We start from the raw sequence: 53,761 nt of genomic DNA, 5'->3' as shown, positions 1-53,761 counted from the left end.
CCCGCCGCTGCTGCCGAAGGATCCGCTGCAACGTGCCAAGGTGAGGGCGTTCGCGCTGGCGATCGCCTGCGACACCCATCCGGTCCAGAACCTGAAGGTGCTGGCGCGGCTGCGTGAGCTCGGCCTGCCCGAGGAGAAGGTCCAGGAATGGGCGGCGTGGGTCAACCGCGAAGGGCTGTCGGCCTGCGAAACGCTGATCAAGGACGAGCCGGGGCCGTTCTGCTTCGGCGACGCGCCGACGCTCGCCGATCTCTGCCTCGTGCCGCAGCTCGGCAATGCGCGCCGGTTCGGTGTCGATGTCTCCGCCTATCCGCGCCTGCTCCAGGCGGAAGCCGCCGCGAAGGCGCTGCCGGCCTTCGCCAGCGCCGCGCCGGAGAAGCAGCCCGATGCCGAGTAAGCCGCCGCTGCCGATCACCATGGACGCGGTCTATGCCGCGCCGGGCTATCTGTTCCGGCGCATGCAGCAGATCGCGGTCTCGATCTTCATGGAGGAGTGCCGAAGCTTCGATCTCACGCCGGTGCAATATGCGGCGCTGATCGCGATCCACACCCACCCCGGGATCGACGCGACGCGGCTCTCGGCGGTGATCGCCTTCGACCGCTCCACGCTCGGCAGCGTGATCGAGCGGCTTCAGGCCAAAGACTATATCGAGCGCAAGCCGGCGCCCGAGGACAAGCGGATCAAGCTGCTTTATCTGACCAAGCCAGGTGCCGCCATCCTGCGTGACATCATCCCCGCCGTCGAGCGCGCTCAGGCGCGCATGCTGGAGCCGCTGAAGCCCGCCGACCGCAAGGCGCTGATGGGACTTCTGGTGCAGCTCGTCGACCTCAACAACGAGGCCTCGCGCGTGCCGTTGCGCGCCGAGGATGCACTGGAGCATCTGGGGAAGTCGGGGTGAGGGGGAGTGTGGAGATGTGGTGACGCTGTCGCCTTTATCTCCGCCGTCATTCCCCGCGAAAGCGGGGAATCCAGTACGCCGCGGCTTCTCCGTATCCTCACCGTCTCTGGAATGCTGGATCGCCCGCCTTCGCGGACGATGACACTGCGAGTGTCGTTACGCGTCGCGTACCTTACTGTCGCCCTCACATCCTCAGCAACGCCTGCCGATCAATCTTCCCCGTGCCCGTTTTCGGCAGTTCGTCGATGAAGATCACCTCGCGCGGATATTTGTACGGCAGCAGCTTGCCCTTCACGTAATCCTGTAGCCGTCGGGTCGTCTCGCCCTGGTCGACGCCCCGCTGGTTCATCACCACGACTGCCTTCAATGTCATGCGCCGGTCGGGCAGCTCGGCCGCGAAAACTGCGCATTCGCGAATCTCGGGGTGATCGGCCAGGCACAGCTCGACCTCGAGCGGATAGACCCACTGGCCGGAGATTTTTACGAGATCATCGGCGCGGCCGCGGAAGAAGTGGAAGCCGTCGGAATCGCGCACGAAGCGGTCGCCGGTGTAGATCCAGCCGCCCTCGCGGATGGTCTCGGCGGATTTGTCCGGCCGATTCCAGTACAGCGGCGTGTTGGAATCGCCGCGCACCCACAAAATGCCTTCCTCGTTTTCGCCGACCTCACGGCCGTCCTTGTCCAGAAGCGCAACCTCGTAGCCGGGCACGCGCAAGCCCGCGGCGCCGAGCTTCTTCTGCTCCGCCCGGTTGGAGAGATAGATGTGGAGCACCTCGGTCGAGCCGAGGCCCTCGACGATTTCGAGGCCGGTGAGCTTCTTCCAGCCGTTGAAGACCTCGGCCGAGAGCACCTCGGCCGCGGAGAGCGCCATGCGCAGCGACGAGAAGCTCGTCTCGTCCGCGCCTTCGGCCTTGGTCAGCGAGGTGTAGAGCGTCGGCAGGCCGAAGAACACCGTCGGCTTGTACTGTTCGATCGCCGCGAAGATCGCCGCGGGCTTCGGCTGGCCCGGGAGGAGCAGCGTCGCGGCACCGGCCGAGAACGGGAAGGTAATGGCATTGCCGAAGCCATAGGCGAAGAAGATTTTTGGCACCGAGAAGCAGATGTCGTCCGGCGTCAGCTTCAGCACGTTCTGCGCGAAAGCGAGGTCGCTATAGGCCATGTCGTGCTGGAGATGCACGATGCCCTTGGGCCGGCCGGTCGACCCCGAGGAGTACATCCAGAACGCCATCTCGTTGCGATCCGTTGCGGCTTCCGCGAGCTCGGCCGGGAATTGCGCGAGCCAGCCTGCAGCAGCGATCGCTCTCGGCGCGGCCGTGTCGCCCGCTTCGCCATTGACGACGATCAGCGTGCGCAGAGAGGTGTCCTTGCAGGCCTCCGCGTTGAAACGCGCCGCGAATTCGGCATCCGCCACCGCAACGCTCGCGCCGGAATCGGCGAGATAGAATTGCAGCAGGTCCGGCGGCGTCAGCGTATTGATCAGCAGCGGTACGAAGCCGGCGCGCACCGCGCCAAAGAAGGCGGCGGGATAACACGGCGTGTCATCGAGGAACAGCAGCACGCGATCGCCGCGGTGCAATCCCAGCGAGGCGAAGCCGTTGCCCCACCGGCCAGCTTCCGCGCAGAGCTCGGCATAGGTGCGCGTGCCGGCAGGGCCGATCAGCGCGACCTTGTCGCCGCGTCCCCTCGCGAGGTTGTCGAACAGCACGCGGCTCGCATTATAGATTTGCGGAACGGCAAAGCCGATCTCGCGCGCGCCCGGGCTGTCGCCGGGCACCTGGTCACGGATCTCGCTGCTCATGCCGCATCTCCACCGTTCTTGGCGGCCTCATACTGGGCCATGAACGCCGGCGACATCGCGCGCAGCCTGGAATCGTCGATGCGCCCGGACCGGGTGATGTAGCTGTAGGCAAAGTCCATCAGGTCGAGCTTCATGTGGTCGGCGAAATGCTCGTACCAGCCGGCCGAGGTGCGTGCGGCATCGACGAGCTTCTGCACGACCGGCTTGCGTTCGGCCTGATAGCGCTGCAGTGCGGTCGCGAGATGCGCATCCGATTCCAGCGCTTTGACCAGCGCAATCGCGTCCTCGATCGCGAGCCGCGTGCCAGAGCCGATCGAGAAATGCGCCGAGTGCAGGGCATCGCCGATCAGCACCATGTTCTTGAACGACCAGTGTTCGTTCCAGACCCAGGGGAAATTGCGCCAGACCGATTTGTTGGAGACCAGGCAGTGGCCGCCGAGCGTATCCGCAAAGACCTCCTCGCAGACGCCTTTGGACTGCTCGAGGTCCTTGTAGGCGAAACCGTAGGCGTGCCAGGTCGCGTGGTCGCACTCGACCAGGAAGGTGCTCATGGTCGGCGAATAGCGGTAGTGGTGGGCGTTGAAGGTGCCGCGGTCGGTCCTCACGAAGGTCTGCGACAGCGTGTCGAAGCGCTTCGAGGTTCCGTACCAGACGAACTTGTTGGAGGAATAGGACAGCGAGGTGCCGAAATCGCCCTCATAGGCGCGGCGCACCAGCGAGTTCAGGCCGTCGGCGGCGACGATCAGATCGTGGCCGTTGAGCTGGTCGATCGCCTGAACTGGCGTGTCGAAGCGCGAGGTGACGCCGGCATCGAGCGCGCGTTGCTGCAGGAACTTCAGGAGATCGAGCCGCCCGATCGAGGAGAAGCCGACGCCGTCGATGGCGACGCTGTCGCCGCGAAGGTTCAGCGTGATGTTCTCCCAGCTCTCCATATGCGGTGCGATCGCATCGACCGTCTCGGGGTCATCAGCGCGCAGGAAGTCCAGCGCCTGGTCGGAGAACACGACGCCGAAGCCCCAGGTCGCGTCGGCCGGGTTCTGTTCGAACAGGTCGACTTGATCGTCGGGGTGACGCTTTTTCCAGAGATAGGCGAAGTAGAGCCCTCCCGGCCCCCCGCCAATCACGGCGATCCGCAACGTCTGCCTCCCTAATTGACAGTATACTTACTATCTCGGGGTAGACTAATCTGCTCCGGCCTCCCGCGCCAGAGGAATTATCGGCAAGCCGTGGCACGCCGGAACATGATCCGGCCGCGCCTATGACGCGATTCCGAAACCATCATCGGGCGAGCATAGCCAAAGTGGGATGGCTTGAACACCCGGGCGTCAGATGCGGCGCTTCGCCCAGACTCCGTTAACCAGCCCGGTCGTGCACCGGACCGCCGGTACTGGCTTGCGGACGACGACGGCGCCTCTCGCTCCGGCAGTTCCGCTGGTGTCGACGCGGGCGTGCGAAATCGCTTCGCGCACGCCGCCAGATTTTGCGCCCTGCTGCGCGTACGGTCCTATCGTGCCGCGAACGGCGCGAGAACCTGCTTGCACGCGGGCGACAGTGATGCCGCGTTGGATGCAAGGCATTGCGCGATGCGGCCGCCGCCGGGTGCAATGCCGGCGCACAGCGAGTTGATGTCGCCGCCGCAGGCGGAGCGCACGATGAACAGTTCTTCGCGCAAGCGCAGGGGCCGCAGCACGATCACCGTCGGAGCTGCCGCAGGTGCCGCCGCCGGAGCCGCGCCAGTGGCGCCCGCCGGCGCGGCCGCCGTTGCGCCGCCGCCGGCCGCGGCGCTCACGGCCTTCTCGCAGGCCGGCGACACCTTGGCCTTGTTCTTCTCCAGGCATTCGAGCGCCGCCGCGCCGCCCGGCTGAACGCCGGCGCAGACCTTGGGATAGTCGCCGCGGCAGGCGCTCCTGATCGCCGCGACTTGTGCGCTGCTCGGCTGCTTGGCCGCCGTGGTCTTGGGAGCCTCGGTCTTGGATGCGGCCTTCGGAGCCTCCGTTGCAGCCGGTGCCGCTTCAGTCTTTGCTGGCTCAGATTTGGCTGGTTCAGATTTGGCAGGTTCGGATTTAGCCGGCTCGGCTTCGGTTTTGGGCGCGGCCGCAGGCTCGACCGCGCGGACCGCGGTTTGGCATCCCGATGACAGGCTGGACATGTTCTTATGGAGACATTGGTATGCTTCCACGCCACCGGGCGTTACGCTCGAGCAGTGCGCCATGAAGTCCGAGCGGCATGCGGACCGGATGGCGCTCTTCTGCGCCTCGGTCGGCGCTTGCGCGAATGCGCTTGTTGCGGTTGCGAACAGTGCCGCCGCCAGCAACGCCTTGCGCGTTGAGACATGTTTCAACGTGTTGAACATCTGACTGAATTCCTGCCCTGTCGGTGACGCCAACGATCTTTTGAAAAGTAATGCAATCGCAATCATCGCGAGTGATGCCTCGCGAGCGGCATCATTGGTCGCTTTGGCCTCTACCGCAAGTAGATAATGCCGACGCAATTGCGACGTAACTGCGTCGTCAGAGCTTGACCATGCGCTTGCCGCGGTTCTCGCCCGCGAGCAATCCGATCAGCGCCTTCGGAGTGTTCTCCAGCCCATCGATGATGTCTTCGTGGACCTTCAGCTTGCCGGATTTGACCCAGCCCTGGAGGTCGGCGAGCGCGCGCTGGCTGTCCTTCATGTAGTCCATCACGATGAAGCCCTGCATCACGAGCCGTTTCACCACGATCAGCCCGGGCACGCCGCGCGGGCCGTGCGCGGAGGGTGTGCCGTCATATTGCGAGATCGCACCGCAGCAGGCGATGCGGCCGTAATTGTTCATCTGTGGCAGGCAGGCTTCCAGAATGTCGCCGCCGACATTGTCGAAATAAACGTCGATGCCGTTGGGGGCTGCCGCGCGCAGCGCCTTGAACACCGCGCCGTCCTTGTAATCGACCGCGGCATCGAAGCCGAGCTCGGAGGTCAGCCAGTTGCACTTGTCCACACCACCGGCGATGCCGATCACGCGACATCCCTTGATCTTGGCGATCTGTCCGACGATCGATCCGACCGAGCCCGCGGCGGCCGAGACCACGACGGTCTCGCCCTCCTTGGGCCTGCCGATCTCCAGCAGGCCGAAATAGGCGGTGAGGCCCGCGATGCCGAACACGCTGAGAAGATGCGTGAGCGGCTCGAGCTTCGGCATTTTCGTCAGATGCTTTGCGGTAACTGCGGCATACTCCTGCCAGCCGGTGTCGCCGAACACGATGTCGCCGGGCGCAAGCCCCGGCGCCTTCGAGTTCACGACCTCGGCGATGGCGCCGCCCGCCATGACGCTGTTGGCCTCGACCGCGGAGCGGTAGGTCGCGCCGTGCATCCAGGCGCGGTTGGCGGCGTCGAGCGAGATGTATCGCACGCGCAGCAGGGCCTCGCCGTCGTTCGGCTCCGGCACCGCGTTCTCCACCATCTTGAAATGTTCGGGACCGAGCTTGCCGCTCGGCTTTTCCACCAGGAGAATCTGGCGATTGACGTTTGTGCCCATGGCGTTCCCCTCTTCAATTGTCTGACGATTATTGGTGCAGCTGCCGCAAGGAAAAGGTGCAAGCCGCATTCGTTGTGCGCTGCATGAAGGCTAGAGCGCGGACTTCAGTTTCGCAACGGGAACATCGGGTCGACGCAACTGCACGCCAAGCGTGTTGCGTAGTCGTCATAACTGCGACATCATGAAGCGCCGGTGTACGTGGGGGTAAGCTATGTCGAACAGGTTTACGCAATACATTCTGGCCGCGATGGTGCTGGGCATCGTCATGGGTTCGGCGATCTACAACTTCCTGCCCGACACGCGCGCCGAGTGGGCGTCGTCCATCAACCTGATAGCCATGATGTTCCTGCGCCTGATCAAGATGATCATCGCGCCTTTGGTGTTCGCGACCCTGGTCGGCGGCATCGCCCATATGGGCTCGGGCTCCAAGCTCGGGCGCATCTTCGCCAAGACCATGGGCTGGTTCGTCAGCGCCTCCTTCGTGTCGCTGATGCTGGGCCTCGTCATGGTCAATCTGCTCCAGCCCGGCGCGAACTTCCCCGGTACGCTGCCGGACAAGGCGCAGTCGACCGGCCTGCCGGTCTCAGCCTTCTCGATCGAGAAATTCCTGACCCATCTGATCCCGACCTCGATCGCGGACGCGATGGCGCAGAACGAGATCCTGCAGATCGTGATCTTCGCCGTGTTCTTCTCGGTGGCAATGGGCGCGATGCCCGAGCGTTCCAAGCCGATCCTGGCGCTGATTGACGACATCTCCCACATCATGCTCAAGGTCACGAGCTATGTGATGCTTTTCGCGCCGCTCGCGGTCTGGGCCGCCATCACCGCGACGGTGGCCAGGAACGGCCTCCTGGTGCTGTGGAAGCTCGTCGTCTTCATGGGCGGCTTCTATCTGTCGCTGCTGATCCTGTGGGGCATCCTGGTGGTCGTCGGCTTCATCGTGATCGGGCCGCGCTACAGTCATCTGTTGCGGCTCATCCGCGAGCCGCTGATGATCGCGTTCTCGACCGCGAGCTCGGAGGCGGCGTATCCGAAGACGCTGGAGGGCCTGACCAAGTTCGGCGCCTCCTCGCGGATCTCGAGCTTCGTGCTGCCGCTCGGCTACTCCTTCAACCTCGACGGCACGATGATGTACTGCACCTTCGCGAGCATCTTCATTGCGCAGACCTACCACATCGAGATGTCGCTTGCGACGCAGCTCGCGATGCTGGCGACGTTGATGATCACCTCGAAGGGCGTCGCCGGCGTGCCGCGCGCCTCGCTGGTGGTGATCGCATCCACGCTCGCCCAGTTCGGCATTCCCGAGGCAGGCCTGTTGATGATCATGGGCATCGACACCTTCCTCGACATGGGCCGCAGCGCCACCAACGTGATCGGCAACTCGCTCGCCACCGCGGTGGTGGCGAAGTGGGAAGGCGAGCTCGGGCCCGAGCATGCGCTCGGACCCGATGAGGCCGTACCGGGCGACATGGTGCCCGGCGAGGTGCCGGCGATGGCCGGCCATTGATGGGAGTGCCTCATGCGCCCTTCAACGGTGATCGCGGGCGGACTGTTGCTGGCGGCGAGTCTGCTGGCAACCGGCGCCTGCGCCCAGAGCGGCGGCAGCGAAGGACTTAGCCCGACGCTGTCGGCGATCAAGAACGCGCACACCGTGCGGCTCGGCTATCGCGAGAGCTCGCTGCCGTTCTCCTTCCTCGACCAGGCGGGCCGTCCGATCGGCTACAGCCTCGAGCTCTGCGAGGCGATCGTCGAGGAGATCGGCACCGAGGTCGACGATCCCAACCTGAAGATCGAATACGTCAAGGTCACTTCCGACGACCGCATCGACGCGGTGCTTCAGAACAAGATCGATCTGGAATGCGGCTCGACCACGGCCAATGCCGAGCGCGGCAAGCGCGTCGCCTTCTCGCCTTTGATGTTCGTCGCCGGCACCAAGCTGATGGTGCCGAAGGCATCCAACGTCGCCGCGATCACTGACCTGAAGGGCAAGACCGTGGTGGTGACGAAAGGCACCACCAACGAGCAGGCGATGCATGCGGCCGACAAGAAGTTCTCGCTCGGCCTGAACATCGTGACCTCGCCGGACCATGAGCAGTCGTTCCAGATGCTCGCCGACGGCAAGGCGGACGCGTTCGCGACCGACGACATCCTGCTCTATGGCCTGATCGTGCGTCACAAGGCGCAGGACAAGTTCCGCGTCACCGGCGACTACCTCTCCTACGATCCCTACGGCATCATGTTCCGCAAGGGCGAGCCGCAGCTCTCCGCCGTGGTCGAGCGCACCTTCCGCAAGCTCGGCTCCAACCACGATCTGGTGCCGCTCTACAACAAATGGTTCATCGCACGGCTTCCCACCGGCGAGCGTCTGAACGTGCCGATCTCGCTGCAACTGGAAGAGGCGTTCAAGGCGATGGACGATTCGGCCAGCGCGAATAATTAGCTTGCTTGCGTTGCTGTGATCGCGCCGCGATCTCGCTGCTATCCCTTCTGCCCTAGTGGGAGAAGGTGGCGCGGAGCGCCGGATGAGGGGTTGCTTCCGCAAGTTCTGTTGCGAGAAGCTCCCGCGCGGAGAGAGATCCCTCACCCGGCTTCGCTGCATGAATTCAACCAGTACTCTCGCCAAACACCCGATCCAGCGCCGCATCATACGTCGCCTGCACGAGATCCGGATACGGCTTCGCCAGCGCCTCCATCATCACGCCGGAATTGATCTCGAGCACCCGCCAGGCGCCATCGACGCGGACCACGTCGACCGATGCGAAGGCGATGCCGATGGCGCTTGCGGCGTCGATGGCGAGTTTCACGCAAGCTGCCCGCACTTCGTCGTCATTGACTAGCACCGGCTGCGCGCCAGCGTCGAGATTGTGCCGCCACGTCAGGACGCGCCGCTCGCCCCTGGGCGCGACCGCGTCCAGTGCCGCTGCATCGAGTTGGTTGAGTTGCTCCTCTTGTCCTGTCGCACGCGCCAAATCGCGCACGCTGTGCACGCCGTCGCCGACGACCGACGGCCGCTCCTTGCGGTAGACGACCAGCGGCGTCCGATCGAGCAGGATCACGCGGATCTCCTGCTCGATCTCGACATAGGGCGAGATGACGAGGCCGAGGCTCGACGCAAAGACTTCGCTGACGGCGCGATCGAGTTGATCGGGGCTCGTCACCCAAAACACGGAGCGGCCCGACGTTCCCTCATTGGGCTTCACCACCACGCCCCGTGGATTTTGCGCCAGCAGCGCCAGCATCGCCTCGCGCCAGCCGGTCTCCACAACATGCTCGCCCAGGCTGGGATTGAGGAAGAGGCGATGGGCAATGCAGGGCACGCCGCTGAGCGACAGCACCTCCGCGGTTGCGGATTTGTCGTTGGCAAGGCGATGCGCGATGGCGCTGTTGAGGCCGATATCGTAGCCAAAGGCGAAGTGGCGCCGCTCGCCCCGGCGCATCGCGATCAGCCAGCCGCCGGAGCGGACATCGACTGTGATGCCATGGTTCGCGCAATAGCGCCTGATCGCCTGAACGAAGATCCGCTCGCCGCCTGCCATGTGTCCAAGTCGTTCCTGTCGCCAGAAGCCGCAAAAATGCGGGAAACGGCGCCAAAGGGAGTGAAAATCAGAGCTATTCTTAATGAAATTCTCGCGAGCGAAACGGAAATTATCTGCTGCGCGGAAGGTCCTTTGAGCAAAGAAATTGCCGCAATGCAGCTATCCAGAGGAAATCGTTAATTTTCCTGTCAAATCAACGGCCAATGCCGGTTTGACCGGCGTCAATTACAGCCGGATCGAGGTTGATTATTGGCCTCAATGGCGTAGATCACACACGCGAAATCCTGCGCCATGGCAAGTGGTGTTCGCCTCGCTTTCAGAGGCCGGGCAACGCTTTTGTCCAAAACCCGCAAATATTCGGAATGTCGAAAAAATGAGCGCGTTTTACCGAGAGAAGGTTCTTTCCGTCCATCACTGGACCGACACGCTGTTCAGCTTCCGTGCCACCCGCGACACCGGCTTCCGCTTCCAGAACGGCCAGTTCGCGATGATCGGCCTCGAGGTCGACGGCCGCCCGCTGCTGCGCGCCTACAGCATGGCCAGCGCCAATCACGAGGAAGAGCTCGAGTTCTTCTCGATCAAGGTCCAGGACGGCCCGCTGACCTCGCGCCTGCAGAAGATCAAGGAAGGCGACACCATCCTGGTCGGCCGCAAGGCGACCGGCACGCTCGTGACCGACAACCTCATTCCCGGCAAGCGGCTGCTGCTGCTGTCGACCGGCACCGGCCTCGCGCCGTTCGCCAGCCTGATCAAGGACCCTGACGTCTATGACCAGTACGGGACCATCGTCCTGGTGCATGGCTGCCGCCAGGTCTCCGAGCTCGCCTATGGCGAGCAGCTCGTTGCGGGCCTTCGCGATGACGAATTGTTCGGGCCGCTGCTCTCCGAGAAGCTGGTCTATTACCCGACCGTGACCCGCGAGCCGTTCCGCAATCGCGGCCGCATCACCGATCTCATCAACTCCGAGCAGCTCTTCAACGATATCGGCCAGTCCCCGCTCGACATCGCCACCGACCGCATCATGATGTGCGGCAGCCCGGCGATGCTGGAGGAGCTGCGCGTCATGCTCGAAGGCCGCAGCTTCATCGAAGGCGCTGGCAACAAGCCCGGCCATTTCGTGATCGAGAAGGCGTTCGTGGAGCGGTGATCGCCGCTCCAGCGAGGGCCTCCCTTCACCTTCCTCCCCCGACTTTGTTATTGGCCCCCGCCGCGGGGGCCTTGTTATAAGCTCGCTCCAAAATCTCGCGCCGATGTTGCGACGCGAGAGGGGGAGCTGCGCACGTCTTGTCCGTGACCGATCATGATCGTTCGGCAAAGCCGACCGCCTTCGTGCTGGCGGGCGGTGGCAGCTTTGGGGCGATCCAGGTCGGCATGATGCATTCGCTGGCCAAGCACGGGGTCGTCGCGGATTTCGTGGTCGGCTCCAGCGTCGGCGCGATCAACGGCGCCTACTACGCCGGCGATCCCTCGCTCAAGGGCGTCCTCCGCCTGGAGGCGCTGTGGCGCGGCCTGAAGCGCCGCGACGTCTTCCCGGTCACCTGGCGGACCCTGCTCGGCTTCGTGTGGCGGCGCGATTTTCTGATCCCCCATGACGGCATCCGCAGGCTGATCGAGGATCACCTGCCTTATCGCAATCTCCAGGAGGCCCGGCTTCCCATCCACATCGTCACCACCGATTTCATCTCCGGCGAGAGCGTGGTGCTGTCGGAGGGCTCGGCGGTGGAGGCGATCCTGGCGTCGACCGCGATCCCCGGCGCCTTCACGCCGGTGCACTACCGGAACCATTTCCTCGCCGACGGCGCGATCTCCTCGAACACGCCGATCCGGGTCGCGGTGCAGAAGGGCGCAAGGCGGCTGATCGTGCTGCCGACCGGGCATGCCTGCGCGATCGAGAATCCCCCGGTGGGCGCCGTTGCCAACGCCTTGCACGCCCTGACGCTGCTGATCGCGCGGCAACTGGTCAGCGAGCTGGAAGGGCTGGCTTCCGACATCGAGTATGTCGTGGTGCCGCCGCTCTGTCCGCTGGTGGGCTCGCCTTACGATTTTTCGCGGACCGACGACCATATCGAGCGCGCCATCAAGAGCACCGACGCCTGGCTCGCACAGGATGGCCTCGATCGGCACGGCCATATTCCCCACGAGGCGATGCCGCATGGTCACTGACCTGTCATCTTTTGCAGCGCAAAAGCCCTGCCCATCGGATGGATTGATTTGCGCCGGCCGAATTCGGTAGCCTGAAACCTCAGCCGCGTCACAACCGCAAGAGGGCGTCGGCAATAATGTATCCCGTCATTTTCGACGAGAGGATGTAATCGTGGCCGACAATAACAAAGCGCAAACCTCGCCGCAGGCAGAAGAGAGTGTCGTGGAGACTCTGCTGCTTCCATTCTCGCCGCGCTTCATCGTCCTGACGATCTGCGCGGTCGTCACCGCGCTGCTGATCGGCATCGGCATCGCCGACCATAAGATCTTCGACATCCTGCTGATCCCGATCCTGATCTTCGGCGCGCTGACGCTGCTCGGCATTCGCGATCTGCTCCAGAAGAGCCACGCGGTCCTGCGCAACTACCCGATCTCGGCGCATATACGGTTCCTGCTCGAGGAGATCCGGCCCGAGATGCGGCAGTATTTCTTCGAGAGCGAGAAGGACGGCATGCCGTTCTCGCGTGACACCCGCGCGGTGGTCTATCAGCGCGCCAAGATGGAGCTCGACAAGCGTCCGTTCGGCACCCAGGAGGACGTCTATCGCGAGGGCTACGAGTGGATGCACCATTCGGTTTCGCCCAAGGCGCATGCCGAGGAGAAATTCCGCATCACCATAGGCGGCCCCGACTGCAAGAAGCCCTACTCGGCGTCGGTGTTCAACATTTCGGCGATGAGCTTCGGTGCGCTCAGCCCGAACGCCGTGCGCGCGCTGAACGCCGGCGCGAAGAAGGGCGGCTTCGCGCATGACACCGGGGAGGGCGGCTTCAGCCCCTATCACCGCGAGATGGGCGGCGACATCATCTGGGAGATCGGCTCGGGCTATTTCGGTTGCCGTCATAGCGACGGCAGCTTCGATCCGGAGGCGTTCGCGCGCGTATCGAGCGAAGACCAGATCAAGATGGTCGAGCTCAAGATCAGCCAGGGTGCCAAGCCGGGCCATGGCGGCGTGCTGCCGGCCGCCAAGGTTTCCGAGGAGATTTCCAAGATTCGCGGCGTCTCGATGGGCGAGGACTGCATCTCGCCGGCCTCGCACCGCGCGTTCTCGACCCCGGTCGGCATGATGCAGTTCGTCGCCGAGATGCGCAGGCTGTCTGGCGGCAAGCCGGCCGGCTTCAAGCTGTGCATCGGTCACCCCTGGGAATTCCTGGCGATCTGCAAGGCGATGCAGGAGACCGGCGTCTATCCGGATTTCATCGTCGTCGACGGCAATGAGGGCGGCACCGGCGCCGCGCCGCTGGAGTTCATGGATCATCTGGGCATGCCGATGCGGGAGGGCGTCAATTTCGTCCACAACGCGCTGGTCGGCATCAATGCGCGCGACCGCATCAAGATCGGCGCGTCCGGCAAGATCGCCACCGCCTTCGACATGGCGCGCGCAATGGCGATCGGCGCCGATTGGTGCAATTCGGCGCGTGGCTTCATGTTCTCGCTCGGCTGCATCCAGTCGCTGAGCTGCCACACCGACCGCTGCCCGACGGGCGTGGCGACGCAGGATCCGACCCGGGCGCGCGCGCTCTATGTGCCGCTGAAGATCGACCGCGTGCACAATTATCACCACGCGACGCTGCATTCGCTGGCCGAGCTGATCGCCGCAGCCGGCCTCGACCATCCGCAGCAGTTGCGCCCGATCCACTTCACCCAGCGCAACTCGACGACCGAGGTGCGGTCCTTCGCGCAGCTCTATCCATCGCTGCGCCCGGGCGAGCTGCTCGAAGGCACGGAAGATGCGCGCTTCCGCGACGCCTGGCGGATGGCGCGGGCCGAGACCTTCCAGCCGGCGCTCTGAGGCGCCGGCCCCACCACAGAGGCCGGTGAGCTTTCGGCGGGGTAAACTTGCCGCGAGCGGCGCGGGGGCTTAACGTCCGATTCAACTTTAGGTATAGATTCGCCCCATGGACGAGCGCCGCGACAAAGCCAGGCATCGTGTGCTGAAGGCCGGAACGATCGAGTTCGGCGGCGGCGCGATCGATTGCACGGTGCGCAACCTCTCCGACACCGGCGCCGCGCTCGACGTCACCAGTCCAGTCGGCATCCCCGAGCATTTCACATTGTTCGTCCAGGCCGACGGAAGGCATCTGCAGTGCACCGTTGTCTGGCGCAAGGAGAAGCGGATTGGGGTGAGGTTCGGTTGAGGGCGGCGCGTTTGGCGCGCGGGCGTGCCACAAGCATAGCTGTCGTCCCGGCGAAGGCCGGGACCCATAACCACAAGCTTGAGTTTGGCGAAGACTGGTCGTTCGGTACTTCGACCGTCACCGAATCGATAGATTCCGCGGTATGGGTCCCGGCCTTCGCCGGGACGACGAGCATTGGTGCGGGATATACCCTGCCCACTGAAACGCGCACGCCCACCTCACGCGGCCGCCTGCGCATCCCTCCGGCTCGCCAGAATCTTGTCGATCCTCCGGCCGTCCAGATCGACCACCTCGACATGCCAGTTGCCGAGGTCGAAGGCATCGCCGACATTCGGCAGCACGTTGAAATGTTGCAGCACGAGGCCCGCGACAGTGTTGTAGCGGTGCGGCGGCAGCTCGATGCCGAGGAGCTCGCCGAACTCGTCGACCGGCATCCAGCCGGAGATCAGGAACGAGGAGTCCGCGCGCTGGACATAGGCCGGCTCCGGCGGGCCTTCTTCGGAATGAAACGCGCCGACGATCGACTCCAGAATGTCGGCCGCCGTCACCACGCCCTCGAAGGCGCCGTACTCGTCATGCACGAGGCCGATATGCACCGGCGCCGCCTTGAGGATCGCGAGCACGTCGCGCGCGTCGGCGGAGGCCGGAATGATCGGCGTCTCGCGCACCAGCGCGCGCAGATCGGGCGTGCGCTCGCGCATATAGGCGACGAGCAGGTCCTTGGCCTGAAGCATGCCGATCGGCTTGTCGCGGTCGCCGTCGCAGACGGGAAAGCGCGAATGCGGGCTTTTGGCAATGAGTGCCTGGATTTCCTCGGGATCGTCGTTCAGATCGATCTCGTCGACCTCCGTGCGCGGCGTCATGACCGCGCCGACCGGCCGGTCGCCGAGCCGCATCACGCCGGCGATCATCTCCCTCTCGCCGGGCTCCAGCACGCCCGCGCTCTCGGCCTCGCTGACGAGATGATGGATCTCGTCCTCCGACACCTTCTCCTCCGCTTTGCCGCCGCGGCCGAGCAGCGTGAGGATCAGCCTGCCGGAGAGATCGAGCAGAACGACGAGCGGCAGCGAGATCCGCGCCAGCCAGTGCATTGCCGGCGCGACCTTGACCGCGATGCTCTCGGGGTCGCGCAGCGCCACCTGCTTCGGCACGAGCTCACCGACGATCAGCGTCGCATAGGTGATGAGGGTAACGACGATACCGACGCCGACGATGTCGGCAATGCCGGACGACATGCCGAGCTCGACCAGCCATTGCGTCAGCCGCTGCCCGAGCGTCGCACCCGAGAAGGCGCCCGAGAGCACGCCGACCAGCGTGATGCCGATCTGTACCGTCGAGAGGAATTTTCCGGGATCGGCGGCGAGCGTCAGTGCCCGCTCGGCGCCGCGCACGCCCTTGGCGGCCAACAGCGAGAGCCGGGCAGGGCGGGACGAGACGACCGCCAGCTCGGACATGGACAACAGTCCGTTGATGACGATCAGGACGACGACGATGATGAGTTCGACAGAGAGCATTGTGCGCAATGGGTTGAGGTCCGGTCAGGCGGACGCCCGGCCGAGGGCCTAATATAGGCAATCACTGCGCGGTTTGCCCGGTTCCGATCAAATTGTCGCAGGCGAAATTCAGACGCTCTCGCCGGGGTTTTCCAGGCTGAACGTCTCGGACTGCTCGTCATAGGCGAACAGCTCGGCGTAACGGCCCCAGGACACCACCGTCTTCAGCGTCTCGTCTGCATAGTCTTCGGACATATAGTCCTCGAGCTCGTTGCGGAAGCGTGCCGCGGGTGCGGTGTGCGAGGGGCGCTCGTCGAGCACGCGGCGGATCAGCCCCATCACCGGAACGTAAGTGACGAGGTGTTCGGCGAACAGCCTCTTGCGCGCGTCGGTCTCGAGATGGGCGAAGCGTTTGCCCGCCTCGGTGAGCATCAGGTCGCCTTCGCTCAGCTGAGCGAACCGCAACAGCTGCAGGGACTCGCCGAGATGCAGGATCTCGTCGGCCTCGAGCTGAAGCTGGCTCGCGAGCACCGGCAGGTCAGCGTGTCCGTGATAGGGCGNCCCCCGCCAGTGTCTCGATCAGGCCGGACAGCACGTTGGAGGACACGTGGTGCAGGGTCATGCCGACGCCGGAGCCGGGGATGCCTTCGATGGCGGGCGCCTTGGGCTCCGCCCGCTGGGTCATGCGTGCGTAGATGCTGTCGACGAGCTGGCGAAAATGGGGATCGAGCCGGTTGCGCGGATGCGTGAGATCCACCTTGATCTCGGCGGCGACACGACCTGGATTCGATGAGAACACCAGGATGCGATCGCACATCAAGACTGCTTCCTCGATATTGTGCGTCACCATGAGGATCGACTTGATCGGCAGCCGGCCCTCGATCCAGAGATCGATCAGATCCGTACGCAGCGTCTCGGCGGTGAGCACGTCGAGTGCCGAGAACGGCTCGTCCATCAAGAGCAGGTCCGGATGCACGACCAGCGCCCGGGCAAAGCCGACGCGCTGGCGCATGCCGCCCGAGAGTTCCTTGGGATAGGCCGATTCGAACCCATCGAGGCCGATCAGGTCGATTGCCGCCAGCGCGCGCGTGCGGCGCTCGGTGGCATCCACGCCGAGCGCTTCGAGCCCAAGCTCGACGTTTTGCAGCACCGTCAGCCAGGGAAATAGCGCGAATGACTGGAACACCATGGCGACGCCGTTCGGCGGCCCGATGATGCTCTCGCCCCGACAGGTTGCTTGTCCCGAGGACGGAGCCACCAGACCGGCGATGATCCGCAGCAATGTAGACTTGCCGGAGCCGGAACGGCCAAGCAGGCCGACGATCTCGCCCGAGCGGATGGTCAGATCGACCTTCTCCAGCACCAACAGCTCCTCGCCGCTGCCCTTCGGAAAGGACCGGCAGACACCACGAATATCGATAAGGGCAGAAGCTTTATCGAGCATGATGGCCTCCTCCTCACCCGAGCCGCAGGCGGCGCTCGCCGAAGGCGTAGAGCGGCCGCCAGACCAGACGATTGAACAGTGTTACCAAGATGCACATCGTGGCGATTCCGAGAACGACGCGTGGGAAGTCGCCGGCCTCCGTCGCGGAAGCGATATAGGCGCCGAGCCCGGTTGCCTTCAGATGCGTGTCGCCCCAACTCGCGACCTCCGCGACGATCGACGCATTCCAGGAGCCGCCGGAAGCGGTGATCGCGCCGGTGACGTAATAGGGGAAGATTCCGGGAATGATCACCTTGAACCACCACCGCCATCCACCAAGGTGGAGACTGCTGGCGGCCTCGCGCAGATCGCTCGGAAAGGCGCTGGCGCCCGCGATGACGTTGAACAGGATGTACCATTGTGTGCCCAGGATCATCAGCGGGCTCAACCAGACATTGGGGTTGAGCCTGAAGCTGACGATGGCGACGACGAAGACGGGAAAGGCGAGATTGGCCGGAAACGCGGCGAGAAACTGTGCCAGCGGTTGGATGCGTTCGGCCAGTTTCGGACGCAGACCGATCCAGACGCCGACCGGCACCCAGATCAGCGTTGCGAGGCTGATCAGGACGACGACGCGCAACAGCGTGATCAGCCCGTCACGGATCACGATGAGGACGTCGGGCAGGCCGAGACTTGCCGAGAGGTAACGATAGGTCAGCCAGCCCGCATAGGCGGTCCCGGCGAGAATGAGCGCGATCCAGACCCCATCGATCAGCCGCGATGGCCGTCCTTTGGCTTTGGTCGCCGGCCGCAGTTTTGGCAGCGGAATGCGGAAGTTCGAGATCGCGCGGTTGACCGCCGAAAAGGGAAGCGTGAGAGCGCGCAGCGCCCGGGTCCGGCGAAACAGGTCGAGCACCCAGGAAGCCGGCGCCTCGCCGGACGCCGTCTGCTCGAAACGGAACTTGTCGGCCCAGGCGACGATGGGGCGGAACAGCAATTGATCGTAGGCGATGATGACGAGCAGCATCGCCAGGATGGCGTAGAAGATCGCGGGCAAATCTTGCTGCTGGATGCCCAGCGCGACATAGGAGCCGATTCCCGGCAGGGTCACCGTGGTATTGCCGACCGTGATCGCTTCCGAAGCGACGACGAAGAACCAGCCTCCCGACATCGACATCATTGCGTTCCAGATCAGTCCGGGCATCGCGAAGGGCACATCGAGGCGCCAGAAGCGTTGCCAGCCCGACAAGTGAAAGCTCTGCGTGGCCTCTTCCAGATCCTTCGGCACGTTGCGCATGGACTGATACATGCTGAACGTCATGTTCCAGGCCTGACTGGTGAAGATTGCGAACACCGAGGCAAGCTCGGCGCCGAGCACCTGGCTCGGAAACAAGTTCATGAAGAAGACGACGGTGAAAGTCAGAAAGCCCAGGATTGGCACCGACTGGAGGATGTCCAGCACCGGGATCATGACCATTTCCGCGCGCCGGCTCTTGGCGGCGATCGCCGCGTAGATGAAGGTGAAAACCGTCGAACAAACGATCGCCAGCAGCATCCTCAGGACCGTGCGTAGCGCATAGAGCGGCAGGTTTGCCGGATCGAGCGAGACCGGCGTGCGTTCGAGCTCGGACAGGGGCGCGGTGGTCTGCTCGCCGCCATAGACGATCAGCACCATGGCGCCGATCACCAGGACCAGTGCCACAACGTCCCAGACATTGGGGCGCAGCGCCCGGCCGATCGAGGCCGCACGTAAATCTCGTGGCTTCATACGGCCCGTCCCTGGGCTAGAACTCCGCGTGCAGGCGGCCCGAGAAGATCGAGACCGGGCCACGGTCGGCATTGTAGGCGGGATTGACGACGAGCTGATAGTCGGCCGTCAGGGTGACGTTCTTGATCACCGAATAGGCGTAGTAGGCTTCGAGAATGCTTTCGTTGCGATAGTTGAGCTGCCCGTCGCCGATCAGCAGACCTAAGCCGCCCGCGGCCAGGAAATCGCGATGCGAGGGCGAGAGCCCGTTGATCGCGCCGCCGATGCCGACGGTGTCGTCCGGCCGTCCCCAGCGGCTGCCCTTGATCGAGACACCGCCGGAGAGACTGCGATCGATGTCGGTGAAGGACAGGATCTGGTTGTGGCCGTCGTTCCAGCTTGCGCGCGCGAACAGTCCGACGTCCTTGACGATCTGCTGCTCGAGATTGACGTAGAAGCCGTATTTGGGCCGGGTGCGCTGGGTCGCGGTGGCGATGTCGTTGATGTCGAGGGCCGGATTGGCCGCAGCAAGGTCCAGCACGTCGCGGTAGTTGGCGGTGTTGCCGCTGTTGGCAAAGACGCCGACGCGCAGTTTGCCGGGCTGCTCGAAGATCGCATGGCGTTCTTCGAACTCGACCACCGTGCCGCCTGTCTTGAAGGTGAGCACGTCGCTGTTGGGCGCGGCCGGCACCTGGAACAGGCCGGCGCGGATCGCCCAGTCCTTGCGGTTCAGCTCGACCACGGCGCCGCGGGTATAGCCGGGAAGATCGGCCGGGAAGTCGTAAGCCGCCGACGCCCACATCGCCCAGTTCATGAAGTCGGCGCGCGGATCCTTGGCGTAAGCATTGCCGTCGAAGAAATCGCCGACGGCAAAACGGCCGACGATCAGCGTGACGCGGTCGATGTCGCGCTTGCCTGCGAGCTGGTTCGGCGCGTCGGCGACCTCTTCCTGCTCGCCGCCGAGGCCGAAGGTCTGCTTGAGGTAGTAGCGTTGCGGCCGGATCTTCGGGAATGCCGCGCCGGCCTTCTGCGCTTCGCCGTTGGAAAAGCCGCCAAGGCCGAGCGTGCCGGCGAGGCCAAAGCCTTGCGCCAGCTCGGGGTTGAAGTAGAACTCGCCGCCGTCCCACAGGCGCGCGCCCAGGAAGGCAGTCGTCGTCCACGTCGCTTGCAGCTGGCCGCCGCCGGGAAGGCTTTGCGGACCTGCATAGGGCGAGTGGATCGGCCCATAGCCCTGCGGCAGGAACGTCGTTTGCGCGTGGACATTCCAGTCGTTGGATTCGGGCAGTTTCGTCTTGCCGTCGACGGACGGCACCCACGGCGTGTCGCCGAACTGATAGTTCAGGCCGAGCTTGAACAGGTGGATGCGCGGCTCGACGTTGACATTGTTGAAGCCGAATCTGCTCAGATCGTAAGTGTGGCGCGACAGATCGACATATTCGTACTCGGCCTTCGCGGTCCAGTTGCCGCTGATGGCGTATTCGAGGCCAAGTCCGGCCGTCCATCCCGCCTGATAGTGTCCGGAACGCGCGACGATGTTGCTGCCGCCGGGGTCGTTGATGTCGACATGGGTGTGCCCCCAGGCGAAGCCGCCGGTGACATAGGGCATCAAGCGGCCGAACGCGTAACCGATGCGGCCGCGCACGGTGCCGACATAGTCGATCGTGGTGTTGAAAGGTTGAGGGTCCCGGCCCAGCGCCGCCGTATCCAGCGGGCCGGGGAACGTGGCATCCGCCTCGATGCCGAGAACGACGTTGTTGGCGAATTGGCGATTGTAGCCGAGCTGATAACCGCCATTCAGTCCGGTCGCGCTGTGCGGCAGGAACACGCCCTGCTCCGGCAGCGGATGGGTGCCGGGCCCGAAGCTCGCATCGCCATAGCCGAAATGGCCGCCGACATAGAAACCGGTCCACTCATAGAGAGTTCTTGCCGCCCGCGCTTTCAGCGGCAGGTCAGCTGCAAGACCTGTGGCGGGCAGGATCAGCACGCTGATTGCGGCGGCTGTTCCCAAGACCCGCTGTCGGTGACCTCTCAACGTCAAACGCACGTCCCCCAGACGCAAATGTGCCCCACCGCTCGGACATCCCTGCCGATTCGCGGCCATCCTGTCATCAGGTTCTGGTTGTTCACCCGAACCGAGCAAATGATCCTGGCTCGGCGCGATTTCTTCCCAAGTCCCTGCGCTTGTTGCGGACCTTATTGCGAGTAATTCGCAATAGCAACTGATAGGGATTGCCACAGACGATGGTTCGCATCCTTGTGTGACAGCGCTGCAACAAACTCCGGGCCCGAAAATGGATGACCCGCCCGGGGGGACAACCGGGCGGGTCGGGGGCACGACACGGGGTGGATGAGGCGCCCGTGTCGGACGCAGGATCCACTTAAGATCGGCCTCAGGTCCTCAAATCAGTAGCAGGTACGAACGCGGCCGACGTACTGGCCGTAGGCGTTGTACTGGGCGACCCAGCCGCAGCGGTGATAGCCGTAGTAATAGGGGTCGCTGCTGGCGGCGATTGCGGTGCCGACGACGGCGGCGGTGGCGATGCCGGCGCCCACACCCCAGCCCCAGCCGAGCGGCCTCGCTTCGGCCTGCGACGTCGTGGACACGATGCTGCCGGTGAGGGCGAGGGCAGTGAGAACAACAGTGGCAATCCTGGTCTTGATCGACATGTGAAACTCCATCCGGGTTGAGGCGGTCCGTTGTGGCCCGCGTGCCCAATTGGACGGAGGCTCTTCGCGTCCGGTTCGAAATCGCCAGACGCAGTCGCCGAAGCCGGTGCTTTTCTCAATGATTCCAGAACGATGAAGGCTAGCCGAGCGGGCCCTTGGCGAGCCTGCTCACGTCGAAGTTATCGACCTCGGCCAGCAGTTCGCAGAAGGCGCGCGCGCCCTGGTCGACAAGCCGTTCGCCCTTCTCGCGCGAAGCCAGCGTCGCGTTGCCGACGGCACCACTCGTGTTGAGGTCTTGCGCCTGCCAGGCGAACGGCGCGGGGCGCTGCGTCGACAGCCAGCGATACTGCTTTTCCATCGCGATGCTGCTCGCGGGAAAATCCGCGATCGCATTCATGCGCACTTGATCGGGATAGCGCGCCAGCATGATCGAGGTCTCGACCGCGCCGCCATGGATGCCGTGGCGTACTTCCTCGGCCGGGAACAACGTGTCCGCGCCTGATAGCCGCGACCACGATGTCGTCACCACGAACAGCTTCTGATGTGCGCGAAGATCCTGCGCCACCAGCATCATTGCCGCGCTGTTGCCGCCATGGCTGGTGATGATGACGAGCTTCTTCACGCCGCGCCGCGCGACGTCTTCGCCAAGTCCGGTCCAGGCCTTGAGCGCAACGTCGGTCGGCAGCGTCAACGTGCCCGGATAGTCGATATGTTCGGTGGAAATTCCGACCGGTTGAACGGGCAGGAAAGTCGCCGGGATATTCGCGGGCAACAGCTCCCGCACGCGCGCCAGATAAGCGTCCGCGATCAGGACGTCGGTCTCAAACGGCAGATGCGGGCCGTGCTGCTCCGTCGCCGCCAGCGGCAGCACCGCGATCCAGCGGGCAACCTCCGCTGGGCTGGCGTCTGCCCAGGAGATTTCGGTCCAGTTGCGGGAAGGCGTCATAGCGTTTTCTTTGGAGGTTTCTTTGCGCGAATTTGTCACGTAGTTTGGTGTTATCAGGGGACGCGGGCCGGGCCGGCTCGCGTCCCCGAACTTCTTGCGGTTTTATCGCGTTGGTTTGGCATCGGCTAGAAGCGATCGACGGAGTGCCATTATGACCCCCTCTCATCTGCGGCGAGCGTTAACGGCGGGCTTGCTGGCCGCTTTCGCGTCGCTTCTCCCGGCGCGCGCCGAGACCCTGGACAAGGTCACCTTCGGCACCAACTGGGTCGCCGAGGCCGAGCATGGCGGCTTCTTCCAGGCGGTCGCCGACGGCACCTACAAGCGCTACGGCCTCGACGTCACCATCGTTCCCGGCGGGCCCAACGAGAACAACCGGATGCTGCTGATCGCCGGCAAGATCGATTTCTTCATGGCTGCGAACACGCTGATGTCGTTCGATGCGATCACCAACAACGTTCCGGTGGTCACGATCGCCGCGATCTTCCAGAAGGATCCGCAGGTGATGCTGACGCATCCGGATGCGAAGGTCGCAAAGATCGAGGACCTCAAGCCGCTGACGCTGTTCGTCTCCAAGGAGGGCATGACCAGCTACTTCCAGTGGCTGAAATCCGAATACGGCTTCAGCGAGAAGAACGTCCGCCCCTATAATTTCAATCCGCAGCCCTTCATCGCGAACCCCAAGAGCGCGATGCAGGGCTACGTGACGTCCGAGCCCTTCGCGGTGGAGAAGGCGGCCGGCTTCAAGCCCAACGTGCTCCTGCTCGCCGATTACGGCTTCAACACCTATTCGACCCTGATCGAGACTCGCCGCGACATGGTCGAGAAGAAGCCCGATCTGGTGCAGCGCTTCGTCGATGCCTCCATCGTCGGCTGGAACAATTACATCTACGGCGACAACTCCGCCGGCAATGCCATGATCAAGAAGCTCAATCCGGAGATGACCGACGAGCTGCTCGCCTATTCCGTCGCCAAGATGAAGGAGTACGGCATCGTCGACTCCGGCGACTCCCTGAAGAACGGGATCGGCGCAATGAGCGACGAGCGCTACACCTCGTTCTTCGACAAGATGGTCAAGGCCGGCGTCGTGAAGCGCGATATCGACTATCGCAAGTCATATACGCTGCGCTTCGTCAACAAGGGCGTCGGCGTCGAGTTGCGCCCCGCCAAGCCGTAACGCAAGGTCCATGTCAGACGTCAAAATTTCGTCCGGGGTCGAGGCCGGCCTGACGGCGCTGGCCGTCAGCCTGCGCGACGTGACGAAGACCTACGACAACGGCGTCATGGCGCTCGGCCCGTTCGATCTCGCCGTGCGCAAGGGCGAGTTCATCTCGCTGCTCGGACCGTCCGGCTGCGGCAAGTCCACCGCGCTGCGCCTGATCGCGGGGTTAGGTGCGCCCTCGTCCGGCACGGTGCGGGTGTCGCGCCATGAGGGCGCGGCGCAGCCGGGCCACGGCATCGGCTTCGTGTTCCAGGAGCCGACCCTGATGCCCTGGACCAGCGTGCGCGAAAACGTACGCCTGCCGCTGAAGCTCGCGCGCGTGCCGAAGGCCGAGGCCCGCGCCCGTGTCGATGAGGCGCTCGCAAGCGTCGGGCTTGCCGAATTCACTGATGCCTTTCCGCGCGAACTCTCCGGCGGCATGAAGATGCGGGTGTCGCTGGCGCGCGCGCTGGTCACCGATCCCGACATTCTCCTGATGGACGAGCCTTTTGCCGCGCTCGACGAGATCACGCGCTTCCGCCTCAACAACGATTTGCTCGCGCTGTGGCGGGGCCTGGGCAAGACCGTCATCTTCGTCACCCATTCGGTGTTCGAGTCCGTCTATTTGTCCCAGCGCGTCGTGGTGATGACGGCGCGGCCCGGTCGCATCCAGGCCGACATCCGCATCGAGACGGTCGAACCGCGCGGCGAGGAATTCCGCACCTCATCGGCTTATGCCGACTATTGCCGCAAGGTGTCGGCGGCGCTTGCGCCGTCCTATTCGGGACAGTCGATGCTATGAGCGCGCAGTCCTCCGCCCCCGCAAAGCCGTCGGCCGCGCAGCGCGCGGTCCGCTTTGTACTTCCCATCATCGTCTTTGCCGCGGGCTTGGCTGCCTGGGAACTTGTGGTTCGCGTCAAGGAGGTCCCGCCTTACGTACTGCCGGCACCGTCGGCCATCTTCCTGACGCTGATCAACGATTGGGCGGTGCTGTCACAATCGCTCGCCACCACGCTGCTCACCACGCTTGAAGGTTTTGTGGCGGCGAGCATCGGCGGCATTGCGCTGGCGCTGTTGTTCAACCAGTCGAAATGGGTTGAATATTCGCTGTTCCCCTACGCCGTCGTGCTCCAGGTCACGCCGGTGATCGCGATTGCGCCGCTGCTCCTGATCTATCTGGAGCAGCAGACCGCGGTCGTCGTCTGCGCCTTCATTGTCGCCTTCTTCCCGGTGCTGTCGAACACCACGCTGGGGCTGAACTCGGTCGATCGCAACCTTGCCGGCTTGTTCCAGCTCTATGAGGCATCCGGGCCGCAGACCCTGCGGTTTCTGAAACTGCCATCGGCGCTGCCCTATATCCTCGGCGGTCTACGCATCGCCGGCGGACTGTCGCTGATCGGCGCCGTCGTGGCCGAAATTGCGGCGGGCACCGCCGGGGCAGGGTCCGGGCTCGCCTACCGGATCGCCGAATCCGGCTACCGTCTCAACATACCCCGCATGTTCGCAGCGCTGCTTTTGCTGTCGCTTGCCGGGATTGTCATTTATGGGTTGCTGGCGCTAATTTCGCACCTCGTTTTACGGCGCTGGCATGAAAGCGCGCTTGGAAAGGAAAGCTGATGACGACCGGTTCGATTTCGTCCGAAAAGATCGACCTCCTGATCTATGGGCCGGTGCGGCCGATCCTCGACAACGGTTTTTCCGATCATTTCGTCGTGCACAAGGCCGAGACGCGGGCCGATCTGGAACGGCTGACGCCGGCGGTTCGCGAAAAGATCCGCGGCGTCGCGGTGACCTATCACACCGTGCGTGCCGACAAGGATTCGCTGTCGCACTTCCCGAAGCTGGAGATGGTGGCGAGCTTCGGTGTCGGTTATGACCACATCGATACGGCCTATGCGCGCGAGCACAACGTCATCGTGACCAACACGCCGGACGTGCTGACGGAAGAAGTCGCCGACGTCGCGATGGGCCTTCTGCTCGCGACCTTGCGTGAGTTCATCAAGGCCGACCGCTACGTGCGCTCCGGCCTGTGGCAGACGCAGAATTATCCCCTCAGCGTCGGTTCGCTGCGCGACCGTAAGGTCGGCATCGTCGGCATGGGGCGGATCGGCCAGGCCATTGCGCGCCGGCTCGATGCCTCGCTGGTGCCGGTGGTCTATCATTCGCGCAATCCGGCAAAAGACGTCTCCTACAAGCACTATCCCGACCTGATCGAGATGGCGAAGGCTGTGGACACGCTGATGGTCATCGTGCCCGGCGGCGCCAGCACCAACAAGATGATCAATGCCGAGGTGCTGAAGGCGCTCGGGCCGCGCGGCGTGCTGGTCAACGTCGCGCGCGGCTCGGTGGTCGACGAGCCGGCTCTGGTCCAGGCGCTGAAGTCCGGCACCATCCTCGCCGCCGGCCTCGACGTGTTCGCGGCCGAGCCGAACGTGCCCGACGAGCTCAAGGCGATGCAGAACGTCGTGCTGCTGCCGCATATCGGCTCGGCGTCGGTGGTCACGCGCAATGCGATGGACCAGCTCGTGGTCGACAATCTCAAGACCTGGTTTGCCGGCAAGGCGCCGTTGACGCCGGTGGCGGAAACTCCGACGAAGGGCCGCTGATGACAGCTCTTCGGGTCGTTGCATTGGCCATCGCGGCATGTATCGCCGCGATGAGCCCTGCGCGGGCGCAGGATGCGACGACCCTGAAGAAAGACATGGTCGGGCAGTGGGAGCTCTCGACCACCGAGCGCAGCAAGACCTGCGTCGTCACGCTCAAGGGCGATGCCGCTGGTCACGGCTTCAAGCTCGAGCTGGAGCCGGCCTGCAGGACCGCGCTGCCGTTCACCAAGGACATCGTCGCCTGGAGCGTCAAGGGCCTCGATATCGTTCGCTTGCAGGATGCGACCGGGGAAGCCGTGATCGACTTCACCGAGGTCGAGGCCGGGATCTTCGAAGGCCTGCGGCAGGGCGAGGGCGTCTACATCCTGCAAGACCTCGCCGCAGCCCGCTCGATGGCCAAGTCGATGGACCAGATGATCGGCGACTGGGCCATGGTGCGTGGCAACGGCCAGCCGGTTTGCGGCCTGACGCTGACCAACACCGAAGCGGGCCCGGATAATTTCCAGGTCTTCCTCAAGCCGAAATGCGATCCCGCCATCGCGCAGTTCAATCCGACGCAATGGCGGCTCGAGCGCGGCCAGATCATCCTGATGTCGAAGGCCGGCGAGACCTGGCAGTTCGAGGCCGATGACAACGCGCAATGGCGCCGCGTCCCCGACACCGCCGATCCCCTGATCATGCTGCGTCAATAATTTTTCCCGGCGGATGTCGATTCGGCCGGAGTTCGATCGTCACATCCATAGCGAGCCGGTTTGCGGCCGGAGCGGCTGCTGCTCGTGCCAAGGGAGTTTTTCATGCGCTTCATGTACTTCGTCACCTCCAGCCAGCCGATGGCTGCCCCGACCCCGGCGTTGATGGAGGCCATGCAGAAAATATCCGAGCGGGAGATCAAGGCCGGTCGAATGATCGACAATGGCGGCCTGATGCCGCTCTCGACCGGCGCGCGGGTGCGGATCGTCGACGGCGAGCTCAGTGTCATCGACGGTCCCTTCGTCGAGGCCAAGGAGGTGATCGGGGGCTACGCCATCTTCGAGCTGCGTGACAAGGAGGAAGCCTTGGCCATGGCGAAGGAATTCATGCAGTTGCACCTCGACCACATGCCGGGCTGGGACGGTACCTGCGAGTTGCGGGCATTCGCCACGCCGGACATGGACGGGGCCTGCCAGATCGACGCGCGGACCAGGGCGGCCGCCCACGCCTGATGGACGCCATCGCTCGTCTCAGTCGGCGGCGATGACGGCCGCCGACACCGATCGTGCGATCCGTGCCGCATGGCGCGTCGTGCAGCCGCGGCTGATCACGACGCTGTCGCGCATGCTGCGGGACGTGCCGCTTGCGGAGGAATTGACCCAGGACGCACTGGTTGCCGCGCTGGAAGTCTGGCCGCTCAGCGGAGTGCCGGACAATCCCGGCGCCTGGCTGGTTGCGACAGCCAAGCGCCGTGCGCTCGACCATTTGCGTCGGGCCAAAATGCTCACCCGCAAGCAGGAGGTGCTGACGCGCGACCTGATGCAGGAGCAGGAAGCGATGCCGGATTTCGACGCCGCCCTCGACGACGACATCGGTGACGAATGGGTGCGGTTGATCTTCACCGCCTGTCATCCGCTGCTGCCGCGGCAGGCCCGCGCGGCGCTGGCGCTGCGCATGATCTGCGGCCTGACCACCGATGAGATCGCACGCGCGTTCCTGGTCACGGAGGCAACCGTCGCCCAGCGCATCGTCCGCGCCAAGCGCACGCTCTCGCGGTCGGGCCTCGCCTACGAGACCCCAAGCGGCGAGGCGCTCTCGGAGCGTCTCGCCTCGGTGCTCGAGGTCATCTATCTCATCTTCAACGAGGGCTACGCGGCCTCACGCGGCGAGGAATGGCTGCGGCCGCAGCTCTGCGACGAGGCTCTGCGCATGGGGCGGGTGCTGGTTGGGCTCGCGCCGCTCGAGCCGGAGGTGCACGGTCTCACGGCGCTGATGGAGCTGAATGCCGCGCGGACGCGGGCCCGCACCGGCATCGATGGCGAGCCCATCCTGCTGATGGACCAGGATCGCAGGCTCTGGGACAGGCTCCAGATCGGCCGTGGCCTTCGCGCGCTCGGTCGCGCGCGCGACCTTGGCGGTGCCGGCGGGTTCTACACGCTGCAGGCCACGATCGTCGCGTGTCACGCTACGGCGGAGAGCGCCGCAGCTACCGACTGGCGGCGCATCGCAGAGCTCTATGGTCAGCTTGCGGCGCAGGTGCGCTCGCCCGTGATCGAGCTCAACCGGGCGGTCGCGCTTGGCATGGCCGAAGGGCCGCAGGCCGGGCTCGATCTCGTGGACCTGATCGCGGATGAGCCGGCACTCAGGGCGTATCACCATCTCCAGGCTGTCCGCGGCGACCTCCTGCAAAGGCTCGGCCGCTTCGCCGAGGCGCGCGCATCGTTCGAGACCGCTGCCCGTCTTGCGACCAATGCGCGCGAGCGCGTGTTGATGGAACGACGCGCGGCAGCCATGGCCGATGTCGACGGCACGGCTTGAGCCTCGCTGGAGCCGCTGCGCAGCAAGTCCCCTGATCATGCTGCGTCAGTAGGCGCGCCGCCTCGCGCGGGTCGGCGCTTTAGGTCACCGGCTTGGGCGGCGGCGCGGTGCCCTGTGCCCATTTCTCCAGCTTGCCGAGCACGCCCCAGGCTGAGAGCGCCAGGAAGACCGGCATGGCGAACTGACCGAGACCCGGCACCGCCGACACGATCGTTCCGAACAGCCCGGCGAGGCCTCCCGCATCGGGGCTTGCCGTCACCGCTGAGAGCAGCGCGGTGATGAGCGTGCCGCCGACGCCGAGCGCGGTCTTCCTGCCGTCGAGGAGCTTGCCGATCGTCTCGCCGAGCGCGCCATTGACCTGGCCGAGCACGGGCTTGCCGTTGTTGTTGAGCAATGTGCCGAGCATCTCGACGACCTGCTTCAACTGGTCGACGGGAGCGGGGTTGGTCGGAGTGACTGTTCCAGGCATGGGAGCCTGCTTGTTGAGGAGGGAGAAGAGGCGTTCGAACAGGCTGATCGGATCGTTGGTCGCCGTTGTGACGCCGCCCGGTGCCGTACCTCCTGTCGGTGGCCGCACCAGCTGCGCGAGGTCCTCCAGCCGCATCAGGATCTGCGACATGTCCACGGGTGGCATCACGGTGACCGGCTGGGACGCCCGCGTGATGGCGGCAATGGTGGCGGCATCGAGCAAGCCGGAATCCTTGATGCCGTTCTGCTGCTGAAATCGCGAGACCGCTGCCTTGGTTCTCGGCCCGCTGATGCCGTCCTCGGCGAGCGGCGGATTGGCGCCGAGCCGGTTCAGCGCCTGCTGCATCAGAAGAACCGTCGCCGCCATTTCGTCATCGGGCTCGGGATTGCCCGCGCCCGGCGGGCTGCCGTTAAGGGTGATCGAGGGATCGAGCGTCATCATCGCGTGCAGGATCACGGCGGTGCCGAGTTGCGAGTCGACGTTGCTCGGATCGAACACGTGGTCGCGGACGAACTTGCCGGGCCTCGCCTCGGGCGGGCCGTAGAGCGTTGAGCCGCCATAGAGATAAGGCGAGTTGACGCCCTTGGCGTGATAGCCGAAGCCGTTGAAGGCCTCGAGCCGGAACAGGGTGCGCGCGGCGCTCCAGTCCGTTGCGCCGACGAAGTCCTGGATTCTCAGCGCGTCCACGGCGCCGTCGACGAACGAGCTGAACGGGCCGCGCCCCTTCGGCACGATGGTGGTCATGCGGTTGAGCGACTGGCCGTTGCCGAGATAGGTGTCGAAATCGAAATTGGACTCGCGATAGTGGCAGAGGGCAACGAAATGCCAGGGTACACCGGTGCGTTGCTCGATCTGCTGATAGGCCGTCTTGCCGTTGATCGCCCGATGCGCCACCGCGTTCGCATCGTCGAGGCGTGAGGGCCGGATCTGAAGATTGGTCCAATTCCTCTCATATTCGCTTTTCAAGCTCTGAAATGATACCATTTCCCGCTCCCGCGAAATGCTAAAATTGCTTGGATCTCCATGCTCGTTTGAGCTGCGTGCCGCCATCGCGGCAGGAGCTCTCGGCGCAATGGACGCAATTTTGCAGGCAGCCCGAACAAGTGCGTGTGAAATGGCTTACACGGCCGGCGCGAAATCGCTGACGTTGCTGCGATCAAACGCCGCAATCTTCTGCGCAAACAGCGATACGACGACGCGGGGAGCCGGGAACCGGCCGGAGCCGTCATCCGTTATCGACAGAGATGATCCCGCTGGGAGCCCCGCATGACCAAGCGCGTTCTTGCGATCGGCATCGAACCGGGCAGCGTCGACTACAGCGCATTCCCGCAGCTCACGCCCGAACTCGTCCGCAACTACATCGAGGCGCAATTGCTGCGGCTACGCGGTCTCGGCTTCGAGGTTACGAGCTGCCTGATCGATTTCGATGCCACCGCGGAAGCCGCCGTCACGGCGGCGTTGCGCGATGAGAGCTTCGATTGCATCGTCATCGGCGCGGGCCTGCGCGAGCCGAGGGAGCGTCTCCTGCTGTTCGAGAAGGTGCTCAACCTCGTCCACCAGCTGGCACCGAAGGCCGCGATCTGCTTCAACACGACGCCTGCCGACACGGCCGAAGCCGTGCAACGCTGGATCAGTCCCTGAACGGGAATTTCGCCCCGCCGGACCGCATCTGCTCTGAGCCCCCGGCGACACCGCGTGGCGCGTCAGTCCTCAAATGGCGATGATTGTTCTGGCTGGAACCCGCATCCGACGCTATGACTGGCGTCAGCACAGGGAGGGCTCAAAATGCTTCGTGGTCTTGGAATTGCGGCGTGTCTGACGGTTGCCATGGCGATACCGGTCCATGAGGCGGCGGCCCAGGATGCCGTCGGCGGCGCCATCATCGGCGGCGTCGGCGGAGCGATCCTCGGCGGGGCGCTTGGCGGCGGCCGCGGAGCCGCAATCGGCGCCGTTGTCGGCGCCGGCACGGGTGCTGCGATCGCCTCCGAAGGCGAGCGGCGCCGCTCAGGCTACTATGCCTACCAGCGCGGCTGCTACATGCAGCGTCCCGACGGTTACTACGTCCGCGTCGATTCCCGGTATTGCTACTGAGCGGCTACGAGCCTTCGCGCTCTAGTTCCTTGCCGTTGCGTCCGGCATGATCTGCAACAGCGGCTCCGGATGGATCGAGACCTGACCGGCAAACGGCCGGTCATGCGCGGCGATCAAGAGCACCGAGGTGGCGACGCCGGTCGCGAACAGCCCCATTGCGATTGCCCCTCCGAGGCGGTTGTCGCAATGAACCAGGCCGATCGCCAGCAGCGCGCAGGCAGCCTGGAGGTACAGGCACCACCATTTGACCGAATTCACCGCGGCGAGGCTGACGATGATCCGCTGCCGTCGCGCATCCAGCGCCTGCTGGAGCGCGGCGATGATCTCGCGCTGAACGGTCTCCTGACCCCGGCCCTGCGGCGTCATGGTGACGACGAGCTGCAACGCTTCGGCGAGCGCCGGCGGTGTCTCCTTCAGCGATATCGCCTGATGCGCCATCATCGGCCACTCCACCGTCGCGGCCTGCCCGATATAGTCGCGCACCAGCCCGCGTAACCGTCCCTCCTGCTCGGCCGGCAGGCCCGCCGCCAGCAGCACGGCGCTTCTGAGCGCGCTGGCCTCACGGCTCACTGCCGCGCTGGCGCGGTCGCTGTCACCCCAGACCTGCGCCGCGGTGAAGGCGACGAACAGGCCGAAGATGATGCCGAGCACCGGCAGCATGCCGGGCGAGATCGCCTTCAGCGATTTCGCGCGCTCCTCCGTCGCGATCATCGCGACGGCGGCGAAGATGGCCGCGGCCAGCAGAAAGGTGAATCCGAAGATCACCAGCGCCATCCACGGCACCGGCAAATTGTGCAGCCAGTCGCTCATTGTGTCCTTGTCACTTGATTCGGAGCCTAGATCAGCCGCATCCCGCGCAGGCTGGCGTGCCCGCTCTTGCCGACGATGATGTGGTCGTGCACGGCGATGCCGAGCGGTTTTGCGATGTCGATGATGGCCTTGGTCATCTGGATGTCGGCCTGGGACGGCGAGGGATCGCCGGAAGGATGGTTGTGCACCAGGATCAGCGCGGTTGCCGAGAGTTCAAGCGCGCGCTTGATCACCTCGCGCGGATAGACCGGGGTGTGGTCGACGGTGCCGGTCTGCTGCACCTCGTCGGCGATGAGCTGGTTGCGCTTGTCGAGGAAGAGCAGACGGAATTGCTCCTTGTCGGCAAACGCCATGCTGGAGCGGCAATAGTCGATCACCTCGTTCCACGACGACAGAGCGTTGCGGCTGTTGACCTCGCCCTTGGTCACGCGGCTCGCCGCGGCTGCGATCAGCTTGAGCTGGTTGATGGCGGATTCGCCGACGCCTTCGACCTCGCGCAGCCGTGCGACAGGCGCATGAACGACCTCGGCGAACGAGCCGAACGTCTTGATCAGCGTCTTTGCGAGCGGCTTGGTGTCGCGACGTGGCAGCGCCGGAAACAGCGCCATCTCCAGCAGCTCGTAGTCGCTCAGCGCATCCGGACCTGCGCTATAGAAGCGCTCGCGCAGCCGCTCGCGGTGGCCGTGATAGTGCGGCGGCTCGGCAGGCTCGGGCGACTTGGGCGGGACGCTGGATTTGGCGGGCATCGCGCGCCAGCATCGCCGCGGGTCATTTCTTTTGCAACCGCCAATTGCGGCGATGCGGTTCTAGCGGCGCGGCTTCAACCCCGGCACCAGCGCGGCGAGCCGGTCCTTGATCGGGCGTCCGAACATCGGTCCGCCCATGCCTGACGGCGGTGGGCCAGGCGGAGGTCCACCGCGCATGCCCGGCGGGGGTGGTGGCGGACCGGCGTGCCCGACGGTCGCGTCAGTGCGGCGGTCGACGCCGAGCGTCAGTGTCGCGACGTAGCGGTCGCGCTCCTCCTTCACGGCGCAGAAGGCGCGATGCTCGGGATCGGAGCGCTCGATCACGTGGTCATTAGCGTTGATGATCGTGCGCTGCCGGGCGCGGTCCTTGTAGGCGGGGACGTTGGTGTAGATGAACTCGTTCAGCGCGTCGGGCAGGAAGGTCTGCCCGGTCAGCACTGTGCGATCGTCGAGAAACACCTTGAAATGGATGTGCGTGGTGCGGCCGTCATACCAGCCGGGATAGATGGTGTTGAACAGGGCCCAGCCGGCCTCGTCGGTCATCTGCGTGCCACGCAGGAACGTCTTGCCGGTCGCATCGATATCGTGGCCGTCGCCCTGACCGGGATAGGCGGAGTAGAGGCCCTTCGCGTCGCAATGCCAGATATCGACCCGGGCGCCCTTGATTGCCGTGCAGGGCCCCGCCTCGATCACGCGCAGCCGCAGCGTCAGCGGCACGCCGGGCCTGCCTTCCGTGATGTCGGAACGAACGAGTTTCGGGTCGGCATAGAACGGCCCTTCCTCCGCCTGCGGCGTCAGGATGCAGGCCGGCTCGCTGGAGCTGACGGCGGGCTCGGAAGCCGCTTGCGCGCGGGTTTGCAGCAGGCCCGCAGCGCTGGCCGACACGAATCCAAGGAAGCCGCGACGCGTTGACTTGGCCAATCGTCTCTCCTGTCCGCCCCAACGAGAGATCGTGATCGGCAGGCAGGATGGCAAGATCAGGCCGTGATAATGGCCGCAATCAGATCGACGGTTTCTCGGCGTTTCGCTTCCGCGAAGGTGCTGTAACAGCCACCACCCCGGCCACAATGAGCACCATTCCGGCCAGACCAGACCAGGTCAAGCGCTCGCCAAGCAGAGCGATGCCGAGCGCAACCGCGAATCCCGCGCGCAGGTAGCTTCCGCTGGTCGTGCCGAGTGGGCCTAGCGTGTGGATCAGCCGGAAATAGATCACCATCGCGAGCGCGGTGCAGACGACCGCGAGAGCGATGACCGCTGCGATCGCCTGTGCCGTCGGTGCCAGCCTCCACGGCTGCTCGAGAGCGGCGGCCGCGGGGACCATCAAAATCGCGGCGCAGCTCATGGCGCCGGCCGCCGTCACGATTGCCGGCAGGTTCGAGAACCGTTGGCCCCAAATCGGCGCGAGCGCGTAGCTCAGGCTTGCGCCGAGCACCGCCGCTTGCGCCAGCGGCGCTGCCGTGCCGATCCCGGACCGCGCATCGATGCGCATCGTCATTGCGACGCCCGCAAGGCCAAGACCGACGCCAATGATCTTTTGGCCGCTGATCGTTCGGCGCCCGCGTCCGGTGAACATCGCGAGCGCGAGCACGAACATCGGCGGGGTTGCATTGAGCACGCCGGCGAGCCCGCTCGCGATATGCATCTCGCCCCAACTGATCAGGGTGAACGGCAATGCGCTTTGCAGCAGCCCTTGCACGAGGAAAGCGGCCCACACCGATCTCTGGCGCGGAAGGAAGTGCCCCTGCGCGCTCGCTATCAGGATCAGGAGAATTGCTGCGATCGTCACGCGCGCGGCGACCATGGTGAACGGCGGAATCGAGGGGATCGCCACCTTGATCAGCGTGAACGAACTGCCCCAGATCAGCGACAGGAGCAGCAGGAGCCAGATCTCGCGTGTGAGAAAGGTTTGCTCCGACGTTGCCTGCTGCGCCTGCGTGTTCATGCGATCTGCTCCGGGATGTGTCGGCACCATGATCCGGAGCGGCGGCGCAGGCTGGCTGAATTCGGACCTCATCGACCGATCGAGTCCGATTTCAGCTACTCGGCGGCATGGGTTGAGACTACCTTTTCGTTCATGGCGAGAATTCCGGCCCATCCGCAAGTGCTGCCACCGCATCTCGATTGGGAGACCTGCGATCGGGCGAGACTGGCGCGTGCCCACGCGTTCGACGGCCTGTTCTTCTCCGGCGTTCGCTCGACGCGGATCTATTGCCGGCCGGTCTGTCCGGTTCGCCCGGCTCGCTCCGAGAACGTCACCTTCTACGCGACCGCCGCCGCCGCCGAGCGGGCCGGCTTTCGCCCCTGCCTCCGCTGCCGGCCGGAAGCTGCGCCGGGATCGCCGGCCTGGATGGGCACGGCCACCACCGTTGCGCGCGGGATGCGCCTGATCAATGACGGCTTTCTGGATCGTGCATCCATGGCGGAGCTTGCCGTGACCCTTGGCATCGGCCCGCGCCATCTCCTGCGCCTGTTCATGCGCCATGCCGGCGCAAGTCCCAGCGAGATTGCGGCGACACGGCGCGTGCAGGAAGCCAAGCGCCTGATCGACCAGACCGATATGACATTGGCCGAGATCGCCTTCGCGGCGGGCTTCGGCAGCGTTCGCCGCTTCAACGATGCCTTTGCCGCGACCTACAAGCGGCCACCATCGTCATTTCGCCGTCGGCGATAGGCGTCGCGAAGGTGCAAGTCAGCGCCGAAGAGATCAGCCGATCTGCTTCTCGCCGTGCCGCTCCGACAGCGTGAAGATTTCGACGCCCGTGGCGGTGACGCCGACGGAGTGCTCGAATTGCGCCGACAGCGAGCGGTCGCGGGTCACCGCGGTCCAGCCGTCGGACAGGATCTTCACATGCGGCTTGCCGAGATTGATCATCGGCTCGATGGTGAAGAACATGCCGGGCTTGAGCTGCACGCCTTCGCCGGGGCGGCCGATATGGATGATGTTGGGCTCGTCGTGGAACATGCGGCCGAGGCCGTGGCCGCAGAAATCACGCACCACGCTCATGCCCTGCGGCTCGACGAAGCTCTGGATGGCGTGGCCGATGTCGCCGGTGGTGGCGCCGGGCTTCACGGCGGCGATGCCGCGCATCATCGCCTCATAGGTCACCTCGATCAGCCGCTCAGCCTTGCGCGCGATCGGGCCGATCGCATACATCCGGCTGGAATCGCCGTACCAGCCGTCGACGATGAAGGTGACGTCGATGTTGACGATGTCGCCTTCCTTCAGCGGCCGGTCGCCGGGCATGCCGTGGCAGACCACGTGGTTGAGCGAGGTACAGGTCGAGTAGCGATAGCCGCGATACATCAGCGTCGCCGGATAGGCGCCGTGGCTGAAGGCGAACTCGCGGACGAACTCGTCGATGCGCGAGGTCGGCACGCCGGGGCCGACGATGTCGGTGAGCTCGTCCAGGCACTTCGCCACCAGCGCTCCCGCCTTGCGCATGCCAGCAAAGGCGCTTGGGCCATGCAGCTTGATCTGTCCGGTCTTGCGGAGGGAGGTGTCGGTGGCTTCGACGTAGCTCATCTGGTTGCGATCTTTGGGCTCGAGGCTGCTCGCGATGCGGCGGAAGGGCTTGATTTCATGCCCTAATCTAATGATCGCGGGCCTTCATGCAAGCCAAGCTTGGCCGCCTTGCGCCGGAAAGGCGGCTCAATTCGGGACTTCTACGGTGGTTTCGACCGGCAGGGCGCCGCCGCGGACGCGGATTTCGCGGACGGGGTAGGGAACCCGGATGCCCTCGCGCTTGAAGGCGTCCCACAGCGCCAGCATGACGTCGCTCCTGACGTTGTCCATACCGTCGGGGTCGGCCAGCCAGAGAGTCAGCGAGAACTTCATTCCGGCCTCTGCAAACTCGGTCAGGATGCAGTTCGGCGGCTTGCCCTTCTGCGCGCGCGGATGGGCGGCGGCGGTCTCGATCGCGAGCTTGCAGACGAGCCTTGGGTCGGCGTCGTAATTGGTGCTGAAGGTGATCTTCACCAGCGTATTCTTGTCGGTATAGGTCCAGTTGACGACCTTCTGCGTCACCAGATCCTCGTTTGGCACCAGGAATTCACGGCCGTCGCCGGCGGCAACAGAAATATAGCGCGTCTTCATCGCGCTGATGCGGCCGGTATTGTCGCCGATCGTGACGAGGTCACCGGGCTTCACCGACTTGTCGGCGAGCAGGATGATGCCCGAGATGAAGTTGGCGACGATCTTCTGCAGGCCGATACCGATGCCGACGCCGACCGCGCCGGAGAACACGGCGAGCGCCGAGAGGTCGATGCCGACCGCGCCGAGCGCAATCACGATGGCGACGGCGAGGAGGCCGATCCGGATGATCTTGACCAGCAGCACCTGCACCGACGGCGTCAGATCGGTCGTCGAGTTGATCCGGCTCTCGGCGAAATTGCTCGCGATGTTGGTGAGCCAGAGCGCGATGATCAGAAGCGCGCCGGCCTTGATCAGCAGCAGCGGCGTCAGCCGCAGGCCGCCGAGCACAATCGCGTAGGAGTCGAGCAGGTCCACCGTCGTATCGAGCTCGCCGATGATGGAGAGGGCCGCGACGAACCACGCCGCGACCGACACCATCTGGACGATGAAGGCGTTGCGCAGCACCGAGGTCACGAGCCGGATCGCGAGCCAGGCCAGCCCCAGCTTCGCGGCGACCATCAACAGATAGCTCCGGCTCGGCCAGGTCGCATGATACATCACCACGCGGGAGATGATCACGAGCAGGGTGAACACCGCCGTGGAGGCACTGGACACCATCACACGGGCAAAGTGACGGAGCGGCAGCGGCCAGCGTATCGCGAGGCACGTCATGTCGACGCGGTTACGGATGCCGGCTTCCGCGGCATAGGCGATGCCGGCTGCGGCCAGGATCAGTCCAAACTGCAGGTAGAACCAGGGCGATAAGATCTCGGCCCCGACGCTGCGCGCGGTGGTCTGCGCGAACTCCATGAGGTCTTTGAGGTCCATGTCCATTCAGGCGGTTCTCGTCGGCGATCAGGCGGGAAGGATGATTCGAGGACGCCGCAGAATCCCACAAAGGGCGCGGCCGGACCATCGATACACCGCCATGTGATACGAGTTAAGGCCGCAAAATACGGGCAGATTGCCGCGAGCGGTCGAAAATGGGTTGGCGCGGCAGTGCGACGACGATAAGGATGCATGAGCAGGATGGTTGCTGGTCTTCACGTCGCCCCGCTTGCGGGGAGAGGTCGGATCGCATCGAAAGATGCGATCCGGGTGAGGGGGACTCTCCGCGAGTCCGTCTGTCACCGTCCCTGCGGAGACTCCCCCTCACCCCACCCTCTCCCCGCAAGCGGGGCGAGGGAGCGCCCAGCCAGTGCCCTCTGAACTGAATCGCGTCGATCTCTTGGAGTAACCCGCAGCACCGCATGGCTTCTCTCGACTCGGTCAGCATCGCCATTCTGCTCGGCGCCGTCCTGGTGATGGCCGGCATTCTCTCGAGCCTGCTCGCGCTGCGCTTCGGCGCACCGCTGCTGCTCGTCTTCCTCGCGATCGGCATGCTGGCCGGCGATTCCGGCCCCGGGCAGCTCCAGTTCGACGACGTGCGCACGACCTATCTGGTCGGTTCGGTGGCGCTCGCCCTGATCCTGTTCGACGGCGGCCTGCGGACGCGGTTTGCGAGCATCCGCACCGTGCTCGCGCCTTCGGTGGTGCTGGCGACCGTCGGCGTGCTGCTCACCGCGCTGATTACCGCTCCCTTCGCCAAATACGCGCTCGATCTGAACTGGTCGGAGTCGCTCCTGGTCGGCGCCGTGGTCGCCTCGACCGACGCCGCCGCGGTGTTCCTTCTGGTGCACACCCAGGGCCTGCGCCTGCGCCCGCGCGTCGGGGCGACGCTGGAGGCGGAGTCCGGCACCAACGATCCTTTCGCGATCTTTCTCACGCTCATGCTGGTGGAATACATCTCGCTGGGGTCGGGCACGGCGAGCCATGTGCTGTTCGAATTCATCCAGGAGGCCGTACTGGGTGCCGTCGTCGGCGTGATCGGCGGACGCTTGGTGGTCATCGCTCTCAATCAGGTGGCGCTGCCGCAGGGCCTGCATGCGCCATTCGTCACCACGGCGGCGCTCGTCATCTTCGGCGGCTCGCAGATCATGCACGCTTCCGGTTTCCTCGCGGTCTATCTCGCCGGTATCATCATCGGCAACCGTCCGACGCGCGCCCATAATTCGGTGGTGACCTTCCTCGACGCAGCGACCTGGCTCGCGCAGATCGTGATGTTCGTTCTCCTCGGCCTCCTGGTCTCGCCGCAACGGCTCGGCGCAAGTGCGTTGCCGGCCGTCGAGGTCGCCTTCGTGCTGATGCTGATCGCGCGGCCGCTGGCGGTCTTTCTCTGCCTTGCGCCCTTTCGCTTCAACTGGCGCGAAAAGATCTTCATCGCCTGGACGGGCTTGCGCGGTGCAGTCGCGATCTTCCTTGCGTCCATTCCGATGCTGGTCGGGCTGTCGAAGGCCTATCTCTATTTCGACGTCGCCTTCGTCGTCGTCATCATTTCCCTGCTGCTGCAGGGCTGGACGTTGGCGCCCGCCGCGCGGAAGCTGCACGTGGCGCTGCCGCGCGCCGAGCGTGGTCCACGCCGCGTCGAGCTGGACTTGCCCGGCCAGCTCGAGCAGCAGCTCGTCGGCTATTCCGTCAGGTCCAAGAGTCTCTATTTCCGCCGCGGCCTGATTCCGTCCTGGTCCAAGCCGACACTGGTGATCCGCAACCAGAGCATTTTGACGCCCACCGAAGCCGATCCGATCGCGCCGGGCGACTATATTTATCTGCTCGCCCCGCCGGAAAAGGCCGAATCCCTCGACCGCTTCTTCGTCGACATGCAGCCGAGCTCGGCGCCGGATCCGCATCTGCTGGGTGACTTCATGGTCTCCGGCGAGCACACGCTCGCCGAGCTCGCCGAGATCTACGGCGTGAAGGTGAGCGAGGATGAGGGCAGGCTGACCCTGGCCGATTATTTCGACGTTCACCTCGACCGCGCACCGAAGGAGGGCGCGGAGCTCGCGCTCGGCGAGATCGTGCTGGTGGCCCGCTCGATCTCCGGTGGCCGCGTCAACGTCGTCGGCCTGCGCCTGCCGGAGGACGAGGAGAAGCCCGAACCCGTGACGCGCGCACAGGCCCTGCGGCGCAAGCTCGCCGACCTCTGGACGTCGGTGGCGGGGATTTAGTCCGCTCTTTGTCATTCCGGGGCGCGCGTAGCGCGAACCCGGAATCCATTTCACCGCGGAATAGGCGACGAAATAGCTTCCGGGCTCGCCCTTCGGACGCCCCGGAATGACGAGTGTGGGTACGCGGGAACCTGCCACCAAATCGCCGCAACCGCCGAAAGTTTCCGCTGTTCCCTGAGGGTTGCAACCGGAACGCATGCCCGTGCGGCTCGTTCTTAGCCGCATAACGGTCAACCTATGTGACAGGAGCAGTCCATGCGAAAACTCATCTTGCCAGCCATTGTCGCGATCGGCCTCGGATCGGCCGTGCCGGCGATGGCCTATGACACAGGCGACCAGATCTCGATGCAGGTCGCGCTCGATGTCGCGACCGACATCGGCGTTGTGACGGTCTCGCACACGAACTTTCTCGGCGACGAATGGGAGATCGACGGCCGCGACCGCACCGGTCGCTGGATGGAGGTCTATGTCGACGCCAGGACCGGCGACGTGCGCAACGTCGAGCGCGGGTGGTAGGCCCTCATGATCGCGGAATGACGCGATGAAATAGCGTCATTCTCACCTGTCGTCCCGGGGCGCGCGAAGCGCGAGCCCGGGACCCATAACCACAGGGAGTAGTTGGACGAAGGCTCGTGGTTACCAGTCTCGCGCCACAATTTTTCCCTGTGGTTATGGGTCCCCGCGTTCGCGGGGACGACGGCTGCGAGTGGGGCCCGCAGATTGCCTCTAGCCAGCCACCGCCCTCACGACAACACCTTCACCCCGCCGAACGAGGTCACCCGACCCTGCTTCAGCATCACGATCTGCGTCGCGAGCTGGCGCAGCTCGGCGACGTCGTGGCTGACATAGACCATCGGCACATTGGCCTCGTCGCGCAGCCGCACCAGGTAGGGCAGGATCTCGAGCTTGCGGCCTTCGTCCAGCGCGCCGAGCGGCTCATCGAGCAGCAGCAGGCGCGGCTTTGACAGCAGCGCGCGTCCGAGCGCAACGCGCTGGCGTTCGCCGCCGGAGAGTTTTCCGGGGCGGCGATCGAGCAGGGCGCCGATGTCGAGCAGGTCGACGATGCGCTTGTGCTGCGCGGGATCGAGCGCAAGGCCGTTCATGCGACGGCCGTAGTCGAGGTTCTGCGCGACGTCGAGATGCGGAAACAGCCGCGCGTCCTGGAAAACATAGCCGATGCGACGGCGATAGGTCGGGACATGGATGCCCGCCGCGGTATCGTCGACGACGTCGCCGTCGATCGCGATGGTGCCGCGGTCCGGACGCAAGAGGCCGGCGATCATGTTGACGAGCGAGCTCTTGCCGGCGCCGGAAGCGCCGAACAGGCCGGTGACGCGTCCCTCGCTGGTGAAGGATGCGTGCAGCGAGAACTCACCAAGGCGTTTTTCGACGTCGACGCGCAGCATGGTCAGTTTCCATGCAGCCGCGCGGTGGCGCGGCGGGCGAACCATTCGGCGGCGATCAGCGCACCGAGCGCGAGCACGATCGAGATGATGACGAGCCGGCCCGCGGCCGCGTCGCCATCGGGCGTCTGGATCAGCGAATAGATCGCCGACGAAATCGTCTGGGTCTCGCCGGGAATGTTGGAGACGAAGGTGATGGTGGCGCCGAACTCGCCGATCGCCTTGGCGAAGCCGAGCACCATGCCGGCCAGCACGCCGGGCAGCGCGAGCGGCAGCGTCACCGTGAAGAAGACCTTCCAGGGCGCGGCGCCCAGGGTCTCGGCCGCCTGCTCGAGCCGGCGATCGATCGCCTCGATCGACAGCCGCATCGGCCGCACCAGAAGCGGAAACGCCATCACGCCGCAGGCAAGCGCCGCGCCGGTCCAGCGGAAGGCGAAGACGATGCCGAGATAATCGGCGAGAAAGCCGCCGACGAGGCCGCGGCGGCCGAAGGTGAGAAGCAGGAGATAGCCGGTGACCACCGGCGGCAGCACCAACGGCAGGTGCACCAGCGCATCGATGACCGATTTGCCCCAGAAGTCGCGGCGGGCGAGCAGCCATGCCAGCGCAATGCCGAACGGCGTCGCCACCAGCGTCGCGATGACGGCGACCCTGAGCGAGAGCAGGATCGCCGTCCATTCCGCAGGCGTGATCTCGGACATCAAGCCGCAAACATCAGGTTGTCGGGCTGACCAGGAACTTGAAGCCGTATTTCTCCAGAATGGTCTTGGCCGCCGACGAGCGCAGGAAGGCGAGATAGTCGCTGGTCTCCGGCTTCGCGGTCGTGGTCGCCGCGACCGGATAGATGATCGCGGGATGCGAGTCCGCCGGGAAAGTGCCGACGATCTTGACGCCGGGCTCGACCTTGGCGTCGGTCGAATAGACGATGCCGAGCACGGCCTCGCCTCGCGCCACCAGCGTCAGCGCGGCGCGCACGCTCTCGGCCATGGCGAATTTCGGCTCCGCGGCCTGCCAGGCGCCAAGCTTCTCCAGCGCGGCCTTGGCATATTTGCCGACCGGCACCGACTTCACGTCGCCGGTCGCGATTTTGCCATCGCCGGCGAGCTTTGCGAGGTCGAAGCCCTGCGCGATCGTGACGTTGTTGATCTCTGAGTCCTTCGGCGCGATCAGCACGATGCTGTTGCCGAGCAGGTTGACGCGGGTCGGCTCGTTGATGGTCTTCTTGCTGACGGCGTAGTCCATCCAGTCGGTGTCGGCGGAAACGAACACGTCGGCCGGCGCGCCCTGCTCGATCTGCTTGGCGAGCACCGAGCTCGCGGCATAGCTGACACTGAACTTGATGCCGGTCTTGGCGGTGTAGGCGGCGTCGATCTCGTCGAGCGCGTTCTTCATCGAGGCGGCGGCGAACACGGTGATGGTCTTGTCCTCGGCGGCGGCGGGCGAAAGGCTCGCGCCCGCGAGGATCACGAAAGCGGTGAAAAGTCCGGCAATACGAAACATGGGGTGCGCTCCGTGCGAGATCGCGCGCAATCGCACGCGCAGATCTAGCGTTGGGTGGGTCATGCATTGCGACGGGCGGAAGCGCTGTTCCACGGGTCCCCGCAACGGCTTACGGCCGACGGGGATATCGCATATGCGAAGATAGCAGGCCGAGGCTTTAGGGCAAAGGCGACCGTTTGTCTAACGCATGATCCGCACCCGAAGGGGCCGCGTGCGCGCAAAGTGCGCGGCGGTTTTCCGAAAAGATCATGCGCAAACAACAGCGTAACGGGCCTATTGCGTCGGCAGGATCGCGATCGAGACCGCATTGTCCTTGGCCCCGCTGATCTGAAGCACGAAGGGCTGCGCCGCAAGCTCGTATTTCATGGTTTTGCGGATGCCGTCGCAATCGGTCGCGCCGCTGAACGCTACGGGCTTGAGGAAATGCCCATCCTGCACCAGGTCGACCCAGGCGCCGGCCGAGAGGCTGACCGTGTAAAGCCCCGCCTTGGGCGCGGTCTTGAAGCTCGCAAAGCCGGCAAAGGTGCCCTCCTTCGGCGCACGCTCCGGGGGCGTCGGCAGCTTGGCGTCCGCGGGTGCGACCAGCGTCAGCGTGACGGCGGACGACGGCAGCGCCACCTGTTCGCTGCCTGACACCAGCTTCGCACGGTCCGGCGCGGTGAGCGCGGCGCGCTCGCGCTCGATCGGCCATTTGAACTTGTCGCAGCCGCTCGGTTCTTCGGCCGCCAGAGCGGAGGTCGCACCGAGCGAGAGCGCAGCGAGGATGGTGAGGGCGCGCATGTCAGGTCTCATCGTTGGCCGCGCGGAAGACGCGGGGCTTGCGGTCAGGCTTGTTGAACAGCGGGAGGCGCATCCCGACAGGCCCGCCCGGCTTACGGCGGAGCGGCAAGCCGATCCTAGCGCATTCGCGCGGTGCGAACCAACTCTCTAGTTCGTCATCCTGGATCTGCGCTTATGCTTGTCCGGGACGACAGCCGTGGGTTGGCGGCAGCGTGCAGATGTATGCTACGGCTTCGCATCCGGCGCGCGCAGCACGGCTTTGCAGGCGGCGGGCATCTGCGCCAGCGTCATTGGCGGCTTTGGCTTGGGAGGGATCGGTGGCGGTTTCGGGTGCAGCACCGAGTCCTTGAACCAGTAGTCGAGGTCGGCGGGCTTGCAGCCTTCGTCCTCGGACTGTGGCTTCTGTCCCTCGCATTCGGTCGCGCCCGGCGGACAGCGCATGCGGATGTGGAAGTGATAGTCGTGACCCCACCAGGGCCTGATCTTCGACAGCCAGGAGCGGTCGCCCTTGGCCTCGCGGCACAGCGCCTTCTTGATCGCGGCATTGACGAAGATGCGCTGCACGGCGGGCTCCTGCGCTGCGTCGCGCAGCACCTGCACATGTCCGGGCGTAAACACGCGCGGATCGATGTCGAGCCGGTCCTCGCGCACCATCATCACCGCCGACATCTCCTCGCGCTCCTCGCGCGAGAGCCGGCGGTCGGGCATCGGCGTCAGCCAGATGTCGGCATCGAGGCCGATCTGGTGGCTGGCATGGCCTGACAATGCAGGGCCGCCGCGCGGCTGGCCGATGTCACCGACAAGGATGCCGGGCCAACCGGCATCCCTGTGCGCCCTGGCCGCGAGTCGCTTGATCAGTGCGATCATGTCGGGATGGCCCCAGTTGCGATTGCGCGACAGCCGCATCACCTGCCAATTGTCGCCGTTGAGCGGCATCTGCGCGGCGCCGCCGATGCAGCCCTTGGCGTAGTTGCCGATCACATGCGCGGGGCCGGTCGAGGGCAGGAGTTTGCGCGCGAACAGCTCCTTGGCGCCGAGCTTGGGATCGTTGGGGTTGGCGAGCGGCGGCAATGGCTTCGGAGCGACGCTGCCCTTGTCCTGGGCCAGCGCGGCGCCGGCGTGCAGGAGAGCCAACAGGAGCAGGAGAGGGGTGATGCGGCGGGGACTCATGCTGATGCTGTTATAGCCGAACACTGCGTCAGGGTTAAGAATGAGTGCGACCCTGTTCGCGCTGGTCCAGCGCGAGCTTGCGCGCAACACCACGATCCACATTTCCAACTCACCTCGCCGAAAGTCGCAGTCCGCAGGACCGCATTTTAACGTCGCGATAACCCTGTCCTGCGCTGACAAAAATTCGTGCGTTGGGCGAGAAGCGGCCGCGTTCTGCATACAAGAGGGCGCCTCTTCGGAATTGGTTCATGTGAAGAGCGTGTTTTTGCGTCATCTCGCTCTCCGATTGCGACGAAGGGATCAGCTTCGTGCGCTGGATGAGGCTGCCGAGCCTCGCAAACGGGCAAAGAGCTGCCGCCTCGTCAGCGTAAGAGCACGCGCACCGTTGCCGAGGCTGCCGAACATTACTGTTTTTTCAGACACTTGCCTGAAGACTTGCGGTCGCTGGGCGCGAGTGGGGCGTGTGACGTTGAGTTTGGGGTCTCGAAAAGCAAGAAAACGAAAGCGGTCGGCCTGGACCGGCAGGCGCACGCGCACGACCGGCGCGATTGCGCCAACTCCGCAAAGCTCATCCGTCGAGATCGACGAACTCATGCGCAGCCGCGCGGAGACCGCGATCGCGGACGCGCGCAAGTCCCATGAGCGCCTGCGCCAGGCGATCGACATCCTGCCGCAGGGCATCGTCTTTCTCGATGCCGAAGGCCGCTACGTTCTCTGGAACAGGAAATACGCCGAGATCTACAGCAAGACCGCCGATCTCTTCGAACAAGGCGCGCGCCTCGAAGATACGCTGCGCATCGGCGTCGCGCGCGGCGACTATCCCGAGGCGATCGGCCACGAGGACGAGTGGATCGCCGAGCGGTTGCAGAAGCTCTATCAACCGGGCGGACGCCATGAGCAGAAGCTGGCCGATGGCCGCGTCATCCTGATCGAGGAGCGGCTGACCGACGACGGAGGTGTCGTCGGCCTGCGCGTCGACATCACCGAATTGAAGCGGCGCGAGGCCTCGTTCCGTCTGCTGTTCGATGGCAATCCCGTTCCCATGATCGTCTGCGCACGCGACGACGAGCGCATCCTCGGCGTCAACGATGCCGCGGTCGCCCATTACGGCTACAGCCGCGCCGAGTTCGAGAAGCTCACGATCCGGTCCTTGCAGGCGTTCGACAGCCAGCCGCCCTGGACCGCCGACCGCTCCAGCGAGGAGCAGGCCGCCCGCACCTGGAAGCACGTCAAGGCCGACGGCGCGCTGATCGACCTTGCGATCTATTCGCGCGAGCTGACCTATGCCGAGCGGCCCGCGGTGCTGCTCGCGCTGATGGACATCACCGAGCGCAAGCGCGCAGAGGCGCGACTCGCCTTCATGGCCCAGCATGACGGGCTGACCGGCCTTCCGAACCGCAACCTGCTGCGCCAGCAGATGGACGAGATGCTGCTGCACACGCGCCGCAGCGCCGAGAAGGTCGCGGTGCTGATGCTGGGGCTCGACAATTTCAAGGCGGTCAACGACACGCTGGGACATGCGATCGGCGACAAGCTGCTGCGCGGCGTATCCAAGCGGCTGCGCTCGACGCTGCGCGAGGAGGATGCGCTGGCACGGCTGAACTCGGACGAGTTCGCGATCGTGCAGAGCGGGCTGACGCGCCCCGAGGACGCGGTGATGCTGGCGAAGCGCCTCCTCGAGGCCATCGCCGATCCCTATCTGCTCGACGGTCATTCCGTGGTGATCGGCGCCTCCATCGGCATTACGATGGCGCCCGGCGACGGCGATGATTCGGAGAAGCTGCTCAAGAGCGCCGACATGGCGCTGTCGCGTGCCAAGACCGATGCCCGCGGCACATTCGCGTTCTTCGAGGCCGCGCTCGATGCCAGGGCGCAAAGCCGCCGCAAGATCGAGGTCGAGCTGCGCGATGCGATCCAGAACGACGTGCTGCGGCCCTATTACCAGCCGCTGGTCGATCTCTCGAGCGGACGCATCACCGGCTTCGAGGCGCTGGTGCGCTGGCCGCATCCGGAGCGTGGCATGGTCTCGCCGGCCGAGTTCATTCCGGTCGCCGAGGACACCGGGCTGATCAATCCGCTTGGCGGATTGATGCTGCGCCGCGCCTGCCTGGATGCTGCGACCTGGCCGGACGACGTCCGTGTCGCCGTCAATCTGTCGCCGCTCCAGTTCCGCAGCGGAAATCTGCTCTCGATCGTGACCGACGCCCTGAAGCAGTCTGGCCTGCCGCCGCGGCGGCTCGAGCTCGAGATCACCGAGACGCTGCTGCTCGAGAAGAGTGCCCAGGTGCTGGCGACGCTGCATGCGCTGCGCGCGCTCGGCGTGCGCATCTCGATGGATGATTTCGGCACCGGCTATTCCAGCCTCAGCTATTTGCGCAGCTTCCCCTTCGACAAGATCAAGGTCGACCAGTCCTTCGTGCGCGATCTCGGCGCCAACCGCGAGGCGCAGGCGATCATCCGCTCGATCGTCAGCCTCGGCAAGGGCCTGGGGGTCACCATCACCGCCGAAGGCGTCGAGACCGAGGCCGAGTTGAGCTGCCTCCGCGCCGAAGGCTGTGACGAGGGACAGGGTTTTCTGTTCAGCAAGGCCCGGCCCAACGCCGAGATCATCAGCTTGCTGGCAGCGCAGCGCGGGATCGACGGCGACGACGCAGCCTTAGTGGCCTAGCGTCTGGACGTCCACCTCCAGGACGTTGACGCGCGCACTTGCAATTGTAATTGGCTTTTTCGGGCTCTTTATCACGGCTGTCGTAGCGGGAATTGCGGTCCACGCCATGCGCTCCGCGCTAACCGATGGCGGGAGTGACGGTGAGCGATCCCAGTAGCGACGAGGTGATCGAGTAAGTGTGGTCAAGCGTCGGAATTAACCACCAACTCTGATTCAATTTTAATAAGACAATAATGCTGCTTGTTAGCGTAAACCGCGCAGATCAACGTTGCAGCGCGGCCATTTTCTGGACGTCGGCGGGACCGGGAAACTGACTCCGTAAAGCGCGATCGCAATCGCTGCGGTCGTTCGATGGGAAGTTGCCTTCTCATTTGGAGCGTCTCGTCATGATCGAACGTCGTGCCATGAAGCGCATACCGATCAACCGGGCGGCGCTGCTGTCATTTGATGAAATTCGTGGGCCTCATCCATGCATGGTGCGCGATATGAACGCCTTGGGGGCCTGCATCTCCGCGCCGTACTACATATTTGCCAACGAATTTGTGCTGTCGTTCGACGGTCATTCCGGAATCTTCATCTGCCGTGTCGTGTGGAGAAAGGGGACGCTTTGCGGTGTTTCCTTCCTCCTGCGTCGTCGCGCGCCGAGATTGGCGAACGATTCCGGCGAGCCCACAAATGTGGTGCGACTTGATCGCCAGATCGCGTACCGCGGCGGGCGTCCTTAGCTTGGAAGCGTCCGCATAACTCTCGCGCGCCGACGCGCGCCGCTAGGCGGCGTCGCGCAGACCCGCCAGAAACGTATCCACGCTCTTCATCAGCGCCGACGCGTGCTGGCCGAGCTCACCCGATGCGACCATGACATTGCCGGCGAGCGCACGCGATTGATCTGCGGCCTGGCTGGCGCCGGCGACATTGGCCGAGACGTCGGTCGTGCCGGCGGAGGCCTGCTGCACGCTGCGGGCGATCTCCCGTGTCGCCGAGCCCTGCTCCTCGACGGCCGCCGCGATGGTGGTGGCGATGCCACTGATCTCGCGGATGGTGTCGCTGATGCCGGAGATGGCGGTGACGCAGTTGCCGGTCGCCGCCTGGATCGCCGTGACCTGGCTCGCGATCTCGTCGGTCGCCTTCGCGGTCTGGCTGGCCAGTTCTTTCACTTCGGACGCAACGACCGCAAAGCCGCGGCCGGCCTCGCCGGCGCGGGCCGCCTCGATCGTGGCGTTGAGCGCCAGCAGATTGGTCTGGCTTGCGATCTCGCTGATCAGGCGCAGCACGTCGCCGATGCGCTCGGCGGCGCTGGCGAGGCTCGTGACCATCTCCGTCGTCTCGGTGGCCTTGACCACCGCGCCGCTCGCGACCTGGCTGGAATGGGTGACCTGACGGCCGATCTCGCTGACCGACGACGCCAGTTCCTCGGTCGCCGCAGCGACGGCGCTGACGCTGGTCGAGGCTTCCTCGGAGGCCGTTGCCGCGGCGGATGCGCGCTGTGAGGTGCCGTTGACGCTCGTGGTGATCTCGCCGGCGACATTTTGCATCCCCTCGGTCGCCTTGGCCACCGCTGCGACCACGCCCTTGACGTCGGCTTCGAAGCGATCGGCCATCTGACGCTGCAGCGCCTGCTTCTCGATCTCCGCCTTGGCCTTGGCAGCCTCTTGCGCCTCGCGCAGCGTGCCCGCCTCGAGCATGTTGCGGCGGAACACGTCGACCGCCTTGGCCATGGTGCCGAGCTCATCCGGGCGCTCGCTGCCGGGAATGGTGACGCTGGTGTCGCCGCTCGAGAGCCGGTTCATGACCGCGGTGATCGCTGTGAGGGGCCGCGACAGGCCGCGTCCGAGCAGCAGCGCCAGCAGGATCGCGACCGCAAGGATCGCGACCGTGCCGAGGATCAGATTGCGCTCCGCCGTGGCGAACGCGGCCTCATATTCGGTCGTGTCCTTGATGATTTCGAGCACGCCGACCGGCTGACCGGCATAGTTCTTGATCGGTCCGGCATAGACCTCGACAGGATGGCCGTCGAGCTCGGCCTCCCGCAGCAGCGGCGGACCGTCGATCGCCGCCTTCAATTCGTCCGGCCTGGCGATTGCGTTGTCGCCGAAAGTCGAAGACAGCTTGTTCAGCGACTGGCCGTCGACGGAGTAGACGGCGAGATCGATGCCGAAACGCTTCTTGGCGCGGTCGACGAATTCCTTGCCGAAGGCGGCGCCGACGTCGACATTGGCGAGGTTTTTTCCGTCGCGGACGATCGGCGTCATGCCGAAGATGCCGAGGGCTTCCCGGCCCGGCTCGACGCCGACGATCGGGCGACCGGTCTTGAGGGCCTCGACCACGGTGGCGCGGCGGGCGGAGACGTCGTCACCAAAGCTCTTGGGGGTGTGGACGCGGAAGAAGGAGATCGCCGGGGGAAGCTGGAAGGTGATGAGCGGAATGCCCTGCGCCTTCAGCGCCTTGTTGGCGTCGCCGAGCAGCGTGAGCAGGCTGTCGCGGTCGCCCTTGGCGATGGCGTCGCCGACCGGCGGCAGCGCCGCGATCGCGGACGAGACCGCCAGCGCGGCGCGCCCCTCATAGTCGATCGCCGCGATCACGCTTTCATATTGCAGCTTGAGCTGCTGATCGAGCGCGAGCCGTGTCAACGCCCGCTGCTGGGTAATCGAAAAGCCGGAGAGGATGGCGCAGGCAACCGCAACGGTGAGCGCGATGGCGAGAATCAGGCGAGCGGCAATCGACTTGATCTTGGGCATCGAAAATTCCCGGCATTCCAGATCTTGATCTTGGTTTTGCGGAAAGGTCTCAGAAAATGCTTAACAACAAACGCGGCCCGGCCCCCGTGATTCAACGGAGCCGCTACCATGCTTTTGCATGACTCAATGCAGTAATGCGCATGGAGAAGTTGGTCATTCCGCGTATCGCGAGACGAAGCGCCGCAGTTTCATCCGCCCGGATCAACGGCCCTCGGCCAGGATCAACTTGCCGACATCCTCGTAATGCGTGTCGCGCGCCTGGATCTGCTGGGCGATCGCGTGCATGTCACGAAATCGTCGCTCGAACGGATTGCTGCGGAACACGGCGGTCGCGCCCGCCATGTGATAGGCGGCGTCGACCACCCTGGCCGACTGATGGATGGTCCAGGTCGCGGCCAGCCGGACCGCGGTGCGGTGTGCATTGCTGAACTCGCCGGTCGCGCTGAGGTCACGCCACATCGCGTTCGCCGTCGCGTAGAGATAGGCGCGGGCCGCGCGAAGATCGCCTTCGGTGCGTCCGATCAGGCCCTGGACGGCCTGATTGTCGCGCATCGCGCTCGCGGCGAGCGACTGATGCTTTCCGCGCGCCAGCGCAATGGCGGCCTCGAGGGTGGCGCGTGCCACCCCGAGCGAGACCGCGGCAAATCCGAGGCTGAAGGCCGAGCCGGTGCCGAGCCTGTAGATCGGCCCCGGCTCGCGCAAAGCCTGGGGCACATCACGAAACGTCGCGAAGCGCTCGGGGATGAAGAGGTTACGCACTTCATAGGAATCAGTCCCGGTGCCGGCGAGCCCAATCGCGTTCCAGACGTCGTGGAGCGTCGCGCTCGCAACCGGAAACAGGATGGTGCGCACCTCCGGCGAGCCGTCGGCATGCCTGCGCGGCGTGCCGTCCCCGCTGAGGATGCGGACGTGGGCGCCCAGCCAGTTCGCCTGGCGCGAGCCCGAGGCAAAATCCCAGCGCGCGGTGGCGCGATAGCCGCCCTCGACCGCGCGCGCCTCATGCGCGATCGCGCCCCAGGCGAGGATGCCGGGCGGCGTATTGAAAATCTCATGTGCGGTGTCGTGGTCGAGCGAAGCGGCGATCATCGCGCAGACGCTGCACTGGCCGAGACACCACGCGGCCGACGCATCCGCCTTCGCGATCTCCTCCAGCATCTGCATGAAAACGTCGGGCGCAGCCTCGGCGCCGCCGAGGCTCTGCGGCAGCAGCGCGCGATAAAGCCCGTTCTCGATCAGCGCTGAAACGACGGCTGGCGTCAGCCGCCGCGTCCGCTCGATCTCATCCGCCTCGCCCGCAATCAGCGGTGCAAGTGCCCGTGCCCGCTCGACGAGGCTAACCCCCGGAGTTGCGTCCATGCGCGCGTTTCCTCGCCCATTCTGTCGCGAGCGATAAGAAGCACGATGGTGGTCTATTTGGTGGGCAGGATCAAGGTGGCGCCCCCGTCATTCCGGGCTCGCGCCAACAGACGCGCCGGGATCGCTGCAGCATCGTTGAAGCGCAGCGAAATCCGGGGCTCTGGTTTCAGCGAATGCAATCATCCCGGATTGCGCTCCGCTCCATCCGGGCTACACGAAAGTTTTGGAGCAAAGCGGGCACAGCCAGCTCGTACTCCCTATGGATCCATCGAGAACGACCCAAAGCCGATGTGACCCCGCGCACTCTGGTCGGTGCATACGCGGCAAACCGGCCTTGGGCCTTGGGAACGGAACTGTCTTGCGTCAGTCCTCGTCCTCGGACAGCGCACGACGCCGATCTACGGCCTCACTCATATCGTGCAGTACAAAGATCGCGAGGGCCGCCAAGCGCTGCCTCTGTTCTTGACCAAGCGTTTTGTAGAGTGGCTGCCACGCCTCGGCGAGCTTATCCAGATCGGCTGATCGTTGAGCCAATGCTTCGGACCGTCGCTGCAAAAAGGCGATGGGGTCACGATTGCGCATCGCTTCGACACGGCTTTCGTCGGCCCGTCGACCCACCGTTTCCTGAATCTTTGCAATACGCGCCTTTCGATCCTCCGCCCTGGCACGAATAGCGCTCTCTACAGGCGGCCAAAGCTTTTCCTGGTCGGGTGTCAACTGCAGCGCGGCCTTCACGAGATCAATCCTCATGTCAGTCAGATTGTTCCGGTCGGTCGCATTCAAGCGTTCCGGAGACGCGGGAGCAGAGGTTTGCGCGTTTTGGGCGTTGGCAATCGAGGATGCGGTAAGGAAGAGTGCGGTTGTACCGGCCACGACGATCTTCAACATCGGCGATCTCCCTGGATAAGAGGCCCCCAAAGCAGACCGAAAAGTGGTCACGCACCGTATGGTTCAGTTGACTTAAATCAAAGGAGCCGGAGAAGTTTTTTGGTGCGTACTGACGGAGCTTCTGGACGCCCGCAGTAGCTTGCGCGCGCGGTGTCAGGCGGCGCGCTGGTTGTGTCGCGACGAGAGATTCGGGCACAACACGAGCTTGCCCTCGAGGCCGCCGGCCTCGAGGCGGCGGTGAGCATCGGCGACCTGGTCGAAGGAGATCCGCTCGGCGATGCGCGGCCGGATGGCACCTTTTGCCAAAAGCCCGAACAGCCGCTCGAGGTCCTCCTTGAACCAGGTGGGATGCCGCGCCCGCATTGCATTTACGGAGTAGAAGCGGGCCCGCTTGCTGCCGGACAGCAATCTCCACAAGTAAAGGCGCGCGATCTCCATCACGATGGGAAGCATGCGACGCTGTGCCTGCACGCTCGCCGAGAAGCCGATGGCACAGAGCAGACCGCCTGGCTTGAGCGCCGCGTATGAGCGGCGATAGCCGTCTTCGCCAACGCCGTCGACGATGACGTCGAACCCTCCCGGCAGGACCCGTGTGAAGTCCTCATGCTCGTAGTCGATCGGCGTTGCCCCTAGCTCTCGGACGAGCGCCATGTGCTCGCCGCGCGCGGTGCCCCACAGCTCGAGGCCGGCCAGTCTCCCGAGCACGAGCAACGCCTGGCCGACGGCGCCGGCGGCGCCGTGCACGAGCACGCGCTGACCTCGCTGGACTCGGGCGGCGCGGTAAAGAAGCTGATATGCGGTCGTCCAGCTCAAGATGAGCGTGGCCGCCTCCGCGGCGTCTACGCCCACCGGCACACGAGCCACGTCGTTCGCCCGCAGCGTGCGATAGTCGGCGTTTGACCCGACCACCGTCATGTCGGCCACGCGCTCGCCAATCTGAAAGTCGCGCACGCCTTCGCCGAGCTGATCGATCTCCCCGACCACGTCGTAGCCCATGACGAACGGCGGCCGGAGGCGCATCGTTTGCGGGTATAGATGACGCCTGATCAACACCTCGGTGTAGTTGAGGCTCGACGCGAGGACCCGCACCCGCACCTCGCCCCGGCCGGCGGTCGGCAGCGGAGCGTCGACCACCTCCAGCCTCTCGGGATCACCGAAGCGGCTGACTTGAACAACGCGATTGCGCGGCTCCATCATGGGCGATCAACTTGCAATGTCGCAATCCAGCGCAAGGACGCGGGCACACTTCCTCGACACCTTTACATCGCCACGTCGGCAAGCATCTAGAATATGGCCAGC

The 53,761-nt window shown here is 64.9% G+C and carries 48 protein-coding genes and 2 pseudogenes; 22 read left to right on the top strand and 28 right to left on the bottom strand.

Features of this window, described 5'->3' with window-relative positions:
- Positions 1-397, top strand: a 397-nt coding sequence (locus AXW67_RS44045; protein WP_245315557.1) for a glutathione S-transferase C-terminal domain-containing protein, incomplete at its 5' end; no start/stop codon positions are given.
- The gene (locus AXW67_RS15420; RefSeq protein WP_027553495.1) at positions 387-899 is read left to right on the top strand and encodes a MarR family winged helix-turn-helix transcriptional regulator; all 513 of its coding nucleotides are present in this window, start codon (positions 387-389) and stop codon (positions 897-899) included. The genes AXW67_RS44045 and AXW67_RS15420, both read left to right, overlap by 11 nt.
- A 184-nt stretch (positions 900-1,083) precedes the next feature.
- Here AXW67_RS15420 and AXW67_RS15415 read toward each other — a convergent pair whose 3' ends face one another.
- The 4 genes from AXW67_RS15415 to AXW67_RS15400 form a co-directional block, all read right to left on the bottom strand.
- Positions 1,084-2,697, bottom strand: coding sequence for a benzoate-CoA ligase family protein (locus AXW67_RS15415; RefSeq protein ID WP_063678568.1), 1,614 nt, complete (start codon positions 2,695-2,697; stop codon positions 1,084-1,086).
- Positions 2,694-3,833: an FAD-dependent monooxygenase gene (locus AXW67_RS15410; RefSeq protein WP_063678567.1), complete on the bottom strand. Its 1,140-nt coding sequence runs from the start codon at positions 3,831-3,833 to the stop codon at positions 2,694-2,696. Before AXW67_RS15410 ends, AXW67_RS15415 begins: the two co-directional genes overlap by 4 nt.
- Before the next feature lie 368 nt (positions 3,834-4,201).
- Positions 4,202-5,050 (bottom strand): cysteine rich repeat-containing protein, encoded by an 849-nt coding sequence (locus AXW67_RS15405; RefSeq protein WP_063678566.1) that lies wholly within the window; start codon positions 5,048-5,050, stop codon positions 4,202-4,204.
- A gap of 157 nt (positions 5,051-5,207) precedes the next feature.
- Positions 5,208-6,209, bottom strand: coding sequence for an NADP-dependent oxidoreductase (locus tag AXW67_RS15400; protein WP_063678565.1), 1,002 nt, complete (start codon positions 6,207-6,209; stop codon positions 5,208-5,210).
- 211 nt (positions 6,210-6,420) lie between these two features.
- Here AXW67_RS15400 and AXW67_RS15395 point away from each other — a divergent pair, with 211 nt between their 5' ends.
- Together AXW67_RS15395 and AXW67_RS15390 are read left to right on the top strand one after the other, a co-directional pair.
- On the top strand, positions 6,421-7,716 hold the full coding sequence (locus AXW67_RS15395; protein ID WP_063678564.1) for a dicarboxylate/amino acid:cation symporter: 1,296 nt from the start codon (positions 6,421-6,423) through the stop codon (positions 7,714-7,716).
- 12 nt (positions 7,717-7,728) lie between these two features.
- A complete protein-coding gene (locus AXW67_RS15390; RefSeq protein ID WP_063678563.1) occupies positions 7,729-8,649 on the top strand; it encodes an amino acid ABC transporter substrate-binding protein in 921 nt (306 codons plus the stop codon).
- A 163-nt stretch (positions 8,650-8,812) separates the two neighbouring features.
- Here the strand turns inward: AXW67_RS15390 and AXW67_RS15385 are convergent, their stop codons facing one another.
- Positions 8,813-9,745 (bottom strand): ATP-grasp domain-containing protein, encoded by a 933-nt coding sequence (locus AXW67_RS15385; protein ID WP_063678562.1) that lies wholly within the window; start codon positions 9,743-9,745, stop codon positions 8,813-8,815.
- 373 nt (positions 9,746-10,118) lie between these two features.
- On the opposite strand from AXW67_RS15385, the gene AXW67_RS15380 reads away from it, so the two are divergent.
- The 4 genes from AXW67_RS15380 (at position 10,119) to AXW67_RS15365 (ending at position 14,082) form a co-directional block, all read left to right on the top strand.
- On the top strand, positions 10,119-10,892 hold the full coding sequence (locus AXW67_RS15380) for a ferredoxin--NADP reductase (RefSeq protein WP_063678561.1): 774 nt from the start codon (positions 10,119-10,121) through the stop codon (positions 10,890-10,892).
- Between the two features lie 137 nt (positions 10,893-11,029).
- Complete coding sequence (locus AXW67_RS15375) at positions 11,030-11,908, top strand: patatin-like phospholipase family protein (protein WP_063678560.1); 879 nt, start codon at positions 11,030-11,032, stop codon at positions 11,906-11,908.
- A gap of 151 nt (positions 11,909-12,059) precedes the next feature.
- The gene (locus AXW67_RS15370) at positions 12,060-13,736 is read left to right on the top strand and encodes an FMN-binding glutamate synthase family protein (RefSeq protein WP_245315555.1); all 1,677 of its coding nucleotides are present in this window, start codon (positions 12,060-12,062) and stop codon (positions 13,734-13,736) included.
- A 106-nt stretch (positions 13,737-13,842) separates the two neighbouring features.
- Positions 13,843-14,082: a PilZ domain-containing protein gene (locus tag AXW67_RS15365; RefSeq protein ID WP_063678559.1), complete on the top strand. Its 240-nt coding sequence runs from the start codon at positions 13,843-13,845 to the stop codon at positions 14,080-14,082.
- A gap of 218 nt (positions 14,083-14,300) precedes the next feature.
- On the opposite strand, the gene AXW67_RS15360 is transcribed toward AXW67_RS15365, so the two are convergent.
- The 7 genes and pseudogenes from AXW67_RS15360 to AXW67_RS15335 all read right to left on the bottom strand — a co-directional run bounded on the left by AXW67_RS15360 (position 14,301) and on the right by AXW67_RS15335 (position 22,358).
- Positions 14,301-15,596, bottom strand: coding sequence for a hemolysin family protein (locus tag AXW67_RS15360; RefSeq protein WP_063678558.1), 1,296 nt, complete (start codon positions 15,594-15,596; stop codon positions 14,301-14,303).
- Positions 15,597-15,704: 108 nt separating this feature from the next.
- Positions 15,705-16,135 (bottom strand): annotated as a pseudogene (locus tag AXW67_RS44040) (AAA-associated domain-containing protein); the annotation flags it as partial.
- 1 nt (position 16,136) lies between these two features.
- A pseudogene (locus AXW67_RS15355) lies at positions 16,137-17,019 on the bottom strand (ABC transporter ATP-binding protein); the annotation flags it as partial.
- Positions 17,020-17,032: 13 nt separating this feature from the next.
- Entirely contained in the window at positions 17,033-18,766 is a 1,734-nt protein-coding gene (locus tag AXW67_RS15350) for an ABC transporter permease (RefSeq protein ID WP_063678557.1), read from the bottom strand.
- A 16-nt stretch (positions 18,767-18,782) separates the two neighbouring features.
- A complete protein-coding gene (locus AXW67_RS15345; protein WP_082907897.1) occupies positions 18,783-20,846 on the bottom strand; it encodes a carbohydrate porin in 2,064 nt (687 codons plus the stop codon).
- Between the two features lie 302 nt (positions 20,847-21,148).
- Positions 21,149-21,412 (bottom strand): hypothetical protein, encoded by a 264-nt coding sequence (locus tag AXW67_RS15340; RefSeq protein WP_063678662.1) that lies wholly within the window; start codon positions 21,410-21,412, stop codon positions 21,149-21,151.
- Between the two features lie 139 nt (positions 21,413-21,551).
- Positions 21,552-22,358, bottom strand: coding sequence for a creatininase family protein (locus AXW67_RS15335; protein ID WP_063678555.1), 807 nt, complete (start codon positions 22,356-22,358; stop codon positions 21,552-21,554).
- A 151-nt stretch (positions 22,359-22,509) separates the two neighbouring features.
- On the opposite strand from AXW67_RS15335, the gene AXW67_RS15330 reads away from it, so the two are divergent.
- From AXW67_RS15330 to AXW67_RS15300, 7 genes are all read left to right on the top strand, one after another.
- Positions 22,510-23,532 carry an ABC transporter substrate-binding protein gene (locus tag AXW67_RS15330; protein WP_063678554.1) on the top strand — a complete coding sequence of 341 codons (1,023 nt, stop codon included), beginning with the start codon at positions 22,510-22,512 and terminating at the stop codon, positions 23,530-23,532.
- Between the two features lie 10 nt (positions 23,533-23,542).
- Positions 23,543-24,358, top strand: coding sequence for an ABC transporter ATP-binding protein (locus AXW67_RS15325; RefSeq protein WP_063678553.1), 816 nt, complete (start codon positions 23,543-23,545; stop codon positions 24,356-24,358).
- A complete protein-coding gene (locus AXW67_RS15320) occupies positions 24,355-25,173 on the top strand; it encodes an ABC transporter permease (RefSeq protein WP_063678552.1) in 819 nt (272 codons plus the stop codon). Before AXW67_RS15325 ends, AXW67_RS15320 begins: the two co-directional genes overlap by 4 nt.
- Complete coding sequence (locus AXW67_RS15315) at positions 25,173-26,162, top strand: 2-hydroxyacid dehydrogenase (protein WP_063678551.1); 990 nt, start codon at positions 25,173-25,175, stop codon at positions 26,160-26,162. The genes AXW67_RS15320 and AXW67_RS15315 overlap by 1 nt, the downstream gene beginning before the upstream one ends.
- Entirely contained in the window at positions 26,162-26,854 is a 693-nt protein-coding gene (locus AXW67_RS15310; protein WP_063678550.1) for an AprI/Inh family metalloprotease inhibitor, read from the top strand. Before AXW67_RS15315 ends, AXW67_RS15310 begins: the two co-directional genes overlap by 1 nt.
- A gap of 102 nt (positions 26,855-26,956) precedes the next feature.
- Positions 26,957-27,364, top strand: a complete 408-nt coding sequence (locus AXW67_RS15305; RefSeq protein WP_063678661.1) for a YciI family protein — start codon at positions 26,957-26,959, stop codon at positions 27,362-27,364.
- A gap of 31 nt (positions 27,365-27,395) precedes the next feature.
- Complete coding sequence (locus AXW67_RS15300; RefSeq protein WP_063678549.1) at positions 27,396-28,670, top strand: RNA polymerase sigma factor; 1,275 nt, start codon at positions 27,396-27,398, stop codon at positions 28,668-28,670.
- Positions 28,671-28,749: 79 nt separating this feature from the next.
- On the opposite strand, the gene AXW67_RS15295 is transcribed toward AXW67_RS15300, so the two are convergent.
- Positions 28,750-30,123, bottom strand: coding sequence for a peptidoglycan-binding protein (locus tag AXW67_RS15295; protein WP_063678548.1), 1,374 nt, complete (start codon positions 30,121-30,123; stop codon positions 28,750-28,752).
- A gap of 282 nt (positions 30,124-30,405) precedes the next feature.
- Here AXW67_RS15295 and AXW67_RS15290 point away from each other — a divergent pair, with 282 nt between their 5' ends.
- Together AXW67_RS15290 and AXW67_RS15285 are read left to right on the top strand one after the other, a co-directional pair.
- The gene (locus AXW67_RS15290; RefSeq protein WP_063678547.1) at positions 30,406-30,780 is read left to right on the top strand and encodes a hypothetical protein; all 375 of its coding nucleotides are present in this window, start codon (positions 30,406-30,408) and stop codon (positions 30,778-30,780) included.
- Between the two features lie 144 nt (positions 30,781-30,924).
- Positions 30,925-31,230 carry a YMGG-like glycine zipper-containing protein gene (locus tag AXW67_RS15285; protein WP_063678546.1) on the top strand — a complete coding sequence of 102 codons (306 nt, stop codon included), beginning with the start codon at positions 30,925-30,927 and terminating at the stop codon, positions 31,228-31,230.
- Between the two features lie 21 nt (positions 31,231-31,251).
- On the opposite strand, the gene AXW67_RS15280 is transcribed toward AXW67_RS15285, so the two are convergent.
- The 4 genes from AXW67_RS15280 to AXW67_RS15265 all read right to left on the bottom strand — a co-directional run bounded on the left by AXW67_RS15280 (position 31,252) and on the right by AXW67_RS15265 (position 34,728).
- Positions 31,252-32,040, bottom strand: a complete 789-nt coding sequence (locus tag AXW67_RS15280) for a bestrophin-like domain (protein ID WP_063678545.1) — start codon at positions 32,038-32,040, stop codon at positions 31,252-31,254.
- A 26-nt stretch (positions 32,041-32,066) separates the two neighbouring features.
- Positions 32,067-32,786, bottom strand: a complete 720-nt coding sequence (gene radC, locus AXW67_RS15275; RefSeq protein WP_063678544.1) for a RadC family protein — start codon at positions 32,784-32,786, stop codon at positions 32,067-32,069.
- 60 nt (positions 32,787-32,846) lie between these two features.
- Positions 32,847-33,707: an intradiol ring-cleavage dioxygenase gene (locus tag AXW67_RS15270; RefSeq protein WP_063678543.1), complete on the bottom strand. Its 861-nt coding sequence runs from the start codon at positions 33,705-33,707 to the stop codon at positions 32,847-32,849.
- 79 nt (positions 33,708-33,786) lie between these two features.
- Positions 33,787-34,728 (bottom strand): DMT family transporter, encoded by a 942-nt coding sequence (locus AXW67_RS15265; RefSeq protein ID WP_063678660.1) that lies wholly within the window; start codon positions 34,726-34,728, stop codon positions 33,787-33,789.
- A 132-nt stretch (positions 34,729-34,860) separates the two neighbouring features.
- On the opposite strand from AXW67_RS15265, the gene AXW67_RS15260 reads away from it, so the two are divergent.
- Complete coding sequence (locus AXW67_RS15260) at positions 34,861-35,457, top strand: bifunctional transcriptional activator/DNA repair enzyme AdaA (RefSeq protein WP_063678542.1); 597 nt, start codon at positions 34,861-34,863, stop codon at positions 35,455-35,457.
- A gap of 33 nt (positions 35,458-35,490) precedes the next feature.
- On the opposite strand, the gene map is transcribed toward AXW67_RS15260, so the two are convergent.
- Together map and AXW67_RS15250 are read right to left on the bottom strand one after the other, a co-directional pair.
- Positions 35,491-36,309, bottom strand: coding sequence for a type I methionyl aminopeptidase (gene map / locus AXW67_RS15255; RefSeq protein WP_027553528.1), 819 nt, complete (start codon positions 36,307-36,309; stop codon positions 35,491-35,493).
- 126 nt (positions 36,310-36,435) lie between these two features.
- Positions 36,436-37,752, bottom strand: coding sequence for a mechanosensitive ion channel family protein (locus tag AXW67_RS15250; protein WP_063678541.1), 1,317 nt, complete (start codon positions 37,750-37,752; stop codon positions 36,436-36,438).
- A 416-nt stretch (positions 37,753-38,168) separates the two neighbouring features.
- Between AXW67_RS15250 and AXW67_RS15245 the strand changes: the two genes are divergently transcribed.
- Both AXW67_RS15245 and AXW67_RS15240 read left to right on the top strand, forming a co-directional pair.
- Positions 38,169-39,962: a potassium/proton antiporter gene (locus AXW67_RS15245; protein ID WP_063678540.1), complete on the top strand. Its 1,794-nt coding sequence runs from the start codon at positions 38,169-38,171 to the stop codon at positions 39,960-39,962.
- A gap of 255 nt (positions 39,963-40,217) precedes the next feature.
- Positions 40,218-40,478 (top strand): PepSY domain-containing protein, encoded by a 261-nt coding sequence (locus AXW67_RS15240; RefSeq protein ID WP_063678539.1) that lies wholly within the window; start codon positions 40,218-40,220, stop codon positions 40,476-40,478.
- A 227-nt stretch (positions 40,479-40,705) separates the two neighbouring features.
- On the opposite strand, the gene modC is transcribed toward AXW67_RS15240, so the two are convergent.
- From modC to mepA, 5 genes are all read right to left on the bottom strand, one after another.
- Positions 40,706-41,368: a molybdenum ABC transporter ATP-binding protein gene (gene modC, locus AXW67_RS15235; protein ID WP_063678538.1), complete on the bottom strand. Its 663-nt coding sequence runs from the start codon at positions 41,366-41,368 to the stop codon at positions 40,706-40,708.
- A gap of 2 nt (positions 41,369-41,370) precedes the next feature.
- Positions 41,371-42,066, bottom strand: coding sequence for a molybdate ABC transporter permease subunit (gene modB / locus AXW67_RS15230; RefSeq protein WP_027553533.1), 696 nt, complete (start codon positions 42,064-42,066; stop codon positions 41,371-41,373).
- 13 nt (positions 42,067-42,079) lie between these two features.
- A complete protein-coding gene (gene modA, locus AXW67_RS15225; RefSeq protein ID WP_063678537.1) occupies positions 42,080-42,865 on the bottom strand; it encodes a molybdate ABC transporter substrate-binding protein in 786 nt (261 codons plus the stop codon).
- Between the two features lie 273 nt (positions 42,866-43,138).
- Positions 43,139-43,645 (bottom strand): hypothetical protein, encoded by a 507-nt coding sequence (locus tag AXW67_RS15220; RefSeq protein ID WP_063678536.1) that lies wholly within the window; start codon positions 43,643-43,645, stop codon positions 43,139-43,141.
- A 225-nt stretch (positions 43,646-43,870) separates the two neighbouring features.
- Complete coding sequence (mepA, locus tag AXW67_RS15215; protein ID WP_063678659.1) at positions 43,871-44,815, bottom strand: penicillin-insensitive murein endopeptidase; 945 nt, start codon at positions 44,813-44,815, stop codon at positions 43,871-43,873.
- Positions 44,816-45,362: 547 nt separating this feature from the next.
- Between mepA and AXW67_RS15210 the strand changes: the two genes are divergently transcribed.
- Together AXW67_RS15210 and AXW67_RS15205 are read left to right on the top strand one after the other, a co-directional pair.
- Positions 45,363-47,483, top strand: coding sequence for a putative bifunctional diguanylate cyclase/phosphodiesterase (locus AXW67_RS15210; RefSeq protein ID WP_063678658.1), 2,121 nt, complete (start codon positions 45,363-45,365; stop codon positions 47,481-47,483).
- A gap of 386 nt (positions 47,484-47,869) precedes the next feature.
- A complete protein-coding gene (locus tag AXW67_RS15205) occupies positions 47,870-48,208 on the top strand; it encodes a hypothetical protein (RefSeq protein WP_063678657.1) in 339 nt (112 codons plus the stop codon).
- A 42-nt stretch (positions 48,209-48,250) separates the two neighbouring features.
- Here AXW67_RS15205 and AXW67_RS15200 read toward each other — a convergent pair whose 3' ends face one another.
- From AXW67_RS15200 to AXW67_RS15185, 4 genes are all read right to left on the bottom strand, one after another.
- On the bottom strand, positions 48,251-50,218 hold the full coding sequence (locus AXW67_RS15200; RefSeq protein WP_063678535.1) for a methyl-accepting chemotaxis protein: 1,968 nt from the start codon (positions 50,216-50,218) through the stop codon (positions 48,251-48,253).
- A 201-nt stretch (positions 50,219-50,419) separates the two neighbouring features.
- Positions 50,420-51,574 carry an acyl-CoA dehydrogenase family protein gene (locus AXW67_RS15195; protein WP_063678534.1) on the bottom strand — a complete coding sequence of 385 codons (1,155 nt, stop codon included), beginning with the start codon at positions 51,572-51,574 and terminating at the stop codon, positions 50,420-50,422.
- A gap of 363 nt (positions 51,575-51,937) precedes the next feature.
- Positions 51,938-52,462, bottom strand: a complete 525-nt coding sequence (locus tag AXW67_RS15190) for a Spy/CpxP family protein refolding chaperone (RefSeq protein WP_063678533.1) — start codon at positions 52,460-52,462, stop codon at positions 51,938-51,940.
- A gap of 153 nt (positions 52,463-52,615) precedes the next feature.
- Positions 52,616-53,659, bottom strand: coding sequence for a medium chain dehydrogenase/reductase family protein (locus AXW67_RS15185; RefSeq protein WP_063678532.1), 1,044 nt, complete (start codon positions 53,657-53,659; stop codon positions 52,616-52,618).
- Between the last annotated feature and the right edge of the window lie 102 nt (positions 53,660-53,761).

The sequence above is a fragment of the Bradyrhizobium neotropicale genome (assembly GCF_001641695.1).
Classification (GTDB): Bacteria; Pseudomonadota; Alphaproteobacteria; order Rhizobiales; family Xanthobacteraceae; genus Bradyrhizobium; species Bradyrhizobium neotropicale.
The sequence above is the reverse complement of the archived record's forward strand: the minus strand, read 5'-3'. Positions and strand labels throughout refer to the sequence as shown.

Excerpts from the sequence above, each read along its gene's own strand:
- AXW67_RS15420 (WP_027553495.1), top strand. The coding sequence starts at position 387 with ATGCCGAGTAAGCCGCCGCTGCCGATCACCATGGACGCGGTCTATGCC.
- AXW67_RS15415 (WP_063678568.1), bottom strand. The coding sequence starts at position 2,697 with ATGAGCAGCGAGATCCGTGACCAGGTGCCCGGCGACAGCCCGGGCGCG.
- AXW67_RS15405 (WP_063678566.1), bottom strand. The coding sequence starts at position 5,050 with ATGTTCAACACGTTGAAACATGTCTCAACGCGCAAGGCGTTGCTGGCG.
- AXW67_RS15400 (WP_063678565.1), bottom strand. The coding sequence starts at position 6,209 with ATGGGCACAAACGTCAATCGCCAGATTCTCCTGGTGGAAAAGCCGAGC.
- AXW67_RS15395 (WP_063678564.1), top strand. The coding sequence starts at position 6,421 with ATGTCGAACAGGTTTACGCAATACATTCTGGCCGCGATGGTGCTGGGC.
- AXW67_RS15390 (WP_063678563.1), top strand. The coding sequence starts at position 7,729 with ATGCGCCCTTCAACGGTGATCGCGGGCGGACTGTTGCTGGCGGCGAGT.
- AXW67_RS15385 (WP_063678562.1), bottom strand. The coding sequence starts at position 9,745 with ATGGCAGGCGGCGAGCGGATCTTCGTTCAGGCGATCAGGCGCTATTGC.
- AXW67_RS15380 (WP_063678561.1), top strand. The coding sequence starts at position 10,119 with ATGAGCGCGTTTTACCGAGAGAAGGTTCTTTCCGTCCATCACTGGACC.
- AXW67_RS15365 (WP_063678559.1), top strand. The coding sequence starts at position 13,843 with ATGGACGAGCGCCGCGACAAAGCCAGGCATCGTGTGCTGAAGGCCGGA.
- AXW67_RS15360 (WP_063678558.1), bottom strand. The coding sequence starts at position 15,596 with ATGCTCTCTGTCGAACTCATCATCGTCGTCGTCCTGATCGTCATCAAC.
- AXW67_RS15350 (WP_063678557.1), bottom strand. The coding sequence starts at position 18,766 with ATGAAGCCACGAGATTTACGTGCGGCCTCGATCGGCCGGGCGCTGCGC.
- AXW67_RS15345 (WP_082907897.1), bottom strand. The coding sequence starts at position 20,846 with ATGGCCGCGAATCGGCAGGGATGTCCGAGCGGTGGGGCACATTTGCGT.
- AXW67_RS15340 (WP_063678662.1), bottom strand. The coding sequence starts at position 21,412 with ATGTCGATCAAGACCAGGATTGCCACTGTTGTTCTCACTGCCCTCGCC.
- AXW67_RS15335 (WP_063678555.1), bottom strand. The coding sequence starts at position 22,358 with ATGACGCCTTCCCGCAACTGGACCGAAATCTCCTGGGCAGACGCCAGC.
- AXW67_RS15330 (WP_063678554.1), top strand. The coding sequence starts at position 22,510 with ATGACCCCCTCTCATCTGCGGCGAGCGTTAACGGCGGGCTTGCTGGCC.
- AXW67_RS15325 (WP_063678553.1), top strand. The coding sequence starts at position 23,543 with ATGTCAGACGTCAAAATTTCGTCCGGGGTCGAGGCCGGCCTGACGGCG.
- AXW67_RS15320 (WP_063678552.1), top strand. The coding sequence starts at position 24,355 with ATGAGCGCGCAGTCCTCCGCCCCCGCAAAGCCGTCGGCCGCGCAGCGC.
- AXW67_RS15315 (WP_063678551.1), top strand. The coding sequence starts at position 25,173 with ATGACGACCGGTTCGATTTCGTCCGAAAAGATCGACCTCCTGATCTAT.
- AXW67_RS15310 (WP_063678550.1), top strand. The coding sequence starts at position 26,162 with ATGACAGCTCTTCGGGTCGTTGCATTGGCCATCGCGGCATGTATCGCC.
- AXW67_RS15305 (WP_063678661.1), top strand. The coding sequence starts at position 26,957 with ATGCGCTTCATGTACTTCGTCACCTCCAGCCAGCCGATGGCTGCCCCG.
- AXW67_RS15300 (WP_063678549.1), top strand. The coding sequence starts at position 27,396 with ATGACGGCCGCCGACACCGATCGTGCGATCCGTGCCGCATGGCGCGTC.
- AXW67_RS15295 (WP_063678548.1), bottom strand. The coding sequence starts at position 30,123 with ATGGTATCATTTCAGAGCTTGAAAAGCGAATATGAGAGGAATTGGACC.
- AXW67_RS15290 (WP_063678547.1), top strand. The coding sequence starts at position 30,406 with ATGACCAAGCGCGTTCTTGCGATCGGCATCGAACCGGGCAGCGTCGAC.
- AXW67_RS15285 (WP_063678546.1), top strand. The coding sequence starts at position 30,925 with ATGCTTCGTGGTCTTGGAATTGCGGCGTGTCTGACGGTTGCCATGGCG.
- AXW67_RS15280 (WP_063678545.1), bottom strand. The coding sequence starts at position 32,040 with ATGAGCGACTGGCTGCACAATTTGCCGGTGCCGTGGATGGCGCTGGTG.
- radC (WP_063678544.1), bottom strand. The coding sequence starts at position 32,786 with ATGCCCGCCAAATCCAGCGTCCCGCCCAAGTCGCCCGAGCCTGCCGAG.
- AXW67_RS15265 (WP_063678660.1), bottom strand. The coding sequence starts at position 34,728 with ATGAACACGCAGGCGCAGCAGGCAACGTCGGAGCAAACCTTTCTCACA.
- AXW67_RS15260 (WP_063678542.1), top strand. The coding sequence starts at position 34,861 with ATGGCGAGAATTCCGGCCCATCCGCAAGTGCTGCCACCGCATCTCGAT.
- map (WP_027553528.1), bottom strand. The coding sequence starts at position 36,309 with ATGAGCTACGTCGAAGCCACCGACACCTCCCTCCGCAAGACCGGACAG.
- AXW67_RS15250 (WP_063678541.1), bottom strand. The coding sequence starts at position 37,752 with ATGGACATGGACCTCAAAGACCTCATGGAGTTCGCGCAGACCACCGCG.
- AXW67_RS15245 (WP_063678540.1), top strand. The coding sequence starts at position 38,169 with ATGGCTTCTCTCGACTCGGTCAGCATCGCCATTCTGCTCGGCGCCGTC.
- AXW67_RS15240 (WP_063678539.1), top strand. The coding sequence starts at position 40,218 with ATGCGAAAACTCATCTTGCCAGCCATTGTCGCGATCGGCCTCGGATCG.
- modC (WP_063678538.1), bottom strand. The coding sequence starts at position 41,368 with ATGCTGCGCGTCGACGTCGAAAAACGCCTTGGTGAGTTCTCGCTGCAC.
- modB (WP_027553533.1), bottom strand. The coding sequence starts at position 42,066 with ATGTCCGAGATCACGCCTGCGGAATGGACGGCGATCCTGCTCTCGCTC.
- modA (WP_063678537.1), bottom strand. The coding sequence starts at position 42,865 with ATGTTTCGTATTGCCGGACTTTTCACCGCTTTCGTGATCCTCGCGGGC.
- AXW67_RS15220 (WP_063678536.1), bottom strand. The coding sequence starts at position 43,645 with ATGCGCGCCCTCACCATCCTCGCTGCGCTCTCGCTCGGTGCGACCTCC.
- mepA (WP_063678659.1), bottom strand. The coding sequence starts at position 44,815 with ATGAGTCCCCGCCGCATCACCCCTCTCCTGCTCCTGTTGGCTCTCCTG.
- AXW67_RS15205 (WP_063678657.1), top strand. The coding sequence starts at position 47,870 with ATGATCGAACGTCGTGCCATGAAGCGCATACCGATCAACCGGGCGGCG.
- AXW67_RS15200 (WP_063678535.1), bottom strand. The coding sequence starts at position 50,218 with ATGCCCAAGATCAAGTCGATTGCCGCTCGCCTGATTCTCGCCATCGCG.
- AXW67_RS15195 (WP_063678534.1), bottom strand. The coding sequence starts at position 51,574 with ATGGACGCAACTCCGGGGGTTAGCCTCGTCGAGCGGGCACGGGCACTT.
- AXW67_RS15190 (WP_063678533.1), bottom strand. The coding sequence starts at position 52,462 with ATGTTGAAGATCGTCGTGGCCGGTACAACCGCACTCTTCCTTACCGCA.
- AXW67_RS15185 (WP_063678532.1), bottom strand. The coding sequence starts at position 53,659 with ATGATGGAGCCGCGCAATCGCGTTGTTCAAGTCAGCCGCTTCGGTGAT.